The organism is Mycobacterium angelicum (assembly GCF_002086155.1).
Taxonomy (GTDB): Bacteria; Actinomycetota; Actinomycetes; order Mycobacteriales; family Mycobacteriaceae; genus Mycobacterium; species Mycobacterium angelicum.
The window spans coordinates 1-46983 of sequence record NZ_MVHE01000041.1; the positions used below are offsets into that span (position 1 = coordinate 1).

The following is a 46983-nucleotide window of genomic DNA, read 5'->3' on the forward strand; positions in this document are numbered from 1 at the left end:
GCCCCGCCCCGACCGCCCGCGGGGTGGGAGCCGCCGCCGGAACCCCCACTTCCGCCATCGCCGAACAGCAGCCCCCCGGCCCCGCCGTCGGCGCCGGTCCCCGCGGCGCCGTCGGTGCCGTTGCCGATCAGCGGCCGTCCCAACAGCAACTGGGTGGGCAGGTTGATCAGGTAGAGCAGATCCTCGATCGGCCCTTGCAGACCAGCAGCGGCGGCGGCCTCAGCGCCGGCATATGCCCCCGCGGCGGCGTTGAGGGCCTGGACGAATTGGCTGTGAAACAACACCGCTTGGGCGCTCAGCCGCTGATATGCCAGCGCGTGCGCGCCGAACAGCGCGGCAATACCGGCAGAGATCTCGTCGGCGCCGGCGGCCAGGATCTCGGTTGTCGGAAGCGCCGCCGACGCATTGGCCGCACTGATCGTCGACCCGATGTTCGCCAAATCCGTTGCTGCAGCACCTACCAGCTCCGGCGTCGCGAAAACAACCGACATGCACACCTCCCGACCGATTTGGCCAGGCAAAGCGTAACTCCGCGCAACCGTTAATCAGCGACTTCAACCGCGGTGGAGTGTCACCAGCTGACCGGTAGCTCCTTCATTCCGTAGATGTCGGCCTCCTTGAACCTCAGCTCATTTGGCGGTACCGCCAATTTCAGCCCCGGCAGGCGCCGCGCCAGCGTGGCGAAGGCGACCTGCATCTCGACGCGAGCCAGGTTCTGACCGATGCATTGGTGCACACCATAGCCGAAACCCAAGTGGCCCCGAGTGTTTCGTTCGGCATCGAAGACTTCGGGGTCGTCGACGAATTCGGTGTCCCAGTTTCCGGCCGGCAGGTTCATCACGACGAACTCTCCGGCGCGGATCAATTGCCCACCGAGAGTGAGGTCTTCGGTTGCCACCCGATCGACCTGGCTGTGCACGATGGTGAGGTAGCGCATCAGTTCTTCGACGATGTTGCCGATCACAACGCGGTCGCCGGTTTGCCCCAGCCGCTGATATACATCGGGATTCTCAAGCAGCGCAACGGTTCCCAGCGAAATCATGTTGGCGGTGGTTTCGTGGCCGGCCTGCATCATGATCACGCTCGTCATGGCCGCCGTCTCGCGGTCGAGCTGACCGGTGGCGACGTATTCGGTGACCAGGCGGCTGATCAGGTCGTCACCGGGCTCGTGCTCTTTGCGCTCCACCAGTTGCTGGATGTAGGCATACATCGCGCCGAAGGCTTGGGCCTTCTGTTCGTCGGTGGACTTGGTATCCAAGCCGAGGGTGGTGTGGTGCTGGAAGAGTCCAAGGTCTTCGGGCGGGACTCCCAGTAGCAGCGCGATGACCAGTGAGGGCACCGGCAGCGCGAAGTCGCGAACGATATCGGCCGGCGGGCCCTTGTCGATCATTGCGTCGAGATACCGGTCGACCAGCTGCTGGATCTGCGGCCGCATCGCATCGGTGCGCCGGAAGGTGAAGTTGCCGGTTACCATGCGCCGCAACCGATGATGCTCGGGATCGTCTACCCGGGCGAACATTATCGGGGCGGTGTCGCCGGAGCCCGCCGGCCTGATGGCGGCCGGAATGGTGTCGGCGGACAGCCGCGGGTCAACCAGCGCGGCCCTGATGTCCTGGTAGCGACTCACCGCCCAGGCCGGCGCACCGTGGTACATCACCTTTCGCAATCCCGGCTCTTCGCGCCAGCCGGCGAATTCGGCCGGCGGGGCCAGCGGGCACTGCGCAGCACGTGGGACGGGGATGGTGGGAAGCGCCGTCTCGGCGGACAGATCGGAAGTTATAGAAGTCTCGGAAGTCTCGGAAGTGGTTGACATCACCGGCTTTTCCCGTTAAGTGTCAGTTAGCTGCCAATTGCCCGAGCCTAGAACTTCCCTTCTTGGCAGTCAACTGTCAGTTAGGTGGACGCGATGACGGCACTGGAGGACCGGCCGTTGCGTGCAGACGCGGCGCGCAACGTCGGCCGCATGCTGCGCGCCGCCCGCGACGTCTACGGCGAGTTGGGTCCCGACGCACCCGCCGAGGCGATCGCCCGGCGCGCCGGAGTCGGTGAGCGAACCCTCTACCGCAGGTTTCCCAGCAAAGCCGACTTGGTCCGGGCCGCCCTGGAGCAAAGCGTGGCCGAGGATCTCACGCCGGCGATCCAGCAGGCGCGCCGCAGTGACGATCCGCTCCGCGGACTCGCGCAGTTGCTCGAAGCGGCGATCTCGCTCGGCGCCCGCGAGCATCACCTGCTGACCGCGGCGTACCGGGCCGGGTCGCTGACCCCTGACATCTCGGCCGAACTGGACGAGGCACTCGCAGAGCTGGCCCGGCGCGGCCAGCACGCCGGCCTGGTGCGTGCCGACCTGGTGTCCGACGATCTGCCGCGGCTGATCGCGATGCTGCACAGTGTGCTGTGGACGATGGATCTCGGCAGCGACGGCTGGCAGCGCTACGTCGCACTGATTCTGGACGCGATATCGACCGGCCCGCGCCGGCCGCTTCCCCCGGCAGCGCCGTTGCGCTACGTACCCGAATCGAGCGGTTGGCCGCTCTGAGCAGCGTCGGGCAATTCGATCACCTGGATTTCGCCGCTCGTGCCGTCGACCTCAATGAGCGCTCCCGGCGGCAAGAAGCGAGTGGCGCCCTGCGCATCGACCACGCACGGAAAGCCGAACTCGCGGGCCACCACGGCCGCATGTGACATCGGGCCGCCGAGTTCGGTCACCACCGCCGCGGCGTAGCAGAAAGCGGCTGTGTAGCCGACATCGGTGACCTCGGCGACCAGAATCTCACCGGGCTGCAGGTCGTCGATGGTCTCGGGCCGCACGATCCGCACCCGGCCGCGCACCTTGCCGCCACAGACGCCGACGCCACGCAACGTGTCCCCGGCTACCAGCGCCGGCGCAGACGTGTTCGACGGCTCCCAGTGCCCGCTGAACACGGTGGGCGGAACGACGGTCATCAACCTGGCCTGCTCGGCGCGGCGCCGGGCCACCAGCTTGGCGACGTCGGTGGGAAGCGCATCCAGCTCGTCGACCAGTAGATAGAACACGTCATCGGGGGTGTCGAAAACGCCCGCGTCGGTCAGCCTGCGCCCATATTCGCGCAGCAGACCACGCAGCAGCCAAATTGCGCGGACCATCTTGTCGCGGCGGACCTCACGGTCACGCAGTTGACGCGCGGCCAGCAATGCAATCGGCTTGGCCCGCAATGGTATTGAAGGCTGGTGAGACTGCGGAGCCGGCGCGGCGGCCAACGTCTTGGCCACCATGCGCACCAGCAGCTCGGGATTGTCGGCGTAGCTGGTGGACAGCATCTCGACCTCGGCGGGGCCCCGGTGCCCGATCAGTGCCAGCTCGTCGCGCACCGCTGCGTGAAATTGCGGTGCGTCGACGGCCAGCTTGTCCAACCGCTCCCCCGGTTCGGCCAGCAGACGCAGCACCGCCGGGTCGCGCCGCGCGGCGAGCACCAGGCGCTGCATCGCTTCTACCGATCGCGCGCTGACCAGTTGCGGCCCGGCCGCCGGCGCGGTGTCGCGTCCGCACAACCCGCGCAACAAGACGTTGAATGCGGCGCACAGCATGAACGACCCGGACGCCAGCAGCCAGCCATGCACCACGTGGTCGCGAGCCAGGAAGATCAGGCTCAGCAGGCGGCGGTCATCGAGCTTGGTCAGTTCCTCGCCGGCGCCGGCCAGGCGTTCCAGACGATCGACGTCGTCGAGATAGTCGCGGGTGTCGCGGGTAGAGCCCGCGCTCAGGCCGACGAGATTGACGCCGAACACCCCGATATTGCGCACGGTGCGCAATTGCCTGCGGACCCGGCTGGATTCCGACGGCGGACGTTCGGCTCCGAATATCGGTAGCGAGGCCATGCTCGGGCCGAAGAACCCGCTGTTGCTGACGATTGTCGCGGGCTTGGCGAAGGGCACGGTTTCGGCCATGAAATGCGCCGAGGTGATGGCCCCGTAAAGCCGGTGGGCGAACACCGCGACGGTGCGCATGGCGATCTCGCGCTGCACGATTCCGCCCGGCCTTAGCCGCTCGGCGATCCCTACTCCGCCGGCGCGCAGACCGCGGACGGTGACCGAGGCCGACGACGGCGAGAACGGGCCGGGCAGCGCCTCGGACAAATTGGTGGCAAGAAAGGTCGGGAAGCGTGGGTCGATCGGGGTGTCGAATTCGCCGTTATCCGCTTCTGGGCCCGCCAATTTGGGAACCACCCCGTCCTCGGTCGGAGCATCGACAGCCGGCAGATCCTGGATGTTGGCCAACCGCCAGGGCAGCGATATCACCCGCTTGCCCACCGACACCCGGCCACGTACGGCCAACGCGAAATCTTGAACGGCTTCCTCGGCAGACCAGGCCGGCCGGAAACCCCACTCGTCATAGAGCCGTGTGGTATCCAGCGCCGGAGCGCTTTGCACCAGTTCGAGTTCGGCGAACGCCGTCGCCCGCCGGCGTAGCGGCGTGGCGCCCGTCGGCACGATCGGCCGCCCGAGTACCGCGGCGATCTGACGAAACGTAAGCGCATCCGGCGCGGCGAGATCGACGGCGCCACTGAGGAGTTCGCGATCAAGGAGGGCACGGATCGACAGCCGCAGCGCGTCGTCGGTGTGCACGACCTGCACGACACGATCCGCAGCCGGGCCGGGGTACACGGGCAGGGCAAACAGCCTGCGCACCCAGTTGTCCACGTTTCGTCCGACGATCAGTGCGCAGCGCAGCGCCACCCACTGCAGCCCGGAGGCCGCCAGCATGTCTTCGACCCGAGCCTGCTGCCGCCCGTCTTCGGACGCCGGGTCGTAGACGTAGGCCGAGCTGGTGAAGACGATGCGCCCGGCTTTGGTTTCGGCCATCGCCGCAAGGACGTTGTTGGTGCCGTCAATGTTGACCTGATGGCTGATGCGGTTATCCGGTCCCAGGCTCCTGGCCCACGCGCAGTGCGCGACGACGTCGGCCCCCGCTATCGCGCGCGCGACCGCATCCGCGTCCCTGATATCGGCGGCAACGAAATCTGCTGAGCTGGGCCAGCTTTCGGGCCGGTGCCGGGCGATACCGCAGACGTCATGGCCCTGGCTGAGCAAGCGGGTGACGAGGCCGCGGCCGATTACGCCGCTGGCGCCGGTGACCGCGATTCGCACTAAGCATCCTCGTCGTTCATGAACGCCGCGTTGACCAGGGCGTCGAGATCCATGTCCGCGATGTCTTCTTCGTTGGTATCCGCCGATCGCGCCGCCTGGCCATTGGTGTCGGTTTCATTTGCCAATGCCAGCAACAGATCCAGCACTCCAGCCTGACGCAGGCGCTTGACCGGAATGGATGCGACGACGCGCTGCAGCTCGGCCTCTCCGGGTGCGGCGGGCTGAACTTCCTGGACAGCGGTACCGAGGAGTTCCCGGTGCATGTAGCCGGCCAGCGCGGCCGAGTTCGGGTAGTCGAAGATGAGCGTGGGCGAAAGCGCCAGGCCGGTAGCGGCCTTGAGGCGGTTACGCATTTCGACGGCGGTCAGCGAGTCGAAGCCCAGTTCCTGGAATGCCCGGTCGGGGTCGATTGCCTCGGCGCTGGTGTTACCGAGCACGGTCGCGATGTGCGATCGCACCAGATCGAGCAGGATGGCCTGCTGCTCGTCTTCGGGCAGGCCGTCGAGGCGTTGCAGCAGAGCCGATTTCGACTTGGCGGCGGCCAGCGAGTCGTCCACCTGGCGCCGGGTCGGCGCGTTGATCAAGTCGACGAACATCGGCGGCAAGGTGCCACCGTCGAACTTGACCCGCAACGCGGCAAGGTCGATATGGGCCGGAACCATGAATGGCTGGTCGACGATCATCGCGGTGTCCAGCAATCCAAGGGCTTCCTCGGAGGACATCGCCGTGATGCCGTCGCGGGCGAACCGTTTGAAGTCGACCGTCGCCAACCCGCCGGTCATCGCGCTGGCCTGATCCCACAGTCCCCACCCCAGCGAGATGGCGGGCAGGCCATGCGCCCGTCGGTGTGCGGCGAGCGCGTCCAGGAACGAATTAGCCGCCGAGTAGTTGCCCTGCCCGGACGATCCGACCAGACCGGCCATCGACGAGAACATGACAAACGCCGACAGGTCCAGGTCACGAGTCAACTCGTGCAGGTTCCACGCCGCGTCCACCTTGGCGCGCAGCGCCACTTCCATCTGCTCGGCCGTCATTGTCGTGACAACGGCATCGTCGAGCGCGCCGGCGGTGTGCAGTACGGCCGACAACGGTTGCTGCACGGGGATATCGGCGATCACCTTGGCCAGCGCCGCCCGATCGGCCGCATCGCAGGCCAGCACCTGCACCTGCGCACCGGCGGCGGTCAACTCGGCCACCAACTCCGCGGCCCCCGGCGAGTCCGGACCGCGCCGGCTGATCAACACCAGCTGGCGCACTCCGTGGCGGGTTACCGCGTGACGCGCCAGCGCCGAACCGGCCATGCCGGTGCCGCCGGTGATCAGTACGGTTCCGGCCGCCCACGCGTCCGGCATGTTCATCACGACCTTGCCGACGTGGCGGGCCTGACTTAGGTACCGCAACGCCGCCGGGGCCCGTCGCACATCGAATGTGGTGACCGGCAGCGGGCGCAGCACGTCGTCGGCGAACAGCGCGGCCAGCTCGGCGAGCAACTGCGCAATGCGGTCCGGCCCGGCCTCGAAGAGATCGAAGGCGCGGTAGCGCACACCCGCATGCTGCTCGGCGACTACGGCGGAGTCGCGGATATCGGTCTTGCCCATCTCCAGGAAGGTGCCCCCGGGTGCGGTCAGGCGCAGCGAGGCGTCGACGAAGTCGCCGGATAGCGAGTCCAGCACCACGTCCATGCCGCGTCCGTCGGTGGCGGCAAGGAACTTCCCCTCGAAGTCCAGAGAGCGCGAATCACCGATGTGATTGTCGTCGAAGCCCATGTCGCGCAATGTGTTCCACTTGCCCTTGCTGGCGGTGGCGAACACCTCCAGACCGAGATGACGGGCCAGTTGCACGGCGGCCATGCCCACGCCACCGGCGGCGGCGTGCACCAGTATCCGCTGTCCTGGCTTTACCGAAGCAAGGTCGGTCAGCGCGTAGTAGGCGGTGGCGAAGACCACCGAGGTGGTGGCGGCGGCGGTGTGCGACCCCCCCGCCGGCACCTCGACCAGTAGCCGGTGATCGGTGGTGGCGACCGTTCCGGTGCCGTGCGGGAAGAGGCCCATGACCCGGTCGCCTACGGCGAAATCGCTTGTGGTCGTTTCGACGACGACGCCGGATGCCTCGACGCCCATGACCGCGTCCGGATCGGGGTACAGACCCAACGCGATCATGACGTCGCGGAAGTTGGCGGCAACGGCTGACAACGCGACTCGAACGTGTCCGGGTTCCAGTGCCGCGTCGGCGTCGGGAATCGGTTCCAGCCGCAGGTTTTCGAAGGTTCCGGCGCTGCTCATGCCCAGCCGCCATGGCCCGTTCCCGGGTGGCACCAGGATGGAGCTGACCGCACGGCTGCCGTGCACCCGGGCGGTGTACACCTGTCCTTCGCGCCACAGCACCTGGGGCTCGCCGGCAGCCAAAGCCGCGGCTACGGCCGTATCATCCAGGGCCACATCGGAATCGATTAACACGATCCGGCCGGGATTCTCCGTCTGCGCCGACCGGACCAGTCCCCATACCGCGGCGCCCGCCAGATCGGTGACGTCTTCGCCCGGCAACGCCATCGCGCCGCGAGTCGCCACCACCAACGTTCCCGCCCCGTCCCGGGACAGCCACGACCGCAACACCTCCAGCACCGAGCGCGTGGCCGTGTATACCCCTGTGACGACGTCGCCGGCTACCGGTTCGGACTCGAACACGACAGTAGCGTCTGCGACGGTATCGGTTGCGTCCCAACGGGTTACCGGTACCGGTTCGACGTCGACGGTGGGTTGTACAGACCAGAGCACCTCGAACAGCCGGTCGGGTCCCGACCCGGATACCGCTGCCCGCAACTGCTGGTCGCTCACCGGGCGGGCCAGCATCGAAGCCACCGAAAGCACCGGCAGACCCAGCCCATCGGCCACCTCGATCGACACCGCCGACGGCCCCACCGGGGCAATACGCGCCCGCACCGCCGAGGCTCCCGCGGCGTGCAGCGACACGCCCTGCCAGGAGAACGGAACCAGCATCGAGCCTTCGGGAAGCTCTGTGCTGTCCGCGCTCAGGATCACCGCGTGCAGCGCCGCGTCCAGCATCGCGGGATGGACTCCAAAGCCGGCCACCGATACCCCGGCGTCCGCGGGCAACGCCACCTCGGCGAAAACCTCCTCGCCGCGGCGCCACATCGCGGTCAACCCGCGAAATGCCGGACCGTAGCCGTAGCCGCGTTCGGCCAACTGCTCATACCCGTCACCGATTTCGACCGCGACCGCGCCGACAGGTGGCCACACCGACAGGTCGGTCGCCTGGTTTGCCGTTCCCGCGCTCAGGGTGCCCTCGGCGTGCAACAACCAACCGGCACCCGCCTCAGTCCGGGAATAGACCGAAACCCCGCGTGCACCAGCATCATCCGCGCCGCCGACGACGACCTGCACGGCTACCGATCCGGTTTCCGGCAACACCAGCGGCGCGGCCAGCGTCAGCTCGTCGACCACCCCGCAGCCGACTTCGTCGCCCGCGCGGATCGCCATTTCGACAAAGCCCGCGCCCGGGAAGATCACCACGCCACCGATCGCGTGATCGGACAACCAACCCTGCGCGCCAAGTGACAGCCGGCCGGTCAGCACGACTCCGCCCGATGCCGGTAGTTCCACGACCGCGCCCAGCAGTGCGTGCTCGCTGTCCTGAAGACCCAGGCCGGCCGCGTCGGCCGCCGCGGCGGCACCGGACAGCCAGAACCGCCGTCGCTCGAAGGCATACGTCGGCAACTCGACGAAGTTGGCCGGTCCGATGGCCGCTCGCCAATCCACGCCGGTGCCGGCGACGAATGCCTGCGCAACCGCGTTGGTCAGGGTCGCCGGTTCGGGGCGGTCTTTGCGCAGCGCGGAAGCGATGAGCACTGCCGCGTCGGGCAGGGACTCTTCGATTGACGCCGCCAAACCGCTGCCGGGGCCGACTTCGAGGAAGCGAGTGGCGCCGGCCGACTGTGCGAACCGGACACTGTCGGCGAATCGCACCGCTTCCAGAACGTGCCGCTTCCAGTAGGCCAGGGAGGCGAAGTCGTCACCGGCCAGCTGCCCGGTGACGTTCGAGATCACCGGGATGCCGGGCTGCCGGACGGTGAGTCCGGAAGCCACCGTTCCGAATTCGTCGATCATCGGTTCCATCAGTGGCGAGTGGAAGGCGTGTGAGACGGCCAGTTGGTGGACGCGGCGGCCGTCGGCGCGCAGCTGCTCGGCAATGCCGAGTACCGCAGCTTCGGCGCCCGAAATCACCACGGAGGACGGGCCGTTGATCGCCGCGATGCCGACCGCATCGGTCAGCAACGGCCGCACCTCGTCTTCGGTGGCCTGCACGGCGACCATCACCCCACCGGCCGGCAGCGCCTGCATGAACCGGCCGCGCGCGGCGACCAGAACCGCGGCGTTCTCCAGCGACAGGACGCCCGCGACGTGCGCGGCCGAAATCTCGCCGACGGAGTGGCCCATCACGAAGTCGGGCCGCACGCCCCAGGATTCCAGCAATCGGTACAGGGCGACTTCCACCGCGAACAGCGCTGGTTGCGCGAATTCAGTTGTGTTGAGCAGATTTTCGTCATTGCCCCACATCACTTCGCGCAGCGGGCGCAGCAGGTGCTGATCGAGTTCCGCGACCACGGTGTTGAACGCCTCGGCGAATACCGGATATCCGGAGTGCAATCCCATTCCCATGCCAAGGAATTGGGAGCCCTGGCCGGGGAACACGAACACGGTCTTGCCGCCCGGCTGGGCAATCCCACGGACCACGCTGACGACATCGTCGTCGGCCAGCTCGTCCAGCCCAGCCAGCAGCCCGTCGCGATCACCACCGACGACGACGGCACGGTGCTCGAAGGCCGACCGGCCCGCCAGCGACCAGGCGACGTCGGCAACATCGACCCCGTCATGGGCACGCACATACTCGGCCAACCGCGCCGCCTGCGCCCGCAACACCGGCGCCGATTTGGCCGATATCACCCAGGGCAGCACGGGTTTGGCCGGCCCGGGTTCAGGTTTCGGGGCAGCGGGCGCGCACTCGACGATCACGTGCGCGTTGGTGCCGCTGATGCCGAACGACGAAACTCCGGCCCGGCGCGCCCGCTGCCCCTCGGGCCAGGGCCGCGGCTCGGTCAACAACGACACCGACCCCGCCGACCAATCCACATGCGGGCTGGGCTGATCCACATGCAACGTCGCCGGCAACACCTCATGGCGCATCGCCTGCACCATCTTGATCACACCCGCCACCCCCGCGGCGGCCTGCGTGTGACCCATATTCGACTTCACCGACCCCAGCCAGAGCGGCTCGGCCCGACCCTGCCCGTAAGTGGCCAGCAACGCCTGAGCCTCAATCGGATCGCCCAGCATCGTGCCGGTCCCGTGGCCCTCCACCGCGTCCACATCAGCCGCCGACAGCCCGGCATTGGCCAGCGCCGCACGCACCACCCGCTGCTGCGAGGGACCGTTCGGCGCGGTCAGCCCGTTGGAGGCGCCGTCCTGGTTTATCGCCGAACCGCGTACCACCGCCAACACCTGATGACCCAACCGCTGGGCATCGGAAAGCCGCTCCACCACGAGCATTCCGCCGCCTTCGGAGAAACCGGTGCCGTCGGCCGCGCCGGCAAATGCCTTGCAGCGCCCGTCGGCCGACAACCCGCGCATGCGGCTGAATTCGATGAAGATGTCGGGAGTGGCGTTGACGGTGACACCGCCGGTCAAGGCCAGGTCGCATTCGCCCGAACGCAGCGACTGCACGGCCATATGCAGCGCCACCAATGACGACGAGCACGCCGTATCCACCGACACCGCCGGGCCTTCCAGGCCCAGCACATACGCAACCCGCCCGGAGGCCACGCTGCAGGACTGACCGGTCAGCCGGAACCCCTCTACCGCGTCGCCGCCAGACATTCCGTATGCCTGGGTGTACACCCCGGCGAATACGCCGGTGGCGCTGCCCCGCAATCCGCCAGGTTCAATTCCAGCGCGCTCCAAGGCTTCCCACGACAACTCTAGGAACATGCGTTGCTGCGGATCCATCGCCAGCGCCTCGCTCGGCGCAATCCCGAAGAAGCCGGGGTCGAAGTCCGCGACACCTTCCACGAAGCCACCGGTACGCGTATTGCACGTCCCCGCGACGTCGGGATCGGGGTTGTACAGCCCGGCCAGGTTCCAGCCGCGGTTGCCGGGGAACTCGGTGAGCACGTCGCGGCCCTGAATCAGCATGTCCCACAGGTCTTCCGGCGAATCCACGCCGCCCGGGTACCGGCAGGACATGCCGACGATCGCGATCGGATCGTCGCCGGTGAGGCGCGCGGCGGGGGCCTGCTTGATTTCCTGCGGCACCCCGGCAAGCTCGGTGCGCATGTAGGAGGCCAGCCCGCTTGGGGTGGGGTAGTCGAAAATCAGGGTGGGTGAAAGCGACAGCCCAGTGGCGGCTTTCAATCGGTTGCGCATTTCGACCGCGGTCAGCGAGTCGAAACCCAAGTCCTGGAAGGCTTTGTCGGGGTCGACGGCCTCCGGTGTGACGTTACCCAGCACGGTCGCGATGTGAGAGCGCACCAGATCCAGCAATACCGCATGCTGTTCGGGCTCGGGTAGACCGTGCAACCGGTGCGCCAGAGCCGATTTCGACTTGGCCGCCGCCAACGAATCGTCAACCTGCCGCCGCGTGGGGGCATTGATCAATTCGGTGAACATCGGCGGCACCGCGACGGCATGGGCACGCAGAGCGGCCAGGTCGATGCGGGCGGGCGCCAGGAATGGTTCGTCCACGATCAGCGCGGTGTCGAACAATTCCAGCGCTTCTTCCGAGGACAACGCCAGCACACCTTCGCGGCCCAGCCGGGCCCGGCCGGCGTCGTCGAGCCCGCCCGTCATGGCGCTGGCCTGATCCCACAATCCCCAGGCGAGTGAGATCGCGGGCAACCCATGTGCCCGCCGGTGCGCGGCCAGTCCGTCGAGGAAGCAGTTGGCGGCCGAATAGTTGCCCTGGCCCGACGAGCCCACCAGCCCGGCCATCGACGAAAACATCACGAACGCAGACAGATTCAGGTCACGGGTCAACTCATGCAGATTCCAGGCCGCATCGACCTTGGCCCGCAACACCGTATCGACGCGATCCGGCGTCAACGAGGAGATCACCGCATCGTCGAGCACTCCGGCGGCGTGAATCACTCCCGACAGCGGCCGCTGCACGGGGATGTCGGAGATCACCTTCGCCAGCGCCGCCCGGTCGCCGGCATCGCAGGCCACCACCTGCACCTGCGCACCGGCCGCAGTCAGCTCGGCCACCAATTCGGCGGCCTCCGGGGCGTCCGGGCCGCGCCGGCTCAGCAACACCAGATGACGCACCCCGTGCCGCGTCACCACGTGGCGCGCCAACGCCGAACCCGCCATCCCGGTGCCGCCGGTGATCAGCACGGTGCCCGCGGCCCACGCGTCGGGCATCATCAGCACGACCTTGCCGATATGGCGGGCCTGGCTCAGATAGCGCATCGCCGCTTGCGCCCGTCGCACGTCAAAGGTGGTGACCGGCAGCGGGCGCAGCACCCCGGCGTCGAAGAGTTCGGCGAGGTCGAGCATGTACTGGTGCATGCGGGGACGGCCCGGCTCGAACAGGTCGAACGCGCGGTAGCGCACCCCCGGGTATTCCTGGGCGATCACGCCCGGGTCGCGGATGTCGGTCTTGCCCATCTCCAAGAAGATTCCGCCCGGGGCGACCAGACGCAGTGAGGCGTCGACGAATTCGCCGGCCAGTGAGTCCAGCACCACGTCCATCCCGGCCATGCCGGTCCTGCCGATGACGCTGCGGAACTTCTCCTCGAACTCGAGGCTGCGCGAATCGGAGATGTGGTCCTCGTCAAAGCCCATGGCCCGCAAGGTGTCCCACTTGCCCTTGCTGGCGGTGGCGAATATCTCCAGACCCAGATGACGGGCCAGCTGCACCGCGGCCATACCCACCCCGCCGGCAGCGGCGTGGATCAGCACCCGCTGCCCCGGTTTGACCTCGGCCAGTTGCACGAAGGCCATCCACGCGGTGGTGAAAACGGCGGATATGGCGGCGGCTTCGGCATATGACCAGTCGGCGGGCATCGGCTGCAACAACCTGGTGTCACCGGGGACCACCGTGCCGCTGCCGTCGGGGAAGAAGCCGTATACCGAGTCGCCGACCGCGAATTCGGTAACCCCGGGTCCTACTTCGACGACCACGCCGGCGCCCTCGCCACCGAGCAGCGCGTCGTGGGTGAACATGCCCAGGATGATCATGATGTCGCGGAAGTTGGCGGCGATGGCGCGCAGCGCTACCCGGACCTGACCGGGCTGCAACGGCGCCTCGGCGTTGGGAACCGGCTCGAGCTGCAGATTTTCAAAGGTGCCCGCGCTGCTCAGGCCCAGCCGCCACGGTCCCTCGGCCGGCGGCACCAGGATGCCGCCGGCCGCGCGGCTGCCGTGCACCCGCGCGGTGTAGACCTGCCCGCCGCGCAGCAACACTTGCGGCTCACCGGCCGCCAGGACTTTGGCGACGGCCGTATCGTCAAGTGGCACATCGGAATCCACCAATACAAACCGGCCGGGATTTTCCGTCTGCGCCGAGCGGACCAGCCCCCATACCGCCGCGCCGGCCAGGTCGGTGACGTCTTGCCCGGGCGGCGTCATCGCGCCGCGGGTCCCCACCACCAGCACTCCGGAGTCGTGCTCGGCCAGCCACGCCTGCACGGCCGCCAACGCGGCGTGGGTGCGCTGGTAGCTGCCCGTGACCGGATCTTCCTCAGCTACAACCGATTCAAAGATCTCGTAGGCTGGCGTGGCACCCGCGCCAACCGATGTCGCCGGGGACCAGACGAGCTCGAACAGCCGGTCTGGACCAGAGCCCGACACCACGGCCCGCAGCTGCTGCTCGGAGATCGGGCGAGCCACCATCGCGGCCACCGACAGCACCGGCAAGCCCAGCCCGTCGGCGAGTTCGATCGAGACCGCGGACGGTCCCGAGGGCGCGATCCGAACCCGCACCGCCGACGCCCCGGCTGCGTGCAATGACACGCCCTGCCAGGCAAACGGGAGAACCAGTTCGGCGTCTTGGTGTGCCAACACCGCCGCATGAAGGGCGGCGTCCAATAGCGCTGGGTGTACACCGAATCCGGCCACACCGCCGGCGGCGTCGGGTAGCCGCACCTCGGCGAACAGCTCGTCGCCGCGAGTCCATAGCGTGGTCAGGCCGCGAAACGCCGGGCCGTAGCCGTATCCGCGCGCCGCCAACCGCTCGTAGCCATCGGCAACATCGAGCGCGACCGCACCGGCCGGCGGCCACACCGACAGGTCTGCGCCGGGTTCGATCATCCCCGAGCTCAACGTGCCCTCGGCGTGGCATAGCCACACCGAGCCTTGGCCAGCCTCGGCGCGCGAGTAAATCGACACGCTGCGCTGACCGGACTCCGTTGACGCACCCACAACCACTTGCACCGCAACCGAATTCGACACCGGCAGCAACAGCGGAGTGCGCAGCGTCAACTCGTCGACCACCGAGCAGCCCACTTCGTCGCCGGCGCGCACCGCCAGCTCCACGAAACCCGCACCCGGGAACACCACCGATCCGGATACGGCGTGATCGGCCAGCCAGCCCTGCAGGCCGGGCGACAGCCGGCCCGTCAATACCACCCCGCCCGAGGCGGGCAAGTCCACCACCGCGTGCAGCAGCGGGTGCTCGCTGGCGCCCAGCCCCAAACCGTGCGCGTCGGCCGTGATCCCTTCACCGGCAAGCCAAAAGCGGCGCCGGTCAAAGGCATACGTCGGCAACTCGACAAACCCGGCACCCGGCAGCGCGCCACGCCAGTCCACTGAAACGCCGGCGACAAACGCGGCGGCGGCCGACGACAGGAAGCGCTGCAGACCGCCGTCCTCGCGGCCCAGAGTCGGAACGACGATCGCGTCCATAGCTTGCGAGGCGTCGCCCTGACCGCACGCGTTGGCGGTATCCTCGATGCCGGCGATCAGCGCGGGATGCGGACTGGATTCGATGAATGTGCGGTATCCGTGCTCGCAGGCGCTGCGCACTGCCTGGTCGAGCTGCACGGTCTGCCGGAGGTTTCGATACCAGTATTCGGCGTCCAAACCTGCCGTGTCCAAACGGTTTCCAGTAACGGTGGAGAAGAAGACCGTCCGTGCGGATTGCGGCTCGATACCGGATAGAGCGTCGAGCAGTTCAGCGCGAATCGCCTCTACCTCAACCGAATGCGACGCATAGTCCACGTCAATGCGGCGGGTGCGCAGTTCCTGCTCGGTGCACTGCTGGATGAGTTCTTCGAGAGCGGCAATCTCGCCGGACACCACCACCGCCGACCGGCCGTTGACGGCCGCGACGCCGATCCGATCACCGAAAGGCGCCAACAACTCCTGCGCCTTTTCCGCACCACACGCGATCGACACCATGCCGCCCGGACCGGCCAAGCCGGTCAGCAGCTTGCTGCGCAGCGTGACCACCTTCGCAGCGTCGCGCAGCGACAGCGCGCCGGCCACGTAGGCCGCTGCGATTTCGCCCTGCGAATGGCCGATGACGGCATCGGGGCGTACTCCGACCGACTTCCACAGTTCGGCCAGCGACACCATCACCGCAAACAGCACCGGCTGCACCACATCCACCCGGTCCAGCCCCGGCGCACCGGCCGTCCCACGCAGCACGTCGATCAGCGACCAATCGACGAATTCCCCGAACGCCTCGGCACAGGCCTGCAGCTGCTGCGCGAATACCGGTGCGGTGTCGAGCAATTCGACACCCATGCCAATCCACTGCGACCCCTGCCCGGGGAACACGAACACCGTCTTGCCCGCCGGCTGGGCAACTCCGCGAATCGCGCTGACGGCTTCGTCATTGGCCAGTTCGTCCAGGCCGGCCAGCAACGCGTCCCGGTCGCCGCCGACGACCACCGCGCGGTGCTCGAACGTGGAGCGGCCCGCCAGCGACCAGCCCACGTCGGCGATATCGACCCCGTCACGGGCACGCAGATACTCGGCCAACCGCGCCGCCTGCGCCCGCAAGGCCCGCGCCGATTTGGCCGACACCGCCCACGGCACCACCGGGTGCGCGGGGCCAGGCTCCCGCGGTTGCGGCTCGGGCACGGACTCCACGATCACGTGGGCGTTGGTGCCGCTGATGCCGAACGACGACACTCCGGCGCGCCGCAGCCTGCCACCCGCGGACTCGGCTGTCCAGGGCTGCGGCTCGGTCAACAACGACACCGACCCCGCCGACCAATCCACATGCGGGCTGGGCTGATCCACATGCAACGTCGCCGGCAACACCTCATGGCGCATCGCCTGCACCATCTTGATCACACCCGCCACCCCCGCGGCGGCCTGCGTGTGACCCATGTTCGACTTCACCGACCCCAGCCACAACGGCGCGCCACTGCGCCCCTGGCCATAGGTGGCCAGCAACGCCTGCGCCTCGATCGGATCGCCCAACGTCGTTCCGGTTCCGTGGCCCTCCACGGCGTCCACGTCGGCAGCCGTCAGCCCCGCATTGGCCAGCGCGGCACGCACCACCCGCTGCTGCGAAGGACCATTCGGCGCGGTCAGCCCGTTGGACGCGCCGTCCTGATTGACTGCCGTACCCCGCACCACCGCCAGCACCGGATGCCCCAGCCGTTCTGCATCGGAGAGCCGCTCGACGACGAGGATCGCCCCGCCCTCCGACCAGCCGACCCCATCGGCCGCGCCCGCGTACGCCTTGGACCGGCCGTCCGGCGCCAGCCCTCGGTGCCGGCTGAACTCGATGAAGACCGTCGGTGTGGCATTGACGGTCGCGCCGCCGGCCAGAGCCAGATCGCACTCCCCGGAACGCAGCGACTGCACGGCCATGTGCAGCGCCACCAACGACGACGAGCACGCCGTATCCACCGACACCGCCGGGCCTTCCAGGCCCAGTACATAGGACACCCGGCCGGAGGCGACGCTGGAGGTCATGCCGGTCAGTCGGTAGCCTTCGATCTCCTCAGCTAACATGCCATAGCCCTGGACGATGAGGCCGGCAAATACTCCGGTGGCGCTGCCGCGTAGCCCACCCGGATCGATCCCCGCCCGTTCCAGGGCCTCCCAGGACAGCTCCAGCAACATGCGGTGCTGGGGATCCATGGCCAGCGCCTCGCTGGGCGCGATACCGAAGAAAGCCGGATCGAAATCGGCGACACCGTCGACGAAGCCGCCGGTGCGCGCGTAGGTCTTATGCCGGGCGTCCGGGTCGGGGTCATAGAGCCCCGCCACGTCCCAGCCGCGGTCGGCGGGGAAATCCGAGATCACGTCCCGGCCTTCGGCGACCATGTCCCACAGGCCCTCTGGGGAATCCACCCCGCCGGGGAACCGGCACGACATTCCGACAATGGCGATCGGCTCGTTCGACCGTTCCAGCAGCGCACGGTTGGTGCGCTTCAGGCGTTCAACCTGGACCAGCGCCTTGCGCAACGCTTCGGTCGCATGCTGGAGTTGATCAACCATTACTAACCTTGCCCAATCTCGCCTACTTAGTCGTCTGCGACCGCCGGATGCGGCTCTCGCCGAGTCACCGACGTTGCTGCACGAAGCGACGTTCGTGCTGCGCCTCGACCCAGGATCTCGCTGGTGAGTATCGCCAACTCCGACAGGATTTCAAAACGTCCGACACTTCCGGCTGCCCGAGGTACGGCCACTCGGTCCGCCGTCCAAGGCGTGACTTTACCCGGCGGCCCGCGATTTGACGGATACGTGCAGCTCAGAGCCCGAAAAAGCGTCGAAAAGCGCCCGACACCGGCGGGCTAGACGCCCACCCGTCGCCAGCCGTCAGCGGCCCGCGCGGCCTTCATCAGTTCGTCGCACAGTTGCCGCAGTTCGGTCGCGCCGGCGCCTTCGTCGAGTGCGGTGGCGACATCCTCGGCCGCACATCGCACCTGGTAGACGCGATCCGACAGGTCGGCGGCCTCGTCGGCCGACAGCACAACCACATCCGCGGGCAAGGCGGCGGCGTCACCGCGGGTGATCATGGCCCGTTGCTCGTAGGCACGCTGGCGGCAAGATTGCCGGCAATACTGACGACGCCGCCCCATACCCGTATCGGTCACGTCACGGCCACACCAGCGGCACGGCTGCGGTCGGGCGCGCTGACGCTGGGCAAGACTCACGCCTGCCGACTTTAGTCGGATCAGGCGCCCGATCCCGGTATCATTAATGCTCGCGTCGCCCGCTGCGTCTCGGACCGGGAACTACACAGACGGTCGCGACGTTTGCCAAGCGGAGACAATCATCACAGGAGCCTAGGAGCTCACGGATCCAGAGGAGTAGCGGGAATGGCTGATCGCGTCCTGAGAGGCAGCCGGCTCGGAGCCGTGAGCTACGAAACCGACCGCAACCACGATCTCGCGCCGCGTCAGATCGCTCGGTACCGCACCGAAAACGGCGAGGAGTTCGAGGTTCCGTTCGCCGACGACGCGGAGATCCCCGGCACCTGGCTTTGCCGCAACGGCATGGAGGGCACCCTCATCGAGGGCGACCTGCCCGAGCCCAAGAAGGTCAAGCCGCCGCGGACGCACTGGGACATGCTGCTGGAACGCCGCTCGGTCGAAGAACTCGAAGAGTTGCTCAAGGAGCGTCTAGAACTCATCAGGTCGCGCCGCCGCGGCTGAGCCCGGCCGGCTGACTGCTGTTGCGAGCGCCGCCGCTCAACTGCGGTTGTGAGCGCGGGTGGCCCGAGCTTTGTCGAGCCTGCCTTCCATACCCCAGCGGGTGACCTTCACCAGCGCCTCGCGAATATTGGAGCCACTCATCTTCGAGACGCCGATCTCTCGCTCGGTGAAGGTGATCGGCACCTCGACGACGATGAATCCGGCGTTCACGGTGCGCCAGGTCATTTCGATCTGGAAGCAGTAACCCTTGGAGTCCACGCCGTCGAGATCAATCGCCTCGAGCACTTCGCGACGGTAAGCGCGATAGCCGGCGGTGATGTCATGGACACCGACACCCAGCGCCAGCCGGGAATAGGTGTTGGCCGTCTTGGACAACGCCAGACGCCGCCAGGGCCAGTTGCGCACTGTGCCGCCGTAGACATAGCGCGACCCGATCGCCAGATCTGCTCCGGCGTCGACGGCTTCCAGCAGGCGATACAGCTGTTCGGGCGCGTGGCTGCCGTCGGCGTCCATCTCGACCAGTACTGAGTAATCCCGGCTCAGTCCCCAGCCGAAGCCCTCCAGATACGCCGCGCCCAGGCCGTTCTTGACGGTGCGGTGCAGCACATGGGTACGGCCCGCGTCGGCCTGAGCCAGCTCATCGGCCAGTTGTCCGGTCCCGTCGGGGCTGTTGTCGTCGACGATGAGGACGTGCACGTCGGGGCAGGCGTCCTTCACCCGCCGGTGGATCAGCGGCAGGTTCTCCCGTTCATTGAAGGTGGGAATGATCACCAGCACGCGCTGGCTGGGCCGATTGCCCCCGACCTGGGGCGCAGACTGGCCGGTGGTCATGTAGCTCCTTCATGTTGCCCGAAAGCGGTGGGGCCGCCCTCGCTGGGCGGCGTGCCTTTGGCGGTCTCCTGGTCGCCGTCGGAGTGGTTCCGATGCGCCGGACCCGCGTCCGCAGATTCAGCCGGGGGCGCGTCCGACTCCTCGGATCCCCCCGCAGGCCTGGACCGCCGACGCGTCGGACGCGGGAACCACCCATTGTGCCGTATCGCGGCCAGAATGACCGCTCCAGCCGCCCCGACAAGGATCCACTGCAGCAGCGGGGCCCACCGCGTGGCCGGAGTGATCCTCGTCTTGAGGCGCACCTGGGCGTCCAGGTAGGCGGGTACGAAGAAGTCGGTGCGAGTCAGCTCGCCGCCGTCCGGCGCGATCACCGAGCTGATGCCGGTGGTGCCGGCAACCAGGACATATCGGTCGTGTTCCACGGCTCGAACCTTGGCGAAGGCCAGCTGCTGCTCACTCATCGTCTGGTTGAAGGTCGCGTTGTTGCTGGGCACGGTCAATAGCTGTGCCCCGTTGAGAACCGACTTTCGAAGCGCGCGGTCGAAGATCACTTCCCAGCAGGTGGCCACCCCCACCGGCACGCCGGCGATGCGCACGACGCCGGTGCCTTGCCGCGGCACGATATGTCCGGCCCGGTTGGCGTACCCGGAAAGATGCCGAAACAGCCACGGCATGGGCAGGTACTCGCCGAAGGGCTGCACGATTTCCTTGTCGTGCCGGTCGGCCGGGCCCGTCACCGGGTTCCAGACGATCACCGTGTTGGTGATTTCCGGAGCGCGGCCCGGGACGTCGAGGATGGTGCCGACCAGGATCGGTGCCCCGATCGCCTCCGCCGCCTCCGAGATCTGCTGGGCGGCGTCTTGGTTGAGCAGCGGATCGATATCCGACGCGTCCTCGGGCCAGATGACGAATTGGGGTTGGGGGGCCAGCCCGGAACGCACGTCTTCGGCCAGTTGCACGGTCTCGCGGACGTGGTTGTCCAATACGGCTCGACGCTGGGCGTTGAAGTCCAGGCCCAGCCGCGGCACGTTGCCCTGCACGATCGCGACGGTGACGGTGGGTTCGCCGCCGGATCCCGCGCCTGCGTGCCGGACCTGCGGCCAGACGACGATGGCCGCCAACAAAACCAGGGTGATGCAGACACCGGGCAGGACCACAGCCGGCGGTGGCGGACCGGCGTGGGGCGCCTCTGGACCGGGTGGGCTGTCGGTGCTGGTTTGACTGGTTCGACCGGTTTGACTGGTTTGCGGGCCGCGCGACAGACCTCCGGAGCGCCACCACTTCTCGATTTCCAGCGCGATAGCCGTCAGGCTGCTTCCCACCAGGACGATCGCGGTGGACAGCAGCGGAACTCCGCCCAACTGGACCAACGGCAGCAGCGGCCCCTCGACCTGACCGAAGGCGACCGACCCCCAGGGGAAGCCGCCGAACGGGAAGACGGACTTGAACCACTCCTGTGCGCCCCACAGCACCGCGAACCAGATCGGCCAACCCGGCAGCCGGCGAACCACCACGGCGAGCAGCCCGAAAAGCCCGGGAAACAGCGCGGACGCCGTCGCCAGCACCAACCAGGGCGTGGCGCCGACCAAGATGCTGATCCACGGCAACAGCGGCACATATAAGAACAGGCCGAACAGGAAGCCGTAGCCCAGCCCTCCCACCGGCGTGGTGGAGCGGTGGGTCAACACCCACGACAGCAGGGCGATGGCCACGACGGCCGCCCACCACCAGTTCCTGGGCGGGAAACTGGTGTACAGCAGAAACCCGGCCACGCCGCTGACAAGCAGTCGCGGCACCCGCGGCACTATCGCCGTCCGCACGGCAGGAAGTCTTGCCGCTATGCCGGCGCCGGCGGCGAGCGTCACCCGGCGTGTGGCAACGCCGACGCGGCTTGCCAGGCCAGGTTCCTCCGCCGCCACGGCCGGTTCGGATTCCGCACGTTCCGCGGCTTCCGGCAAATCTTCTGGTGATTCCTCCGGCAAATCCTCGACGATTTGCTCGGTGGCCTTTCGGCCGGGCCAGCGCTTAGCCATGGATGACCACACCCCGATGCACGGTCTGACGACAACGCGGCAAGTCGTCGGACGGGCCGAGCCGCGGCAACGCGGGCACGCGCGATCGCGGGTCGGTTGACCAGCGCTGGACGGCGTCGCGCGGCGCGCTGACATCGAGGGTCCCGGCGTCCCACACGGCATAGGAGGCCGGCGCGCCCGGGACCAGTGTCCCGACGTCGCCGTCGCGTACGCCGGCGGCCCGCCAGCCGCCGCGGGTCGCCGCAGCGAACGCGGCGCGCGCGGATACCCCGCTGCCCGGAGTGTGGTGATTGACGGCCGCACGCACGCTCGTCCACGGATCGAAGCCGGTTACCGGGGCGTCGGAGCCAAGGGCTAGGGGCACGCCTTGGGATGCTAACAGCGCAAGCGGGTTGAGCCGGCAAGCTCGCTTCGCACCGAGGCGCCGGGCGTACATGCCGTCGGCGCCGCCCCACAGCGCGTCGAAATTGGGCTGCACGCTGGCGATCACACCCCACGCCCCCAGCTTCGCCGCCTGTTCGGCGGTCACCATTTCCAGATGCTCCAGCCGGTGCCCGCAGCGCGCGACGGCGACCACCCCGAGGTCTGCCACGACGCGTTCCAGCGCGTCAACCACCGCCGAGACGGCGGCGTCTCCGATGGCGTGGAAACCGGCTGTCACCGCCGCCTCGGTGCACGCACGCAGGTGGGCGGCGACCGTCTCAATGTCGATATGGCAGGTGCCCAGGCAGTCGGGTGCGTCGGCGTATGGATCGTGCAGCCAGGCGGTGCGCGACCCCAGCGCGCCGTCGACGAACAGGTCACCGGCCAGCCCGCGGGCTCCGGTTTCGGCCATCAGCGCGCGCGCTTGCTCGGCAGTGCTCACCGGCTCACCCCAGTAGCCGATCACCTCGACGCCGTGCTCGAGTGCGCGCAGCTGCAGCCAGTCGTCCAGCCCACCGATTTGCGGGCCGGCGCATTCCTGCACCGCGACGACTCCGGCCGCGGCCAGCGCGTCCAGCGCGGCCACCCGGGCTTCGGCGAGCTGAGCGGCGGTCAGCAAGTCTCGTGCGGCCGCCCGGATCAGGTGATGCTCGCCCTCGGTCACCGGATGCTCGCTCACCGGCAGTTCGGGCACCCGGCGCCGCAGGCTCGTCGTGGTCAGCGCGGAATGCACGTCGACGCGGGCCAGGTAAGCGGGCCGGTCGCCGAGCACCTGGTCCAGGTCGGTGGTGCTGGGCGGGGCGTTCTCGGGCCACGCCGACTCATCCCAGCCATGGCCCCACACCGGCTGCCCGGGGTGCGCCGCCGCATAGTCGGCGAGCAACTGCAGGCAGTGCGCACGCGAGGTCGCGGGCCGCAGATCCAGGCCGGTCAGGGTCAGCCCGGTGGCGCTGAGGTGGATGTGACTGTCCACGAAGCCCGGCGCCACGAATCCACCGTCGAGATCCTGCACTTGGGCGTCCGGAAACTGCTTGCGGCCGACATCGTCGCTGCCCAGCCACGCGATCGACGCACCGCGCACCGCCATGGCGGTGGCGTCCGGGTGAGTTGGGCTATGGACCCGACCGTTCACCAACAGTTTGGTGGGCATCACAGGGCAGGTTAGCGCCCATACGGCAAGACGGGTGGTTCGACGTCGATCACGTCGATGACCTCGCCGTCGATGTAGTCCCGGCGCTGCGCGCCGGCCGGTACGTCGGTGACCAGCGGTATGCGCTGCTGAAAGCCGCGGCCCGCGATGGCCGCCAGCCCTGGTCGGACGACCGCCCGCACGGGCGGTATCAGCAGCAACAGGCCAATAGCCGTGGTGACCAGACCGGGAATCGTGACCAGACCCGTTGCCACGGTGACCAGAGCGCCGTCGCCGAGCGCGCTGCGCGGATCCGTCAGACCGGATCGCAACTGCACGAACTTGCGGCTGAGCTGCCACCCACCCATCGGAGCCCACACGACCAGCCCCAGGATGAAGGCGGCGAGCAGCACAAGCACCGTCCAGCCGAAGCCGATCGCCGCCGCCAGCCCAATGACCGCCATGAGCTCGACGACGGCATAAATGAGAAGCAGCCGTCCTACCATGTGAGGCCAACGTGTGCGGGCCACAGTGGAGTTCCGCGAACGATCGCAACACGGCTGCAGTTAGATGTCGCTATGACGACGATAGAAATCGACACTCCCGCCGGACCGATCGATGCCCTGTTGGGCATGCCTGCGGGGGAAGGTCCGTGGCCGGGCGTCGTCGTCGTCCACGACGCCGTCGGGTATGCACCGGACAACCAGTCGATTTCCCGGCGCATCGCCCAGGCGGGATATGTGGCGCTCACCCCGAACATGTACGCCCGCGGCGGTCGCGCGCGCTGCATCACCAGAGTGATGCGCGAGCTGTTGACGCAGCGCGGCCGCGCCCTCGATGACGTGTTGGCCGCCCGCGATCACCTGTTGGGTATGCCGCAGTGCTCCGGGCAGGTGGGGATCGCCGGCTTCTGTATGGGCGGTCAATTCGCACTCATTCTGTCGCCCAAGGGTTTCGGCGCCTCCGCCCCGTTCTACGGCACGCCACTGCCCCGCCACCTCACTGAGGCGCTGGATGGGGCCTGTCCGATCGTGGCGAGCTTCGGTGCCCGCGATCCGTTGGGCCGGGGCGCCGCCGATCGGCTGCGCAAGATCACCACGGCCAATAACATCACTGCCGACATCAAGGCTTACCCCGGCGCAGGGCACAGCTTCGCCAACAAGCTGCCCGCCCAGCCACTGATCCGCATCACCGGTTTCGGCTATGACGAGGCGGCGACTGAAGACGCGTGGCGCCGGGTCTTCGCGTTCTTCGGTGAACACTTGCAGTCAAAGGAGCAGTGAGATGGGTGCATTAAGGATCGGGGCCTGCGCCGGCTTTGTCGCGTTGGTGGTAGCAGCAGGCGTTGGCGTTGACTTCGGTGCCGGCCAGCCGAAGGCCGCCGCAGAACCGTTCACCGCTGCAGAAGAAGAAGTGGTCGGCCTGCTTCCGCCGGGCTATGCGGCCGGCTCCTGCACCCGGGCCACCAACCCGTTTCCCAATGCGATCGCCAGCCTGGACTGCACCGACGACGCGAACTCCGAGACTCCGGACTACGCGCGCTTCACGCTGTACGACAAGTTGGACTCGCTCAACGCCGACTTCGCCACCACTATCGGCGGCATGGCGCTGGCGCCGTGCCCGGGCGGCAATGCGTCGCCGGGAACGTGGAACTACGGGCCGCACCTGAGCCAACCTGGCGGCAGAATCGCCTGTGGCAGCGTCGAGGACCAGTCGGATGTGGCGTGGACCCGCGAATCTCAGTTGCTGCTGGCCACCGTCAACGGCGGGCCCAGCATGAACGACCTGTACTCATGGTGGCAGCGCTACGGTGCTGCCACCTGACCCTGAAACCCGCTGCGCCCCTTGATTTTCTGCGACACGGCAGTAGCAAACGCGTGTCCCCGGGCCAGCGCACGGACAGATAGGTGGCGTTGTCGACAACGAACGGCGGCCGCGAATCCGTTGCGGTGTCGCGCACCATTCCCGACGACTTCAGCCGCGCGTAAGGCGTGCCGCGTTGGACGTCGCAGAAATCCGCGGCGTCCGTAGAGCACCGAATGGCCCGTTGCGGGGTCAATGCTGCGAGCGGTTAGCAACCATGATGTCGCCGGCGACGCCGGGCGTGCCACTCTCGGTGGCAAGGATGACTTGGTGTCCGGCGTCGGCCAGCACTCGCCAGTTGACGGCCACCTCGGTGGGGTCGAAGTCGCGATCCGGGATCGGGATCAAGACAGTGCCCATTTGCCGTTAGCCTTGCGCCACTTTCAGCTCCAGCCCGACGTTCCTGTCCATACCGCCGCGCAGCTTGCTGAACAAATTGAAGACCTTGCCCAAGATCCCGTACCGCTTGCCGATCGCGGCGTAAACCGCTGCGGTTTGGGATTCGTCCAGGATGGTGGCGATACCTTCGACGGCCTCGCTCTTCGGGCGACCGCGAAAGTCGCAGATGGCCATCGTCACCCTTGGAGTGTTGCGGATCCGCTTGACCTTCCAGGATTTTGCCTCGGTGATGACGAGTAGGCGATCGCCGTTGGCGGCGGCCCAGATAGGGACCGGCTTGGGGCGACCGTCTTTGGTGAAGGTAGTCAGCAGGATGTATTGCGCCTTGGCAAGGTCGGCGAAGGTCGGTGTCACGGTGCCTAACCTACCCGGCTCAGCCCTCCAAATCGCCCTCGGTTTCCAGCAGTACCTGGCGCAGCCCGTCCAGGATGTCGGGTTGCGGGTCGGCCCACATGCCCCGCCCGGCCGCCTCCAGCAGACGTTCGGCCATGCCGTGCAGAGCCCACGGATTGGACTCCGTCATGAACTTGCGATTCTCCGGATCCATCACGTACCGCTCGGTGAGCTGTTCGTACATCCAGTCGGCCATCACACCGGCGGTGGCGTCGTAACCGAACAGATAGTCGACGGTGGCCGCCATCTCGAAAGCACCCTTGTAGCCGTGCCGTCGCATCGCGGCCATCCAGCGTGGATTGACGACCCGGGCCCGAAATACCCGGGTGGTCTCTTCCGAGAGCGTGCGGGTGCGGATGGCGTCGGGTCTGGTGTTGTCGCCGATGTAGGCAGCCGGGGCTTGGCCGGTGAGTGCGCGCACCGTGGCCACCATGCCGCCGTGATACTGGAAGTAGTCGTCGGAGTCGGCAATGTCGTGCTCGCGGGTGTCGGTGTTCTTGGCGGCCACCGCGATTCGACGATACTGGCGGTTCATATCGTCGGTGGCGGGCCGACCGTCCAGTCCACGCCCGTAGGCGAATCCACCCCAGGCCGTATACACCTGCGCCAGATCGGCGTCGTCGCGCCAGTTGCGGCTGTCGATCAGCTGCAGTAGCCCGGCGCCGTAGGTACCCGGCTTGGATCCGAAAATTCTTGTGGTGGACCGTCGTTGGTCGCCGTGCTGGGCCAGGTCTGCTTGGGTGTGCGCACGCACATAGTTGTCGCCCGGGGGCTCGTCGAGATCGGCGACCAGCCGCACCGCATCGTCGAGCATGGTCACGACATGCGGGAAGGCGTCGCGGAAGAAGCCGGAGATCCGCACCGTCACGTCGATGCGCGGCCGGCCAAGTTCGGCCAGCGGAATAGGCGCGAGATCGACGACACGCCGTGACGCGTCGTCCCAGACCGGCCGAACACCCAGCAGCGCAAGAACTTCGGCGATGTCGTCACCGGAGGTACGCATTGCCGAAGTCCCCCACACCGACAGACCAACCGACTGCGGCCACTGCCCGTGGTCATCGCGGTAGCGGGTCAACAGTGAGTCGGCCAGTGCCACACCGGCTTCCCAGGCGAGCCGCGAAGGTACCGCTTTGGGGTCGACGGAGTAGAAATTGCGGCCGGTGGGCAACACGTTGACCAGTCCCCGCAGCGGCGAACCGGACGGGCCGGCCGGAATGAAGTGACCGTCGAGCGCCCTTAATACCTGGTCGATTTCGGCTGCCGTGCCGGCCAGTCTCGGCACCACCTCGGTCGCCGCGAACCGCAGCACCGCTGCCACCTCGGGGTTGCCGGTGATCCCGTCGATTGCGGCCGGGTCCCAGTCGGTTACCTGCAGCTCGCCGACCAGCCCACGTGCGACGGCTTCCACCTGGTCCACCGAGGTGCGCTCGTCGGTGCCGTCTTCGGCCAGGCCGAGGGCCTGGCGCAGTCCGGGTAATGCGTGCTCGCCGGCGAAGAGCTGGCGGGCCCGCAGGATTGCCAGCACCAGGTCGAGTTCTTGTTCGCCCGTGGGCTTTTGGCCGAGGATGTGCAGGCCGTCGCGGATCTGTACGTCTTTGATTTCACACAGCCAGCCGTCGACGTGCAGCAGCATGTCATCGAACGAGTCCTCTTCGGGCCGCTCGGTCAGCCCGAGGTCGTGGTCCATCTTGGCGGCCCGGATGAGTGTCCAGATCTGCTGGCGGATGGCGGGCAGCTTGCTGGGGTCCAGCGCGGCGACGTTGGCGTGCTCGTCGAGTAGCTGTTCCAATCGGGCTATGTCGCCGTAGGTTTCGGCGCGCGCCATCGGCGGAATCAGGTGATCGACGAGTATCGCGTGTGCTCGTCTCTTGGCCTGGGTGCCTTCGCCGGGGTCGTTGACCAGAAACGGGTAGATCAAGGGCAGGTTGCCCAGCGCGGCGTCGGGACCGCAGGCCGCCGACATGCCCAGTGTCTTGCCCGGCAGCCACTCCAGGTTGCCGTGCTTACCCAAATGCACCACCGCGTGGGCTTGGAAACCGGATGAGAAGCCCGCGTCGAGCCAACGATAGGCGGCCAGATAGTGGTGACTGGGCGGCAGGTCCGGATCGTGATAGATCGCAACCGGGTTCTCGCCGAAGCCACGCGGTGGCTGCACCATCAGCACAAGGTTGCCGGCTTGCAGTGCGGCGATGACGATTTCGCCGTCGGGGTCGTTGCTGCGGTCGACGAACAGCTGTCCGGGTGGCGGCCCCCAGTGCGCTGTGACGGCCTCGGCCAGTTCGGCGGGCAGGGTGGCAAACCAGTCGCGATAGTCCTTGGCGGACACTCGGATCGGGTTGCCGGTCAACTGGGCTTCGGTGAGCCAGTCCGCGTCTTGCCCGCCGCGTTCGATCAATGCATGGATTAGGGCGTCGCCGTCATTGGAGTCAACACCTGGTATGTCGCCCACCTGGTATCCGTGCTCACGCATTGCCCTTAGGAGCGCGACCGCGCTGGCCGGCGTGTCCAGTCCGACCGCGTTGCCGATGCGGGCGTGCCTGGTCGGATACGCCGAGAACACCAGAGCGACCCGTTTGTCGCCTGGTGGGACATGGCGAAGTTGTGCGTGCCGCACGGCCAGACCAGCCACCCGCGCACATCGCTCCGGATCTGCCACATAAGCGATGAGCCCGTCGTCGTCAATCTCTTTGAACGAGAAGGGGACTGTGATGATCCGGCCGTCGAACTCGGGCACCGCCACTTGGCTCGCCACGTCCAGCGGGGACAGGCCGTCGTCGTTGTCGCACCACTGGTCACGCGGGCTGGTGAGGCACAGGCCTTGCAGAATCGGGATATCCAGTGCGGCAAGGTGTTCCACATTCCAGCTGTCGTCGTCGCCGCCGGCCGACGCGGTGGCCGGCTTCACTCCCCCGGCGGCCAATACGGTGACCACCATGGCGTCGGCCTCGGCTAGCTTGTCCAGCAACTCGGCTTCGGCGGTACGCAGCGAGGCGGTGTAGATCGGCAGCGGGCGCCCGCCGGCATCTTCGATGGCGCTGCAGAGCGCCTCGACATAGGCGGTGTTGCCGGCGAGCTGCTGCGCCCGGTAGTAGAGCACCGCGATGGTAGGGCCGGTGCGATCGGCCGTCGGGCGATCCAGCACCCCCCACGTCGGGGTGACTACCGGCGGTGTGAAACCGAGTCCGGTCATTAGCACGGTGTCGGACAGGAAGGCGTGCAGCTGACGCAGGTTATCCACGCCGCCGTGGGCGAGGTAGACGTGGGCCTGTACGGCGATGCCGGCGGCGACGGTCGACAGGTCGGTCAGTTCGGCGTCGGCCGCTTGCTCACCGCTGACCAGCACGGTCGGCAGGCCGGTGGCCAGCACGGTGTCGATGCCGCTCTCCCAGGCGCGGTAGCCACCCAGCATCCGAACCACCACGATCGCGGCGTCGACCAGCAAGTCGGCCAGCTCGAGGTCGGAGAGTCGCGACGGGTTGGCCCACCGATAGTTCTTCCCGCTGGATCGGGCGCTGATCAAGTCGGTATCGGAGGTCGACAACAGCAGAATGGTCGGCTCAGCCACCCGTCATTCGTACCGCAGCGTGTTGGAACCGCAAGTGGCCACCACCTCAGCGGCCGAGCACCGCGACAATTCTCGCGGCGACCTCGCCCGCGACGCGTTGTGCTTCTTTTCCCGTCCCCGGCACGTAGCGATCGGCGGCCGCGTCATACTCGGCGCCGGCGATCGTGCCGTGGTCGGCGGCCAACTCCACCAGGCTCACCGGCCACTGAATCCGTTGCAGAGCGGCGGCGAAGTCTCTGCTGACGGTCACCGGCACGACGTCGTCGGCGAGTCCGTGCAGCAGAGTGAACGGCGAACCGACTCGGCCGGGCGACAGCTCCTCGGCAACGTACCCGCCAAAGATCGGATCTCGCGCGACAAAGGCACCGGCCAGGCAAACAGTATGTGCGACAACAACTTCGAAGCGCTCGGCATTGATGGTGAGGGCAGCCGCGGCGGCGCCGCCCAAGGACCATCCCACGAGAACGATGCGGTCGCCACCGCGTTCCCGGATGAACTCGACGGATCGCAACAGATCCGCGCGCCCGCCGTCGTCGGCGTGTGAGTTCCAATCGGGCGCCACCACCGCGGCCCCATGGCCGGCGAGCAGGCCGGCCAGCGGGCCGACGGCCGCGCGCGCATCGCTCTGCATGCCATGCCAAAGCAGGATGGTGAGTTGCGCGGGATCGCCGAGGACGTCGGCCCGCCGTCCGGGGGCGTACTCGACCGTTTGCACAGGACCCCGGGTGCCCGGACGACATGGTTTCAAACCACATCAGTCACAAGAGCACCGGCCTGGAGGGCACCACCCAACTCAGGAATGCGATATCGCGGGCGATAGCACTTTGGCCGCGAGGCCGTACCGTGGACGGGTGGCCAGGACTCGCGACACCGACGCCTGCCCAGGCGCGCTGCAGGTTCACCAGGCCGCCGACGGTGCGCTGGCGCGGATCAGACTGCCGGGGGGAATGATCACCGCCGCCCAACTGGCCGTGCTGGCCGGTGCGTCGAGCCGCTACGGCTCGGGGACCCTCGAGCTGACCGCTCGCGGCAACGTGCAGCTGCGCGGCATCATCGACGTTGCCGCGGTCGCCGAGGCGATCGCAGGCGCCGGACTGCTGCCGTCGGCAACGCACGAGCGAGTCCGCAACATCGTCGCGTCGCCGCTCTCGGGCCGAGCCGGCGGACGAGCGGACGTGCGGGCCTGGGTCGATGAACTCGACAAGGCGATTCAAGCGACACCGGAGCTGGCCGGTCTGGGCGGGCGGTTCTGGTTCGGTCTCGACGACGGCCGCGGCGACGTATCCGGGCTGGGCGCCGACGTGGGTGTGCACGTTCTGGACGACGGTGTAGCCCTGCTGCTGGCTGGATGGGACACCGGCGTCCGGGTTGAGGACGTGACCGCGATGTTGTTGAGCATCGCGCGCCGGTTTGTTGAGATCCGCGGAAATGCTTGGCGGGTAAAGGAATTAGCGGACCTGGGCGGGCTGGTTCCCGGTGTCGAGCTTGGCGCTGGCTTTCCCTGCGTTACCAAGGGGCCCGTCGGTTGGATAGCGCAGGATGACGGCCGCGTCGCCCTGGGCGCCGGGGTGCCGCTGGGGGTCCTGCCCGCGCGCGTCGCCGAGTTTCTGGCCGCGATCGAGGCGCCGCTGGTGATCACCCCCTGGCGGTCGGTATTGGTCTGCGATCTCGACGAGGCTACGGCCGACACCGCGCTTCGCGTGCTCGCCCCGTTGGGCTTGGTGTTCGACGAGAACGCACCTTCGCTGTCCGTCAGCGCATGCACCGGCAGCCCCGGCTGCGCGCACTCGGCCGCCGATGTGCGCGCCGACGCGGCCGAGGCAGCCGGCCAGGCCGGCGCGGCCGTGCACCGCCACTTCGTCGGGTGCGAACGGGCTTGTGGCAGCCCGCTGGCCGGTGACGTGCTCGTCGCCACCGCAGGCGGATATCGACTGCTTCGAAGCACCAACGCTTAGGGTGGGCGAGTGCTCGACTACATCCGCGACGCCGCGGAGATCTACCGACAGTCGTTCGCGACGATTCGCGCCGAAGCTGAGCTCGACCGCTTCCCCGCCGACGTCGCCCGTGTCGTGGTGCGGCTGATCCACACCTGCGGTCAGATAGATGTCGCCGAACACGTCGCCTATACCGACGACATCGTCGCCCACGCCGGCGCCGCGTTAGCGGCCGGCGCTCCGGTGTTGTGTGATTCGTCGATGGTGGCCGCCGGAATCACCCTGGCGCGCATGCCCGCGGCCAACGAGGTCGTGTCGCTGGTCGCCGATCCGCGCGCGCCCGATTTGGCCGCCCGTCGGCAGACCACCCGGTCGGCGGCCGGTGTGGAGCTGTGGGCCGAACGGCTGGGCGGAGCCGTGGTGGCCATCGGCAACGCGCCCACCGCCCTTTTCCGACTGCTCGAACTGATCGACGAGGGCGCCGCCGTGCCGGCTGCGGTACTGGGCGGACCGGTCGGGTTCGTCGGCTCGGCGCAATCCAAGCAGGAGCTCATCGACCGGCCGCGCGGCATGTCGTATCTGGTGGTGCAGGGCCGCCGCGGCGGCAGCGCCATGGCCGCGGCCGCCGTCAATGCGATTGCGAGCCCCCTCGAATGAGCACGGCATGAGTCGCGGCACTTTGTGGGGAGTCGGCCTGGGGCCAGGTGATCCAGAGTTGGTGACGGTAAAGGCCGCCCGGGTGATCGGCGAGGCCGACGTGGTGGCCTACCACAGTGCCCGCCACGGCCGCAGCATCGCTCGCGGTATTGCCGAACCGTATCTGCGGCAAGGCCAGATCGAGGAACACCTGGTCTACCCGGTAACCACCGAAACGACCGACCATCCCGGCGGATACGCCGGTGCGCTGGAAGACTTTTACGCCGAAGCCACCGAGCGGATCGCCGTGCACCTGGACGCCGGCCGCAATGTCGCGCTGCTCGCCGAGGGCGATCCGCTGTTCTACAGCTCCTACATGCATTTGCACACCCGCCTGACGCAGCGGTTCAACGCTGTCATCGTGCCGGGTGTGACGTCGGTGAGCGCTGCGTCGGCGGCGATCGCGACGCCCTTGGTAGCCGGTGACGAGGTGCTGTCGGTACTGCCGGGAACTTTGCCGGTCGCGGAATTGACCCGCCGGCTCGCCGACACCGACGCCGCCGTCATCCTCAAGCTCGGCCGGTCCTATCACAATGTCCGCGAAGCACTTTCGGCCTCTGGCCAACTCGACGACGCGTTCTACGTGGAGCGGGCCAGCACCCCGGGACAGCGTGTGTTGCCCGCCGCCGAGGTGGACGAATCCAGCGTCCCGTACTTCTCACTGGCGATGCTGCCGGGCGGGCGACGGCGTGAACCGGTTTCCGGCAGCGTCGCGGTGGTCGGGCTGGGACCGGGCGACGTGGACTGGATGACGCCGCAGAGCCGGCGTGAATTGGCTTGCGCCACAGACCTGATCGGCTATCACGGCTACCTGGACTGCGTCCCGGTTTGCGACGGGCAACGGCGCCATCCCAGCGACAACACCGACGAACCCGCCCGGGCGCGTCTGGCGTGCTCGCTGGCCGAGCAGGGCCGGTCGGTGGCCGTGGTGTCGTCGGGTGACCCGGGGGTATTCGCCATGGCGACAGCGGTTTTGGAGGAAGCCAAGCAGTGGCCGGGGGTACGGGTCCGGGTGATTCCGGCGATGACGGCAGCCCAGGCTGTCGCCAGCCGAGTCGGCGCTCCGCTGGGGCACGACTATGCGGTGATCTCGCTATCCGATCGGCTCAAACCGTGGGACGTCATCGCGGCGCGCATTGACGCCGCCGCCGCCGCCGACCTGGTGCTGGCGATCTACAACCCGGCGTCCAAGACGCGGACCTGGCAAGTGGGCGCGATGCGGGATCTGCTGCTCGCACATCGGGACCCAGGCACGCCGGTGGTGATCGGCCGCAATGTTTCCGGGCCCGACGAGAGCGTCCAGGTGGTCCGGTTGGCCGATCTGAATCCGGCCGACGTCGACATGCGCTGCCTGCTGATTATCGGGTCTTCTCAAACGCAATGGAATACAACAGATTTCGGCGACCAGGTGTTCACTCCCCGCCGCTACCCCGGCTAGCCGCCGAGCGCATTTGCCACCGCCGCCGCGGCTTCGGCGATAACCGCGTCGCTGGGTTCGGCGTCATAGCCTTGGCCGGCGCGGTCGGAATAGATGGCCACCACGTGGGCCGCGCCGCTGGGCGACCACATGACAGCAACGTCGTTGGCGCGCCCGTAGTCGCCAGTTCCCGTCTTGTCCACCACTTTCCACTCGGCGGGAAAGCCGGCCCGGATGCGTTTGGCTCCGGTTGTACTGCGCGCCAACCAATCGGTGAGCATCGTCTTCTTGTCGGCAGGCAACGCGTCGCCCAGAATGAGTTGCTGGAAGACAAGGGCGATTGCGTGCGGAGTCGTGGTGTCGCGCGGATCGTCCGGTGCGTCGCGGTTCAATTCGGGTTCCAGCTGGTCCAGGCGGCTCACATTGTCGCCCAGCTCACGCAGGTATCCGGTGAAGGCCGCGGTGCCGCCGATCTCGGCCAGCAACAGATTGGCAGCGGTGCCGTCGCTGTAGCGGATCGCCGCGTCACACAGTTCCCGAATCGTCATGCCGGTCTGGACGTGTTGTTGGGTAACTGGCGAGATCGACCGAATGTCGTCGCTGGTGTAGGTGATCACCTTGTCCAGGTGCGTCAGCGGGTATTGGTGCAGCACGGCTCCCACCAGCGGCGCCTTGAAAGTGGAGCAGAATGCGAAGCGTTCGCCAGCGCGATAGGCGATCTCGGCACTTGGGTCGGTTGCCGCGACGAACACACCCAGCCGGGCGGTGTACTTCATTTCGAGTTCCATGAAGCGACTGGTCAGGTCGGGGCGCGTCGTGGTCGACACGGGGTGGTCGTGAGTGGTGCGGCCCGTACACCCCGCCAGGGGCGCCAATAGCGCTGCGGCGAGCAGCAGCTCACGTCGTCTGAAGCGGCTAACCATGCGCGACAACCCAATCGGCCGCTTCTTGTACGGCGCCAACCGTCGTGATGCCCGACGGCAGCGGAGGGCGGGCCACCATCAGGATCGGAATGTGCAGTGCGCCAGCGGCGTTCAGCTTGGCGCGGGTCATGTCGCCGCCGCTGTTCTTGGTAACCAAGGCGTCAATGCGGTGTTCTCTCAGGATCGCGAGTTCGTCGTCGTAGCGATACGGCCCGCGGGACAGCAGTATCTGATGACGACGCGGCAGTACGGCGGCATCGGGCGCGGTGACCGCGCGGATCAACAACCACGCGTCGCTGTCGGCGAAGGCCTTGACCCCCGATCGGCCGGTGGTGAGGAAAACTCGCGAATAGCCTTGCTGTTTGACAGTTTCCGCAGCCTCGGTATCGGAGGCCACGACGGTGGCTTCGCCGGGATCCCAGGGCGGCCGGGCCAGCACGAGGTGGGGCAACCGTAGTTCAGCGCACACCTTCGCGGCGTGGGCGGTCATGGTCGCCGCAAATGGGTGGGTGGCGTCGACAACGGCGTCGATGTTTTCTGCTGTCAGCCATTGCCGTAGTCCGTCGACGCCGCCGAATCCGCCGATTCGTACCGGGCCCACCGGTAATGCCGGCCCGGGAACCCGGCCGGCCAGCGAGCTGATGATGTCGATACGCGGGTGTAAGGCTTCGGCCAATGCGCGCGCTTCGGCGGTGCCGCCGAGCACTAATACTCTGGTCAATGCGACTCCCGCCGTGCCGCCGAATAGAGGTAGCTGTCGGTAAAGCCCTCGGCGGCAAGCACTTCGCCCGCGATGATGACCGCCGTCTTGGTTATCTTGGCATCGTGCATCTTGGCGGCTATATCAGCGAGGCAACCGCGCAGTACCGTTTGCTGTGGCCAGCTCGCGAAAGCCACTACCGCCGCGGGGGTTTCGGCTCGATACCCCCCGGCAAGCAGTTGCGGAACAATCGCGTCGATCTGGGCTGCGGCCAAGTGCAGAACCAGGGTTGCGCCGCATTGGGCGAGGGTGTTGAGGTCTTCGCCGGGTGGCATGGGCGTGGATAGCGTGGCTATCCGAGTCAGCGTGACCGTCTGGGCCACTCCGGGAACGGTGAGCTCACGTTTGAGCGCCGCTGCGGCCGCGGCGAAAGCCGGTACACCCGGCACGATTTCATAGTCGACGCCCAGCGCATCGAGCCGGCGGCACTGCTCGGCCAACGCGCTGTACAGCGACGGGTCGCCCGAATGCAGGCGGGCAACGTCGTGGCCGGCGGCGTCAGCGTCGGCGATTACGCTGATGATTTGCTCGAGCGTCAAGGGACCGGTGTCGATCACCTGGGCATCGGGAGGGCAGTGCGCCAGTAGATCTTTGGGCATGATCGAACCCGCATACAGGCAGACCGGGCATCGTTCGAGAAGCCGTTGACCACGCACGGTGATCAGGTCGGCGGCGCCAGGCCCCGCACCGATGAAATACACCGTCATCGCTTGGTCACCGTCCACTGCGTGACCGGCAGCTGCGGGCGCCAGCCGGCAAAGCCGCCGAGCGGTTCGCCTCGATAGTGCTGGAAGCGCTGCAGATCGCCCTGATGCCGTGAATATGCGTGTGCCAGTACAGCTTCCGATTCCACAGTGACCGCGTTGGCAACCAGGCGCCCTCCGGTGGGCAGGTGCTCGAGGCAGGCACCCAGCAGACCGGGCTGGGTCAGCCCGCCGCCGATGAAGATGACGTCAGGTGTTGCCGCGCCGTCGAATTGGCCGGGCGCTTCGCCACGCATGTCGATATTCACACCAGAAGCCGCGGCGTTGGCGTTGATGTTGAGGCGGCGTCGTTCGTCGCGCTCGAAGGCCACGGCGGTGCAACCCGGCCCGCTTCGGCACCACTCGACGGCGATGCTGCCCGAGCCCGCACCGACGTCCCAGAGCCGCTCTCCCGGTCGGGGTGCCAGCGCAGCCAGGGTGACCGCGCGGATCCCCTGTTTGGTCATCTGGCCGTCGTGAACGAATGCGTCGTCGGGTAGCGAACTCACACGCTCGTCGGGCAGGTAGCGGACGGCGATGACGTTCAGATCGTCGACGTCGGTTGGTGGGTCGTCGGCCCACTGCCGGGCGGTGCCGTCTCGTCTGTGTTCGGCTGGGCCGCCGAGTTGCTCGAGCACGCTGAATTCGGAATCACCACGCCCGTAAGTGTTGAGCAGCACCGCCAGCGCCTTGGGCGTGGTGCGGTCGGTTGACAGTACGATCGCCTGGCCGCCACGGCGCACCGCGGTGTGCGGAGGGGCGGTGACCAGGCTGATGATTTCGGTTTGGTGGACGTTCCAGCCCATGCGTGCGCAGGCGAGCGTCACTGATGAGACGTGTGGCAGCACTTTGACTTTCGTGGGGCCGAATAGCCGGATCAGGGTGCCGCCGATGCCGTGAGTCAGCGGGTCGCCGCTGGCCACGATGTGGATGTCGTGGTCATCTGAATCGAGTCCTTGTAACGCGGGCAGCATGGGCGATGGCCACTCGCTGCGTGCGGCGGTTACCGTCTCGTCGAGCAGGTCGAGCTGTCTTTTGGAGCCGTAAATGGCTGTGGCGCTGCGTAACTCGGAACGTGCGGATTCCGAGATCCCGGGCATTCCGTCGGCGCCGATTCCGACGACGATGATCATTAGCGTCCCTCTCCCCCGCGAGCGGGTGGTGCCCCCACCTCATCGCTTCGTCCCCCGCAAGCGGGAGGTGCCCCCACTGCATCGTCGCCGGCGCGGATCATCGCGGCATCCTGCGCCACACTAACTGCGGCAGCAACTTCAGCGTGAAAAGCATGGGCCGCAGCGCCCATGGGATCCAGACGCTACGGCGTCCCTTGGCCAGCGCACGCGCGGTGGCCGCGGCCACCTGCTCGGGCGTGCTGGACAGCGGTGCGGGTGTCATGCCTTGCGTCATGCGTCCGATGACGAATCCGGGCCGGGCGATGAGGAGTTTCACGCCGGTGCCGTGCAGCGCGTCGGCCAGTCCGTTGGCGAAGCCGTCGAGGCCGGCTTTGGCCGACCCGTAGACGTAGTTGGCGCGGCGCACCCGCACTCCGGCCACCGACGAGAACACGACCAGTGATCCCCGTTGGGCGGTCCGCATGGCGGCGGCCAGGTGGGTGAGCAGGCTGACCTGGGCGACGTAGTCGGTATGGACGATGGCGACCGCGTGCGCTGCGTCGGTTTCCGCGCGGGCCTGGTCGCCGAGGATCCCGAACGCCAATACGGCGGTGCCGATGGGGCCGTGCTCGGCCACGATCGACTCGATCAGCGGGCCGTGTGAGGGCAGGTCGTCGGCGTCGAACTCTCTGGTGTCGACGCTGCTTGCGCCGGCGGTATGGATGGTGGCGACCTGCTCCTGGAGGCGGCCGTGGTTGCGGGCGGCCAGTACCACTGTTGCACCGGGAGCCAGCCGCCGCGCGAGTTCGATGCCGATCTCGCTGCGACCGCCGAAAATTACTACCGGACCTGCGCCCGTGTCGTCCACGGCTGCGATTATGACCTGCGCTAGCGTGGACGTTGATGGCGAATACCACTACGCGGCTCACTGACGACGCGTTGGCGTTCCTCTCCGAACGCCATTTAGCCATGCTTACCACGCTGCGCGCCGACGGTTCGCCGCACGTGGTGGCCGTGGGATTCACCTTTGATCCCAAGACGCACATTGCCCGGGTGATAACCACTGGCGGCTCCCAGAAGGCCGTCAACGCCGATCGCGGTGGCGTCGCCGTCCTGAGCCAGGTGGACGGGGCGCGGTGGCTCTCGCTGGAGGGCAAGTCGGCAGTCAATAAGGACATCGACGCTGTGCGCGACGCCGAATTGCGTTACGCGCAGCGCTATCGCACTCCGAGGGCGAATCCTCGGCGAGTGGTCATCGAGGTTCAGGTGGAGCGGGTGCTGGGTTCCTCGGATCTGCTCGACCGGGGTTAGTTAGTTAGCGGGTAGCGCACCCAGGCCCCGCCAACGGGTCCCGAAATCGAATGCAGACGAGCGTTCTGTTCTCCCGTGCGAGGCACCGCGAAGTTCGAGCCGACGGCGGCGCAGGCCGACGAGGCTGCGGCAAACGGCACGTTCGGAGTGACCGTCCAAGTGCTGGCGCTCAGGCAAGCTGCGGGATGAGCGTCCCCACACGGCGCCGCTTGCCAGCGGCCATCGGCCTGCTGCAACGTGCAGGTGCCGACGCCGGGGCGCGGCTCGTCGGGCGCCCAGCTCCACAGCGAGGCCTGGATGCGCCCGTCCTCGGGCAGCAGCTGATCGAAGCCGAACAGATTGACACCGCAGTCGGTCATCGCTGTCACCTTCGACGGGGTGATCGCCTCGGGATTGGGCGGCGGACGGGTGGGGCTGGACAGTGCGCCGATCAACGTCGAGTCCTCGAAGTAGCGCACGAGCCTGCTGGCGTAGACGGCGCGGCCGTACGTAGCATCGCAGCTCGGGTAGGGCTGATAGCCGGGGGTCGAGCCGCTCTCGGCCTCCAAGCCGTCCCAGTCGAATACATCGGCCGACCACCCGGGTGCGCAGGCGCCGACGAGCATCACCCGTGCCCCCGATCTACGGACGTCATCACGGGACGTATTGAGCGGGATCGGGGCGCAGCCGTTGGCGGAGCGCTGGGCTGGATTCGGTTGGTAGATAAGGCTTTCGCCGGTTGGTCTTCGGAGCGCTGTGTTTAAGGTGGCGACGGCCGAGGTGTAGGCGGACGGGTCCTTAAGTTCGTCCTCGAGGTAAAGCAAGACGACTTCGTCGGCGTGCTCTGGGGTATTGAGCCACGTCGCGATCTCGGCGAGCACCTTGGCCAGCGGCGGTTCGGTGGTGCAGCCGAAGTTCGCTTTGTCGGGGCTAAGCCCGTGGCACACCGTGACGTCAGGGGTCCCGAAGCGCTCGATGCGTCCTATGTAGTGGAGGTCCAGTTCGAGGCTGCGCACGTCGATGTCGAGTTGCTGGTTCAGCGTCAGTTGTTGGTTCGAGTCGACGTGCGACACGGTGAGCGATTCGGCGACGCTGTTGAACGAGTTGTGGGTGCCTATCCACTGAGTGTCCTTGAGCGGCAACGGATTTCCGAGGGCATACTGAAACTGCGCGGTACGGTGCACCCAGGACTGTAGGTAGGCGTCTCGTGCGGCTTGGGTGACTCGGTGAGCGAGCGGAAGAACGCAGCTCGTCTCGGCTATGCCGGCGCGCCGGCATTCAGCGGCGAACGCGTCGACGCCCTTGCCGAGCGCGACGCACGGGACAGCGATCGGGCTGATAGCGTCGCACGGTCCTGTGGGGGAAGGATCGGCGGAAACCGGTGTGGCCGTTGTCAATAGCAGCACTAGTGAACTACCGACGGCTGCGCATTGCAGCCATCGGATGCGGGGCATCCGGCTACCCTTACACGTCAGCGCGCGGGTATCGAGAGATGTTGTCGAAGTGTTGCAATCTTGCTGTGGAGCCTGCGACGCGTGCGGAGCGACACCTTCACTGAAACATTGCCCGCCAAGGCTGCAGAAATATCTCCATGCGTGAAGAACGCGATGGCCTTGTAAGGGAAATACCGTGCTTCGTGCGTCTCGGTGATGCCTGCATCGATAATCATGAGATCGCCAAGACGCTCTTTTTCTGCCAATTCGTTAATGGCGCCGGCGGCTCGTCTTCGCGCCGCTTCGAAGGCTGTTTCGTTCATCGCTAGCTTAGTATGCTTCACAGGGCAAAAAGCTAGCCATCTTTCGGACGTTCATATTCAGTGCCTGAAGTATCATCCCAAAACTTCGGCGAGACGTCCCTAATCCGATCCTTAGGTACGGCATCCATCTTTTTCTGAAACTCATCGAAAAGTTTACGGGCGTGGGATATCTCGGCCTCCGTTGGCGGAGTGACGCCTGCTTCTTTAGGAGTACAAAAAATTTTTCCAGCGATTTCCCTGCTCAATGAAACTCCCATCATTATATCGCTACCTCAGCCAAGAACAGCTAGCGCTCCATCATATCAATAATCGTTTTACCTGTTGACTGATCCACTGTCTTACTTAAGACAAAGAACTTCGTACCAGCTGGAAACAGGATTTCTTGCTCGTTCGGAAACATCGAAACAGAAGAAATATTTCGTCCCGTCTTAGACAGAATTCTAAATTCGACGTTACCAGCGAACGTCGCTGATTGCGCTATCTCCGGATCCGTCGAAGTACTCATGAAAGCTTTCTCGATGATGATTTCACCTGGTTTATACTGCGCGATCACCTCGGCCGAGAGGTCCGAGCCGCGCACGACGGTGCCTTCATATACGGGAAGTTTTTCCAACGCCTGGTTTAATGCGCCAATACGGGCATATTGAGAGGCATCCAATGTCGTAGTCCTCAGCGCGCTGTTCAGGTCGAGGTAACCGGACCCAGTGTAGTCGGCCAGTGCAGAAAGATCCTCGGAGGTCAAGCGACCGACAACATGCGGTGGATAGTAGCCATCTACAGGTATGGGGTGTGCAGCCGGTCCGTCCACCTCCTGATGTGGACTGAAACTGACATTTCCGCCGGTTGGTTCGACGGGGTCGAGCGGTAAGGCATGCTCTTTGGTGTGGCCACCTGGCCCACCACCGTCGGGTGATCCGATATGGGGTGCTGCTTCCGATGGGAATCCTGTGGGGCCAGAAGTAGGGTTCGGCGCTTGGGAAGCTTCGGATGGCGGAGAAACTTGAGGCGGCTCGGCTCGACGCCAGGCAGAGAGTGCCGATGGCTGGACCGGGACGTGTTCTCCTGGCTGCAAGTCGGTCGGTGAAAAATGATCGTAGGGTGCCGATACCCGCGGGTGATCTGCCGTTGCTGGCGGCCGCCCTGCGGCACTGGGCTCACCGTGGTACTGCGTCGCCAATCCCCGTGCTGAATGTGAACCGTTGGACGTGGTCGCCGCAACCGGTTCATGCGGACCGACGTTCGCCTCTGTCGCGCCCTTGGCCGCCGGCCTGCGTGGGGCGGTCGGCGACTCGGTTGACGCCTTGGCCGGGTGCGAGGGTTCAATCGGGCGCGGTGTTGACTCAACCGGCACCGGTTGCTTGGCCGGAGTCATGCCGGCGGGGCTACCACCAGGATGAGGATCAGCCTTGGCCAGATCCCCGGTCAGGTTCTTGAGACCTTCTGTGACGCCATGGCTGGCCTTACCGATATCGCCGAACGCGCTGCCAGCACCGGCAACCGCTCCAATCTCACCGGTCACTCTGTCGCCACGCCCGGCGCCGGCTATGGCGTCCCCGGCCGCCTCAGCGCCACGCACACCAGTCCTAACCCCCTTGGCGCCTGCGCCGAAGATTTCACCGCCTGCAAATAGCGTTGCAACATCAAAGAGGTTTCCCCCAAATCCCAACCCTGGCCGATCCCGACGCCAATCCTCTAGGTGCAGCACGGATTTCAACATCTGCTGGTCAGCTACAGCGGCCTCGTGCGGGTTTAGGAAGTGATTGATTAGTCCCGTCCTGGTTGCGTCCTTCCAGGTGTCCGCCGCACCGACGGGATCGATGAGAAACCACCGCGGGTCGAGCTGCTCCATGGATTGCACCATCCCGAAAGCGCTCTTAAAGGCTCCCTCGTTCGAGTTGATCCAGGTGTCGAACACCGTCGCGACCGGATTGCCGACCTGCTCACCCAGAAAATGGGTGAGCAGGTCGCGCACGTACTTCTCCATCCCGACGACTAGGCCGTCGGCGACCTCCATCCCCCACTGCATCATCTGTTCGACGGCTCGGGCTTCCCGGCCAAGGTTGTGCAGCACAGCTTTGATGTCATCGGCGACTTTTCTGACCTCGTCAAGCGCATCGCCGACAAGAAACGCTTCCATCTCATGCCACAGACCAGACACCGACCCCAACCGGTGCAGCAGATCCCGAATCGCGTTCTGAGCGCGGGCCACCTCATTGGCGAAGTCGTCAAGGGTGGCAGCCATCTTCCCGCACTGCTCACCCAAACCCTCCATGGCAGCGCCCATCCGGGACAACGCCTGATGGATCAACTCGCCCTCGGCGATTTGCTGGGCGCCTATCAGCACATTCGACGAGTTGAGCCCGGCGTGCGCCCCACCTACCGCTGCCTCAAAGCCCCGCCATGCAGCCGCGGCCGCGTGCAGCGCCTGCGCGTCCCCATCCGGCCACAAATCGCCAACGAGCGACTCCACCACCGCCCACAGCAACGGCGGGGGCTCACCAGGACCCAACGTGCCCGGCGGCCCAGGAGCAACGAACTTGACCGGCTCCGCCGGCGCCGCTAACACAGCGCCGCCGCCGCCTAGGAGTGAAGCCGCTTCAGCTATCGAGTAATTCGATGCGCAAAGCTCTACTTTGACCCCGTTGTACCGACACGCATTGATCACGGCCGCCGCGGCTTTCAACAACGACTCGGCCGCACTCTGATACGCCAACCCGAACACGACCCCAGCGGCGTCAAGGCCCGTGTTGGCCCCAAAGCCTGCGGTCAAAACAACCAACGACGCAGCCAGACCATTGCCACCAGCAACAACAGCGCTGCCCGCAGCTGACAGCGCCTCAGGATCAACCGCTAACGGAGGCACGTGCAGGATTCTTGCGGATGCGGTCCGCTGCCGGTATTCACTTGCGCCGCGGCAACGCTAGTCACGACCAACCATGAGACAGCGACAGATGCTCAACCCGCTAGCTTTGCAGTTCATGCGCGGATCGCGAACCGCAGCCCACGGCCGCCTTGCTAGTGGTCGGCTAGCTAACTGCCAATTCCGCGAAATCCGTGGAAGGCTAGTTTATCGCTCCCAACAGCAAATCCGAATGGCCGAACGCTCAATCACCGAATACCATCACCCCAATGCCTGACATACCAGCCCATGGGGTTCCGTCCGCGCTTGGCCCGATTGGGTACCCTCCGCCGTCTACCGCGCCAGGGTTCTGGCCAGCCCCTGCTGTTGCCCTGCGTGCTCCTTCACGCTGGCCCGGTTACGCTGCACTTGGGTTAGCAGTAGTCGCTGTAGGTTTTTCAACTGTGGGATGGTTTCGGCCGCAGTCGCATGAACCCACCACATCCGTCGCCGCTAAGGCTACCTTCAGCGATCATGAAGTCGCCGAAGCGAAGTCCACGATTTGCAGTGCGTTCAACCTGGTGCGGGAGGCAATCACCGTCAATACCAATAAGCAAAGTCCGACGACTAACGACTTCGCCGCAAAATACGCCATAGCAGCTAACAGCCGCTTAGCGCTTTACGGGGGCGGCGAATATCTCCTTGAGCAACTGACTGTTGAACCCGCCACACCGGCCGATCTCGCGGATGCCGTCAAAAGAGCAGCGGCCACGTATCGTGAAGTAGCGATTACCTATCTAAGCGAGCGGCCGGAACCACCGCAACATCCGTTGACCGATTCTCTAGAAGAAGTAACGACTCGGGTGGACGGTTTGTGCAAATGACTGATTATCCTCCGGGCGAATGGTCGGAGATCCTCGTCGGCCACGTATGGCCAGCTGGCTCAAACCTCGGTATCATCAGCAGCGCTTCGACTCATTTTGCTCGTACCGCCGCTGAGTACAACCGTTTTCACGATTTGTTGGAGCAAGCCAGGCGTGGACCGTTAGCAACACAAGAAGGAAGAACTGCCGAAGATTTGCGCGATGCTTTTCTACGCGGTGAGGGACACGCTCGCGACATCGCCGAAAAGAACGACGCGAAGGAGATTGCCTGCGATTCCGGTTATAGGTCAGCGAACGAGCTCCGTTCTCAACTGACTACCATCGCGAGCCGAGGCAACGATAAGATTGTGGAAATTCAGAATTCCAAAGCACCAACCGTAACGAAAATCGGGCGCATAGCCGAAATAGTATTTGAGTGTCAATGTGATGCCAATGCTAAAGCCGCAACCTATAGCCAGGATATCCTTAGCTCTATTCAGCGCGTGTTTCGCAGAGAAGGTATTGATATATCAGCAGTTCAATTTTCTCAATACCATGGAGTTGCCGTTGATCGAGCGTTTGGGTCACCTAATAGAGATGCAATCCATGACCAAGTCGCAGCAATCGTAAGTAATCCCAAAGGCCCACTGCAAGATACGCCCGCGCCACCCTCGAAGTTGTTCGGACAAGGAGGTGCATCAGCGCCCCCGGCGAATCAGCCCAATCTGGCAGAAATAAAACGACCAACAGTGGGCGCGGCAACCTTCGGGCAAGGAGGTGCGCCGTCAACGGAATCGACCCTCCTGGCGCCCGAAACGGGGCCACAAATTGGCCAGTCCGCCTTCGGACAAGGGGGCGCCACACCGCATCCGGTAGGTCTTACTGCTGGACCACGTGGCGCCCTGCCGGCGCCAACAGGTGTGTCAGTGGGACCTATTCCGCAGTTGCCGACACTTGGCTCATGTCCTGGATCTGTTTCCGCCGGCGGACTCACCCCCGCTCTCACCCCGAGCGAACTAATCGAAAACTTCGATCTTGGAACGCAGACCGGTGCACCCTTATCCTCGGCAGTAAGTACTCTGACTCACGGACCAATGAGCGCGATCGAGCCGCAACTTTCCACCAACACCCCGCATATTGCGGACACTCCGGTCGCCGCCACAGTCCCAGCAAGCGCGCATGTACCGGTGTTTGACGCTCCCCAGCCCACCCATGCACCTGCCGCCAACGTGCCATCGGCGGGTATCGCAACAAGCGAGACCACCACGACGTATATTGCTGGCCCGGTTGGGCAAGCCGCCACTGCGCCTCCCGCTCCGGCGCCAGCCGGCCCGCTGTCGTCCTACGGCGCTGACATCAGACCTCCAACTGCGACGCCGTCCGCGCTTCCGACCGCTCCTGCCGGCCCGAGCCCGATTGCGCCGTCGACAGCGCCGACCGCCTCCCCCGCCGGAGCAAGCGGCTTAAGCCATCCGGCGGTGGTACGCCAGGTCGGCAGCGCTACGGCGAACTCACAACCGCCTGCAGGATTGACCGAACACTCGGTGGCCGCCGCAGGCAGCGGCGCCGCAACCGGCGTTGCTTCCGCAGGTGCTGCGGCCCGTGCGAGATTGCAGCACCTGGTCGAAACAGTCGCCCGTCAAGAACCCCTTCTGCGGTGGACCGCAGGTGAGCGAGCCGACGGCACAACGGTTCTGGTCACCGACCTAGCCAGCGGGTGGATCCCACCCGGCATCAATCTGCCGGTTGGCACGCAGCTGCTTCAGCCGGCCCATCGCCGCGGTGACATCGAAAGCCTAGTTGGTGATGTCGATGTCGCAGCCAGCTACACGCCGGTCCACTATCTGCCTTCAGAGCAAGACCCTATTGCAACCTCACCAAGAGCACGTCAAGTGCCTGCGGTTGAGGAACTCGGCTGGGAGCTCGTCCAAGCAACGAAATGGCGCGACGAGTTGCCGCGCTTGGCGCACACCCTTGCCAAGGCGGCATCTACTGGCACCGGGGTACTCGACTCCGAAATCGATTTGCTTCGTGCACATCTCGCCGATGTTCGCAAACGGGTGTTGGACTCGTATCCCCATTACATCAGCGGCAGCCTCGTGGGAAATTGGCAGTTACTCGGCGCGGTCGACGCACTCGTCGATGGCGACCAGGCCGCGGCGAATTACCACTTCGCTTGGTTTCGCGTGCTGCGCCAGGCGACAAGTGGCGGGAGGGCCTAGTGAGCGGCGGCAACGACCAACAGCTAAAAGTAATCCTGGACCAGCTTTCAGCCCTGCTTGGATTACCTCCACCTCCGCCGCTGACGCCGGCACAAGTCGCCAATCCGGGATCGGTCATCGACAACTTGCTCGCCGTCCTTGGTGCAGCAACCAATCTGGGCATCCCCGGAGACATCGAGGCTGGCCAATCCGGACATGACGAACGCCAGGCCAAGACCAGCGATGCCTTGGCGAAGTTCCCGGCCAACGAGCAACAGTCAGCCGCACAGCTGGCCGGCGTCGGCGGTCAGGGTGAGATGACCCAGATGCTGCAGCAAATGCCTCAAATGGCATCTGGCCTCGCAGGTGGCATCGCCGGGGCGCTGGGTGGGGCATTGCAACCGCTGAGTCAGATCCCACAGCAGCTCGCTCAGGCCGGTCAACAGGCCATGCAGATGGGGATGGGCATGCTGCAGCACGGAGCGGGTGCCGGTGAGGCAACGCCTAACGAAATGCTCGGTGCCGAAAGTGAACTGGGTCGAGGCGCCGGCGACACAGGCGGCATGGGCGGTGGTGGAGCCTCCGGAGGAGCGGGCATTGACAACACGACACCGACAGCGATGCTCGGTCCTCCACCGACACCCTCCGCGGGCACGGTCCCAGCGGCGTCGCACGCAACATCAGGAGCACCGCCGGTCGCCCCGGAGCAGTCGACTGGGCCGCGAGGCGGTATGGGGGCGATGCCGATGATGCCACCGGGCGGCATGCACGGCGCGAGCGGAGCAGGTAGCGAGGCGAAGCCGGATACCAAACGAATCGTCGCGCCAACGGTAAAGAACGGCGCTCCCGTGCAAGGACGAATCACGACGCCGCCACCCACCCCGGCCGTGATCAAACGCGTCGACGGCAAGCCGGTCGCGACTAGGCGCATCCTGCTTCGTGACGAGAAGCGCGACGAGGACGAGGCTAACGGGAGCCGTTGATCGGCTGACGAGTTGTCAACGGCCAAGTAAAAGTATCCGCTGGTGGCCAGACAAAAGTATCCGCCCCGTGCGGTGG

Annotated in this window: 31 protein-coding genes and 2 pseudogenes; 11 read left to right on the forward strand and 22 right to left on the reverse strand. The window is 66.4% G+C overall.

What is annotated here, in order from left to right; genetic code table 11:
* On the reverse strand, nucleotides 1-491 hold a 491-nt coding region (locus BST12_RS19955), incomplete at its 3' end, for a PE family protein (RefSeq protein WP_139801793.1).
* 80 nt (nucleotides 492-571) lie between these two features.
* A complete protein-coding gene (locus BST12_RS19960) occupies nucleotides 572-1813 on the reverse strand; it encodes a cytochrome P450 (RefSeq protein ID WP_083114865.1) in 1242 nt (413 codons plus the stop codon).
* Between the two features lie 93 nt (nucleotides 1814-1906).
* Between BST12_RS19960 and BST12_RS19965 the strand changes: the two genes are divergently transcribed.
* The gene (locus BST12_RS19965) at nucleotides 1907-2536 is read left to right on the forward strand and encodes a TetR/AcrR family transcriptional regulator (protein ID WP_083114866.1); all 630 of its coding nucleotides are present in this window, start codon (nucleotides 1907-1909) and stop codon (nucleotides 2534-2536) included.
* Here the strand turns inward: BST12_RS19965 and BST12_RS19970 are convergent.
* The 3 genes from BST12_RS19970 to BST12_RS32900 form a co-directional block, all read right to left on the reverse strand.
* Entirely contained in the window at nucleotides 2503-5124 is a 2622-nt protein-coding gene (locus BST12_RS19970) for a sugar epimerase family protein (RefSeq protein WP_083114867.1), read from the reverse strand. The genes BST12_RS19965 and BST12_RS19970 overlap by 34 nt on opposite strands.
* Nucleotides 5124-17594 carry a type I polyketide synthase gene (locus BST12_RS19975; RefSeq protein ID WP_083114868.1) on the reverse strand — a complete coding sequence of 4157 codons (12471 nt, stop codon included), beginning with the start codon at nucleotides 17592-17594 and terminating at the stop codon, nucleotides 5124-5126. The genes BST12_RS19970 and BST12_RS19975 overlap by 1 nt, the downstream gene beginning before the upstream one ends.
* A 296-nt stretch (nucleotides 17595-17890) precedes the next feature.
* Nucleotides 17891-18253 (reverse strand): hypothetical protein, encoded by a 363-nt coding sequence (locus tag BST12_RS32900; RefSeq protein WP_139801794.1) that lies wholly within the window; start codon nucleotides 18251-18253, stop codon nucleotides 17891-17893.
* Nucleotides 18254-18418: 165 nt separating this feature from the next.
* On the opposite strand from BST12_RS32900, the gene rbpA reads away from it, so the two are divergent.
* A complete protein-coding gene (gene rbpA / locus BST12_RS19985) occupies nucleotides 18419-18754 on the forward strand; it encodes an RNA polymerase-binding protein RbpA (RefSeq protein ID WP_083114870.1) in 336 nt (111 codons plus the stop codon).
* On the opposite strand, the pseudogene lnt reads toward rbpA, so the two are convergent.
* The 3 genes and pseudogenes from lnt to BST12_RS20005 all read right to left on the reverse strand — a co-directional run bounded on the left by lnt (nucleotide 18732) and on the right by BST12_RS20005 (nucleotide 23676).
* Nucleotides 18732-21618: pseudogene (gene lnt / locus BST12_RS19995) on the reverse strand (apolipoprotein N-acyltransferase). The gene rbpA and the pseudogene lnt sit on opposite strands and share 23 nt — an antisense overlap.
* Entirely contained in the window at nucleotides 21611-23191 is a 1581-nt protein-coding gene (locus BST12_RS20000) for an amidohydrolase (RefSeq protein WP_083114873.1), read from the reverse strand. The pseudogene lnt and the gene BST12_RS20000 overlap by 8 nt, the downstream one beginning before the upstream one ends.
* Nucleotides 23192-23202: 11 nt before the next feature.
* The gene (locus tag BST12_RS20005) at nucleotides 23203-23676 is read right to left on the reverse strand and encodes an FxsA family protein (protein ID WP_083114874.1); all 474 of its coding nucleotides are present in this window, start codon (nucleotides 23674-23676) and stop codon (nucleotides 23203-23205) included.
* Between the two features lie 72 nt (nucleotides 23677-23748).
* Here BST12_RS20005 and BST12_RS20010 point away from each other — a divergent pair, with 72 nt between their 5' ends.
* Together BST12_RS20010 and BST12_RS20015 are read left to right on the forward strand one after the other, a co-directional pair.
* Entirely contained in the window at nucleotides 23749-24453 is a 705-nt protein-coding gene (locus BST12_RS20010) for a dienelactone hydrolase family protein (protein WP_083114875.1), read from the forward strand.
* 1 nt (nucleotide 24454) lies between these two features.
* Nucleotides 24455-24994, forward strand: a complete 540-nt coding sequence (locus BST12_RS20015) for a hypothetical protein (protein WP_083114876.1) — start codon at nucleotides 24455-24457, stop codon at nucleotides 24992-24994.
* A gap of 231 nt (nucleotides 24995-25225) precedes the next feature.
* Here the strand turns inward: BST12_RS20015 and BST12_RS33545 are convergent, their stop codons facing one another.
* The 4 genes from BST12_RS33545 to BST12_RS20035 are packed head-to-tail and all read right to left on the reverse strand — an operon-like array spanning nucleotide 25226 to nucleotide 30105.
* Nucleotides 25226-25393, reverse strand: coding sequence for a type 1 glutamine amidotransferase domain-containing protein (locus BST12_RS33545; RefSeq protein ID WP_245850450.1), 168 nt, complete (start codon nucleotides 25391-25393; stop codon nucleotides 25226-25228).
* A gap of 6 nt (nucleotides 25394-25399) precedes the next feature.
* Nucleotides 25400-25786, reverse strand: a complete 387-nt coding sequence (locus tag BST12_RS20025; RefSeq protein WP_083114877.1) for a PPOX class F420-dependent oxidoreductase — start codon at nucleotides 25784-25786, stop codon at nucleotides 25400-25402.
* A gap of 19 nt (nucleotides 25787-25805) precedes the next feature.
* The gene (gene cobN / locus BST12_RS20030; RefSeq protein ID WP_083114878.1) at nucleotides 25806-29390 is read right to left on the reverse strand and encodes a cobaltochelatase subunit CobN; all 3585 of its coding nucleotides are present in this window, start codon (nucleotides 29388-29390) and stop codon (nucleotides 25806-25808) included.
* A 46-nt stretch (nucleotides 29391-29436) separates the two neighbouring features.
* Nucleotides 29437-30105 (reverse strand): alpha/beta hydrolase family protein, encoded by a 669-nt coding sequence (locus BST12_RS20035; protein WP_083114879.1) that lies wholly within the window; start codon nucleotides 30103-30105, stop codon nucleotides 29437-29439.
* 136 nt (nucleotides 30106-30241) lie between these two features.
* On the opposite strand from BST12_RS20035, the gene cobG reads away from it, so the two are divergent.
* From cobG to BST12_RS20050, 3 genes are read left to right on the forward strand one after another with little or no spacing between them, the layout of a single operon-like run.
* Complete coding sequence (gene cobG / locus BST12_RS20040; RefSeq protein WP_083114880.1) at nucleotides 30242-31345, forward strand: precorrin-3B synthase; 1104 nt, start codon at nucleotides 30242-30244, stop codon at nucleotides 31343-31345.
* 9 nt (nucleotides 31346-31354) lie between these two features.
* Nucleotides 31355-31981: a precorrin-8X methylmutase gene (locus BST12_RS20045; protein ID WP_083114881.1), complete on the forward strand. Its 627-nt coding sequence runs from the start codon at nucleotides 31355-31357 to the stop codon at nucleotides 31979-31981.
* 7 nt (nucleotides 31982-31988) lie between these two features.
* Entirely contained in the window at nucleotides 31989-33458 is a 1470-nt protein-coding gene (locus BST12_RS20050; RefSeq protein WP_083114882.1) for a precorrin-2 C(20)-methyltransferase, read from the forward strand.
* On the opposite strand, the gene bla is transcribed toward BST12_RS20050, so the two are convergent.
* From bla to dprE2, 6 genes and pseudogenes are all read right to left on the reverse strand, one after another.
* Entirely contained in the window at nucleotides 33455-34360 is a 906-nt protein-coding gene (bla, locus tag BST12_RS20055; protein WP_083114883.1) for a class A beta-lactamase, read from the reverse strand. The genes BST12_RS20050 and bla overlap by 4 nt on opposite strands.
* On the reverse strand, nucleotides 34353-35081 hold the full coding sequence (locus tag BST12_RS20060) for a cobalt-precorrin-6A reductase (RefSeq protein WP_083114884.1): 729 nt from the start codon (nucleotides 35079-35081) through the stop codon (nucleotides 34353-34355). The genes bla and BST12_RS20060 overlap by 8 nt, the downstream gene beginning before the upstream one ends.
* Complete coding sequence (gene cobM / locus BST12_RS20065) at nucleotides 35078-35827, reverse strand: precorrin-4 C(11)-methyltransferase (protein WP_083114891.1); 750 nt, start codon at nucleotides 35825-35827, stop codon at nucleotides 35078-35080. The genes BST12_RS20060 and cobM overlap by 4 nt, the downstream gene beginning before the upstream one ends.
* Nucleotides 35824-36996, reverse strand: a complete 1173-nt coding sequence (gene cbiE, locus BST12_RS20070; RefSeq protein WP_083114885.1) for a precorrin-6y C5,15-methyltransferase (decarboxylating) subunit CbiE — start codon at nucleotides 36994-36996, stop codon at nucleotides 35824-35826. The genes cobM and cbiE overlap by 4 nt, the downstream gene beginning before the upstream one ends.
* A gap of 26 nt (nucleotides 36997-37022) precedes the next feature.
* A pseudogene (locus BST12_RS34940) lies at nucleotides 37023-37097 on the reverse strand (hypothetical protein); the annotation flags it as partial.
* Complete coding sequence (gene dprE2, locus BST12_RS20075; RefSeq protein ID WP_083114886.1) at nucleotides 37094-37843, reverse strand: decaprenylphospho-beta-D-erythro-pentofuranosid-2-ulose 2-reductase; 750 nt, start codon at nucleotides 37841-37843, stop codon at nucleotides 37094-37096. The gene dprE2 and the pseudogene BST12_RS34940, both read right to left, overlap by 4 nt.
* Nucleotides 37844-37878: 35 nt before the next feature.
* Here dprE2 and BST12_RS20080 point away from each other — a divergent pair, with 35 nt between their 5' ends.
* Nucleotides 37879-38286, forward strand: a complete 408-nt coding sequence (locus BST12_RS20080; RefSeq protein ID WP_083114887.1) for a F420-dependent biliverdin reductase — start codon at nucleotides 37879-37881, stop codon at nucleotides 38284-38286.
* On the opposite strand, the gene BST12_RS20085 is transcribed toward BST12_RS20080, so the two are convergent.
* From BST12_RS20085 to BST12_RS20095, 4 genes are read right to left on the reverse strand one after another with little or no spacing between them, the layout of a single operon-like run.
* Nucleotides 38283-39719, reverse strand: coding sequence for a phosphoinositide-specific phospholipase C-related protein (locus BST12_RS20085; protein ID WP_083114888.1), 1437 nt, complete (start codon nucleotides 39717-39719; stop codon nucleotides 38283-38285). The two genes, BST12_RS20080 and BST12_RS20085, sit on opposite strands and share 4 nt — an antisense overlap.
* 17 nt (nucleotides 39720-39736) lie before the next feature.
* Nucleotides 39737-40021 carry a hypothetical protein gene (locus BST12_RS31045; RefSeq protein ID WP_139801795.1) on the reverse strand — a complete coding sequence of 95 codons (285 nt, stop codon included), beginning with the start codon at nucleotides 40019-40021 and terminating at the stop codon, nucleotides 39737-39739.
* Between the two features lie 32 nt (nucleotides 40022-40053).
* Nucleotides 40054-40266, reverse strand: a complete 213-nt coding sequence (locus tag BST12_RS20090) for a hypothetical protein (protein WP_083114892.1) — start codon at nucleotides 40264-40266, stop codon at nucleotides 40054-40056.
* A gap of 41 nt (nucleotides 40267-40307) precedes the next feature.
* The gene (locus BST12_RS20095) at nucleotides 40308-42884 is read right to left on the reverse strand and encodes an ADP-ribosyltransferase (RefSeq protein ID WP_139801796.1); all 2577 of its coding nucleotides are present in this window, start codon (nucleotides 42882-42884) and stop codon (nucleotides 40308-40310) included.
* Nucleotides 42885-43324: 440 nt separating this feature from the next.
* On the opposite strand from BST12_RS20095, the gene BST12_RS31050 reads away from it, so the two are divergent.
* The 3 genes from BST12_RS31050 (at nucleotide 43325) to BST12_RS20105 (ending at nucleotide 46907) form a co-directional block, all read left to right on the forward strand.
* Entirely contained in the window at nucleotides 43325-43744 is a 420-nt protein-coding gene (locus tag BST12_RS31050) for a hypothetical protein (RefSeq protein ID WP_139801797.1), read from the forward strand.
* A 1508-nt stretch (nucleotides 43745-45252) separates the two neighbouring features.
* Complete coding sequence (locus BST12_RS20100) at nucleotides 45253-45945, forward strand: DUF5631 domain-containing protein (protein ID WP_083114890.1); 693 nt, start codon at nucleotides 45253-45255, stop codon at nucleotides 45943-45945.
* Nucleotides 45945-46907: a hypothetical protein gene (locus BST12_RS20105; RefSeq protein WP_245850452.1), complete on the forward strand. Its 963-nt coding sequence runs from the start codon at nucleotides 45945-45947 to the stop codon at nucleotides 46905-46907. Before BST12_RS20100 ends, BST12_RS20105 begins: the two co-directional genes overlap by 1 nt.
* Nucleotides 46908-46983 lie beyond the last annotated feature (76 nt).

Coding starts and splice junctions, on each gene's coding strand:
- BST12_RS19960 (WP_083114865.1), bottom strand. CDS start 1,813: ATGTCAACCACTTCCGAGACTTCCGAGACTTCTATAACTTCCGATCTG.
- BST12_RS19965 (WP_083114866.1), top strand. CDS start 1,907: ATGACGGCACTGGAGGACCGGCCGTTGCGTGCAGACGCGGCGCGCAAC.
- BST12_RS19975 (WP_083114868.1), bottom strand. CDS start 17,594: ATGGTTGATCAACTCCAGCATGCGACCGAAGCGTTGCGCAAGGCGCTG.
- rbpA (WP_083114870.1), top strand. CDS start 18,419: ATGGCTGATCGCGTCCTGAGAGGCAGCCGGCTCGGAGCCGTGAGCTAC.
- BST12_RS20000 (WP_083114873.1), bottom strand. CDS start 23,191: ATGCCCACCAAACTGTTGGTGAACGGTCGGGTCCATAGCCCAACTCAC.
- BST12_RS20005 (WP_083114874.1), bottom strand. CDS start 23,676: ATGGTAGGACGGCTGCTTCTCATTTATGCCGTCGTCGAGCTCATGGCG.
- BST12_RS20010 (WP_083114875.1), top strand. CDS start 23,749: ATGACGACGATAGAAATCGACACTCCCGCCGGACCGATCGATGCCCTG.
- BST12_RS20015 (WP_083114876.1), top strand. CDS start 24,455: ATGGGTGCATTAAGGATCGGGGCCTGCGCCGGCTTTGTCGCGTTGGTG.
- BST12_RS33545 (WP_245850450.1), bottom strand. CDS start 25,393: ATGGGCACTGTCTTGATCCCGATCCCGGATCGCGACTTCGACCCCACC.
- BST12_RS20050 (WP_083114882.1), top strand. CDS start 31,989: ATGAGTCGCGGCACTTTGTGGGGAGTCGGCCTGGGGCCAGGTGATCCA.
- bla (WP_083114883.1), bottom strand. CDS start 34,360: ATGGTTAGCCGCTTCAGACGACGTGAGCTGCTGCTCGCCGCAGCGCTA.
- cobM (WP_083114891.1), bottom strand. CDS start 35,827: ATGACGGTGTATTTCATCGGTGCGGGGCCTGGCGCCGCCGACCTGATC.
- cbiE (WP_083114885.1), bottom strand. CDS start 36,996: ATGATCATCGTCGTCGGAATCGGCGCCGACGGAATGCCCGGGATCTCG.
- BST12_RS20080 (WP_083114887.1), top strand. CDS start 37,879: ATGGCGAATACCACTACGCGGCTCACTGACGACGCGTTGGCGTTCCTC.
- BST12_RS20085 (WP_083114888.1), bottom strand. CDS start 39,719: ATGCCCCGCATCCGATGGCTGCAATGCGCAGCCGTCGGTAGTTCACTA.
- BST12_RS31045 (WP_139801795.1), bottom strand. CDS start 40,021: ATGAACGAAACAGCCTTCGAAGCGGCGCGAAGACGAGCCGCCGGCGCC.